Annotated in this window: 57 protein-coding genes, 3 tRNA genes and 1 pseudogene (2 of these 61 running past the window's edge); 14 read left to right on the forward strand and 47 right to left on the reverse strand. The window is 69.0% G+C overall.

What is annotated here, in order from left to right; genetic code table 11:
• The 6 genes in view from tsaD to RAC81_RS04570 are tightly spaced (each overlapping or abutting the next) and all read right to left on the reverse strand, a layout consistent with a single transcriptional unit that may run on beyond the window.
• Positions 1-728, reverse strand: partial view of a tRNA (adenosine(37)-N6)-threonylcarbamoyltransferase complex transferase subunit TsaD gene (tsaD, locus tag RAC81_RS04545; protein ID WP_375081220.1) — the 5' portion only. Its footprint begins 346 nt before the window's first position; the window shows 728 of its 1,074 coding nt (coding positions 1-728); its start codon is at positions 726-728; its stop codon lies beyond the left edge, outside the window.
• Positions 725-1,216, reverse strand: coding sequence for a ribosomal protein S18-alanine N-acetyltransferase (rimI, locus tag RAC81_RS04550; protein ID WP_375081221.1), 492 nt, complete (start codon positions 1,214-1,216; stop codon positions 725-727). The genes tsaD and rimI overlap by 4 nt, the downstream gene beginning before the upstream one ends.
• The gene (tsaB, locus tag RAC81_RS04555) at positions 1,213-1,833 is read right to left on the reverse strand and encodes a tRNA (adenosine(37)-N6)-threonylcarbamoyltransferase complex dimerization subunit type 1 TsaB (RefSeq protein ID WP_375081222.1); all 621 of its coding nucleotides are present in this window, start codon (positions 1,831-1,833) and stop codon (positions 1,213-1,215) included. Before tsaB ends, rimI begins: the two co-directional genes overlap by 4 nt.
• A complete protein-coding gene (tsaE, locus tag RAC81_RS04560) occupies positions 1,830-2,357 on the reverse strand; it encodes a tRNA (adenosine(37)-N6)-threonylcarbamoyltransferase complex ATPase subunit type 1 TsaE (protein WP_375081223.1) in 528 nt (175 codons plus the stop codon). The genes tsaB and tsaE overlap by 4 nt, the downstream gene beginning before the upstream one ends.
• Positions 2,354-3,460, reverse strand: a complete 1,107-nt coding sequence (alr, locus tag RAC81_RS04565; RefSeq protein WP_375081224.1) for an alanine racemase — start codon at positions 3,458-3,460, stop codon at positions 2,354-2,356. The genes tsaE and alr overlap by 4 nt, the downstream gene beginning before the upstream one ends.
• Positions 3,457-3,816 carry a holo-ACP synthase gene (locus RAC81_RS04570; RefSeq protein ID WP_375081225.1) on the reverse strand — a complete coding sequence of 120 codons (360 nt, stop codon included), beginning with the start codon at positions 3,814-3,816 and terminating at the stop codon, positions 3,457-3,459. Before RAC81_RS04570 ends, alr begins: the two co-directional genes overlap by 4 nt.
• A 216-nt stretch (positions 3,817-4,032) precedes the next feature.
• On the opposite strand from RAC81_RS04570, the pseudogene RAC81_RS04575 reads away from it, so the two are divergent.
• Positions 4,033-4,167 (forward strand): annotated as a pseudogene (locus RAC81_RS04575) (type IV toxin-antitoxin system AbiEi family antitoxin domain-containing protein); the annotation flags it as partial.
• A gap of 201 nt (positions 4,168-4,368) precedes the next feature.
• Positions 4,369-4,863, forward strand: coding sequence for an endonuclease domain-containing protein (locus tag RAC81_RS04580; RefSeq protein WP_375081511.1), 495 nt, complete (start codon positions 4,369-4,371; stop codon positions 4,861-4,863).
• Positions 4,864-4,957: 94 nt separating this feature from the next.
• On the opposite strand, the gene glmS is transcribed toward RAC81_RS04580, so the two are convergent.
• Both glmS and coaA read right to left on the reverse strand, forming a co-directional pair.
• Positions 4,958-6,805, reverse strand: a complete 1,848-nt coding sequence (glmS, locus tag RAC81_RS04585; RefSeq protein ID WP_375081226.1) for a glutamine--fructose-6-phosphate transaminase (isomerizing) — start codon at positions 6,803-6,805, stop codon at positions 4,958-4,960.
• Between the two features lie 78 nt (positions 6,806-6,883).
• Positions 6,884-7,828: a type I pantothenate kinase gene (coaA, locus tag RAC81_RS04590; protein WP_375081227.1), complete on the reverse strand. Its 945-nt coding sequence runs from the start codon at positions 7,826-7,828 to the stop codon at positions 6,884-6,886.
• Between the two features lie 36 nt (positions 7,829-7,864).
• Here coaA and RAC81_RS04595 point away from each other — a divergent pair, with 36 nt between their 5' ends.
• The gene (locus tag RAC81_RS04595) at positions 7,865-8,803 is read left to right on the forward strand and encodes a Ppx/GppA phosphatase family protein (protein ID WP_375081228.1); all 939 of its coding nucleotides are present in this window, start codon (positions 7,865-7,867) and stop codon (positions 8,801-8,803) included.
• Positions 8,804-8,824: 21 nt separating this feature from the next.
• On the opposite strand, the gene glmM is transcribed toward RAC81_RS04595, so the two are convergent.
• The 8 genes from glmM to RAC81_RS04635 all read right to left on the reverse strand — a co-directional run bounded on the left by glmM (position 8,825) and on the right by RAC81_RS04635 (position 15,810).
• Positions 8,825-10,183, reverse strand: a complete 1,359-nt coding sequence (gene glmM / locus RAC81_RS04600) for a phosphoglucosamine mutase (RefSeq protein WP_375081229.1) — start codon at positions 10,181-10,183, stop codon at positions 8,825-8,827.
• Positions 10,184-10,197: 14 nt separating this feature from the next.
• Positions 10,198-10,683: a 30S ribosomal protein S9 gene (gene rpsI / locus RAC81_RS04605; RefSeq protein WP_096714316.1), complete on the reverse strand. Its 486-nt coding sequence runs from the start codon at positions 10,681-10,683 to the stop codon at positions 10,198-10,200.
• Between the two features lie 26 nt (positions 10,684-10,709).
• Positions 10,710-11,156, reverse strand: a complete 447-nt coding sequence (rplM, locus tag RAC81_RS04610) for a 50S ribosomal protein L13 (protein ID WP_096714317.1) — start codon at positions 11,154-11,156, stop codon at positions 10,710-10,712.
• A gap of 182 nt (positions 11,157-11,338) precedes the next feature.
• Entirely contained in the window at positions 11,339-12,088 is a 750-nt protein-coding gene (locus RAC81_RS04615; protein ID WP_375081230.1) for an MBL fold metallo-hydrolase, read from the reverse strand.
• Between the two features lie 74 nt (positions 12,089-12,162).
• A complete protein-coding gene (locus tag RAC81_RS04620; RefSeq protein WP_375081231.1) occupies positions 12,163-12,831 on the reverse strand; it encodes an endonuclease/exonuclease/phosphatase family protein in 669 nt (222 codons plus the stop codon).
• A gap of 100 nt (positions 12,832-12,931) precedes the next feature.
• Positions 12,932-13,780 carry a tRNA pseudouridine(38-40) synthase TruA gene (truA, locus tag RAC81_RS04625; protein ID WP_375081232.1) on the reverse strand — a complete coding sequence of 283 codons (849 nt, stop codon included), beginning with the start codon at positions 13,778-13,780 and terminating at the stop codon, positions 12,932-12,934.
• 23 nt (positions 13,781-13,803) lie between these two features.
• Entirely contained in the window at positions 13,804-15,345 is a 1,542-nt protein-coding gene (locus RAC81_RS04630) for an APC family permease (protein ID WP_375081233.1), read from the reverse strand.
• Between the two features lie 99 nt (positions 15,346-15,444).
• Positions 15,445-15,810 (reverse strand): winged helix-turn-helix transcriptional regulator, encoded by a 366-nt coding sequence (locus RAC81_RS04635; protein ID WP_375081234.1) that lies wholly within the window; start codon positions 15,808-15,810, stop codon positions 15,445-15,447.
• A gap of 94 nt (positions 15,811-15,904) precedes the next feature.
• On the opposite strand from RAC81_RS04635, the gene RAC81_RS04640 reads away from it, so the two are divergent.
• A complete protein-coding gene (locus RAC81_RS04640; RefSeq protein ID WP_375081235.1) occupies positions 15,905-16,750 on the forward strand; it encodes an SDR family oxidoreductase in 846 nt (281 codons plus the stop codon).
• A 63-nt stretch (positions 16,751-16,813) separates the two neighbouring features.
• Here the strand turns inward: RAC81_RS04640 and RAC81_RS04645 are convergent, their stop codons facing one another.
• From RAC81_RS04645 to RAC81_RS04655, 3 genes are read right to left on the reverse strand one after another with little or no spacing between them, the layout of a single operon-like run.
• A complete protein-coding gene (locus RAC81_RS04645) occupies positions 16,814-17,161 on the reverse strand; it encodes a hypothetical protein (protein ID WP_375081236.1) in 348 nt (115 codons plus the stop codon).
• Complete coding sequence (locus tag RAC81_RS04650) at positions 17,158-17,781, reverse strand: Asp23/Gls24 family envelope stress response protein (protein WP_375081237.1); 624 nt, start codon at positions 17,779-17,781, stop codon at positions 17,158-17,160. Before RAC81_RS04650 ends, RAC81_RS04645 begins: the two co-directional genes overlap by 4 nt.
• Complete coding sequence (locus RAC81_RS04655) at positions 17,778-18,344, reverse strand: RNA polymerase sigma factor (RefSeq protein WP_375081238.1); 567 nt, start codon at positions 18,342-18,344, stop codon at positions 17,778-17,780. Before RAC81_RS04655 ends, RAC81_RS04650 begins: the two co-directional genes overlap by 4 nt.
• A gap of 280 nt (positions 18,345-18,624) precedes the next feature.
• On the opposite strand from RAC81_RS04655, the gene RAC81_RS04660 reads away from it, so the two are divergent.
• Both RAC81_RS04660 and RAC81_RS04665 read left to right on the forward strand, forming a co-directional pair.
• Entirely contained in the window at positions 18,625-19,230 is a 606-nt protein-coding gene (locus RAC81_RS04660) for a TetR/AcrR family transcriptional regulator (protein WP_375081239.1), read from the forward strand.
• Positions 19,230-20,876, forward strand: a complete 1,647-nt coding sequence (locus RAC81_RS04665; protein ID WP_375081240.1) for an MDR family MFS transporter — start codon at positions 19,230-19,232, stop codon at positions 20,874-20,876. The genes RAC81_RS04660 and RAC81_RS04665 overlap by 1 nt, the downstream gene beginning before the upstream one ends.
• 49 nt (positions 20,877-20,925) lie before the next feature.
• Here RAC81_RS04665 and RAC81_RS04670 read toward each other — a convergent pair whose 3' ends face one another.
• The 4 genes from RAC81_RS04670 to RAC81_RS04685 all read right to left on the reverse strand — a co-directional run bounded on the left by RAC81_RS04670 (position 20,926) and on the right by RAC81_RS04685 (position 23,670).
• Entirely contained in the window at positions 20,926-21,417 is a 492-nt protein-coding gene (locus RAC81_RS04670) for an HIT family protein (RefSeq protein WP_375081241.1), read from the reverse strand.
• Positions 21,418-21,419: 2 nt separating this feature from the next.
• Entirely contained in the window at positions 21,420-22,478 is a 1,059-nt protein-coding gene (locus tag RAC81_RS04675; RefSeq protein WP_375081242.1) for a nucleotidyltransferase domain-containing protein, read from the reverse strand.
• 154 nt (positions 22,479-22,632) lie between these two features.
• Positions 22,633-22,800 (reverse strand): hypothetical protein, encoded by a 168-nt coding sequence (locus RAC81_RS04680; protein WP_251586343.1) that lies wholly within the window; start codon positions 22,798-22,800, stop codon positions 22,633-22,635.
• A 78-nt stretch (positions 22,801-22,878) separates the two neighbouring features.
• Complete coding sequence (locus RAC81_RS04685; RefSeq protein WP_375081243.1) at positions 22,879-23,670, reverse strand: SDR family NAD(P)-dependent oxidoreductase; 792 nt, start codon at positions 23,668-23,670, stop codon at positions 22,879-22,881.
• Between the two features lie 104 nt (positions 23,671-23,774).
• Here RAC81_RS04685 and RAC81_RS04690 point away from each other — a divergent pair, with 104 nt between their 5' ends.
• On the forward strand, positions 23,775-24,266 hold the full coding sequence (locus RAC81_RS04690) for a MarR family winged helix-turn-helix transcriptional regulator (RefSeq protein WP_375081244.1): 492 nt from the start codon (positions 23,775-23,777) through the stop codon (positions 24,264-24,266).
• 25 nt (positions 24,267-24,291) lie between these two features.
• On the opposite strand, the gene dinB is transcribed toward RAC81_RS04690, so the two are convergent.
• The 11 genes from dinB to RAC81_RS04745 all read right to left on the reverse strand — a co-directional run bounded on the left by dinB (position 24,292) and on the right by RAC81_RS04745 (position 34,932).
• Positions 24,292-25,488 carry a DNA polymerase IV gene (gene dinB / locus RAC81_RS04695; protein WP_375081512.1) on the reverse strand — a complete coding sequence of 399 codons (1,197 nt, stop codon included), beginning with the start codon at positions 25,486-25,488 and terminating at the stop codon, positions 24,292-24,294.
• A gap of 124 nt (positions 25,489-25,612) precedes the next feature.
• A complete protein-coding gene (locus tag RAC81_RS04700) occupies positions 25,613-27,724 on the reverse strand; it encodes an endonuclease/exonuclease/phosphatase family protein (RefSeq protein ID WP_375081245.1) in 2,112 nt (703 codons plus the stop codon).
• Between the two features lie 1,018 nt (positions 27,725-28,742).
• A tRNA-Met gene (locus tag RAC81_RS04705) sits at positions 28,743-28,816 on the reverse strand.
• Between the two features lie 34 nt (positions 28,817-28,850).
• Positions 28,851-28,922, reverse strand: a tRNA-Thr gene (locus RAC81_RS04710).
• A gap of 69 nt (positions 28,923-28,991) precedes the next feature.
• Positions 28,992-30,194 (reverse strand): M23 family metallopeptidase, encoded by a 1,203-nt coding sequence (locus RAC81_RS04715; protein WP_375081246.1) that lies wholly within the window; start codon positions 30,192-30,194, stop codon positions 28,992-28,994.
• 192 nt (positions 30,195-30,386) lie between these two features.
• Positions 30,387-31,181: an inositol monophosphatase family protein gene (locus RAC81_RS04720; RefSeq protein ID WP_375081247.1), complete on the reverse strand. Its 795-nt coding sequence runs from the start codon at positions 31,179-31,181 to the stop codon at positions 30,387-30,389.
• Positions 31,178-32,188, reverse strand: coding sequence for a hypothetical protein (locus RAC81_RS04725; RefSeq protein WP_375081248.1), 1,011 nt, complete (start codon positions 32,186-32,188; stop codon positions 31,178-31,180). The genes RAC81_RS04720 and RAC81_RS04725 overlap by 4 nt, the downstream gene beginning before the upstream one ends.
• Positions 32,189-32,304: 116 nt before the next feature.
• Positions 32,305-33,102, reverse strand: coding sequence for an enoyl-CoA hydratase/isomerase family protein (locus tag RAC81_RS04730; RefSeq protein ID WP_375081249.1), 798 nt, complete (start codon positions 33,100-33,102; stop codon positions 32,305-32,307).
• Between the two features lie 46 nt (positions 33,103-33,148).
• On the reverse strand, positions 33,149-33,640 hold the full coding sequence (locus RAC81_RS04735; protein ID WP_375081250.1) for an FBP domain-containing protein: 492 nt from the start codon (positions 33,638-33,640) through the stop codon (positions 33,149-33,151).
• A 9-nt stretch (positions 33,641-33,649) separates the two neighbouring features.
• A complete protein-coding gene (locus tag RAC81_RS04740) occupies positions 33,650-34,117 on the reverse strand; it encodes a hypothetical protein (RefSeq protein ID WP_375081251.1) in 468 nt (155 codons plus the stop codon).
• A 107-nt stretch (positions 34,118-34,224) separates the two neighbouring features.
• Positions 34,225-34,932, reverse strand: a complete 708-nt coding sequence (locus tag RAC81_RS04745; RefSeq protein ID WP_375081252.1) for a FadR/GntR family transcriptional regulator — start codon at positions 34,930-34,932, stop codon at positions 34,225-34,227.
• A gap of 132 nt (positions 34,933-35,064) precedes the next feature.
• On the opposite strand from RAC81_RS04745, the gene RAC81_RS04750 reads away from it, so the two are divergent.
• The gene (locus RAC81_RS04750) at positions 35,065-36,471 is read left to right on the forward strand and encodes a GntP family permease (protein WP_375081253.1); all 1,407 of its coding nucleotides are present in this window, start codon (positions 35,065-35,067) and stop codon (positions 36,469-36,471) included.
• Positions 36,472-36,476: 5 nt separating this feature from the next.
• Positions 36,477-36,992: a gluconokinase gene (locus RAC81_RS04755; RefSeq protein ID WP_375081513.1), complete on the forward strand. Its 516-nt coding sequence runs from the start codon at positions 36,477-36,479 to the stop codon at positions 36,990-36,992.
• A gap of 15 nt (positions 36,993-37,007) precedes the next feature.
• Here RAC81_RS04755 and RAC81_RS04760 read toward each other — a convergent pair whose 3' ends face one another.
• Positions 37,008-38,183 carry an exo-beta-N-acetylmuramidase NamZ domain-containing protein gene (locus RAC81_RS04760; protein WP_375081254.1) on the reverse strand — a complete coding sequence of 392 codons (1,176 nt, stop codon included), beginning with the start codon at positions 38,181-38,183 and terminating at the stop codon, positions 37,008-37,010.
• 2 nt (positions 38,184-38,185) lie between these two features.
• Positions 38,186-39,052: a MurR/RpiR family transcriptional regulator gene (locus tag RAC81_RS04765; RefSeq protein ID WP_375081255.1), complete on the reverse strand. Its 867-nt coding sequence runs from the start codon at positions 39,050-39,052 to the stop codon at positions 38,186-38,188.
• A gap of 232 nt (positions 39,053-39,284) precedes the next feature.
• On the opposite strand from RAC81_RS04765, the gene RAC81_RS04770 reads away from it, so the two are divergent.
• The 4 genes from RAC81_RS04770 (at position 39,285) to RAC81_RS04785 (ending at position 43,497) form a co-directional block, all read left to right on the forward strand.
• Entirely contained in the window at positions 39,285-40,574 is a 1,290-nt protein-coding gene (locus tag RAC81_RS04770; protein WP_375081256.1) for an ABC transporter substrate-binding protein, read from the forward strand.
• A gap of 64 nt (positions 40,575-40,638) precedes the next feature.
• Positions 40,639-41,598: a carbohydrate ABC transporter permease gene (locus RAC81_RS04775; protein WP_375081257.1), complete on the forward strand. Its 960-nt coding sequence runs from the start codon at positions 40,639-40,641 to the stop codon at positions 41,596-41,598.
• Positions 41,598-42,515: a carbohydrate ABC transporter permease gene (locus RAC81_RS04780; protein WP_375081258.1), complete on the forward strand. Its 918-nt coding sequence runs from the start codon at positions 41,598-41,600 to the stop codon at positions 42,513-42,515. Before RAC81_RS04775 ends, RAC81_RS04780 begins: the two co-directional genes overlap by 1 nt.
• 10 nt (positions 42,516-42,525) lie before the next feature.
• The gene (locus RAC81_RS04785) at positions 42,526-43,497 is read left to right on the forward strand and encodes a serine hydrolase domain-containing protein (protein ID WP_375081259.1); all 972 of its coding nucleotides are present in this window, start codon (positions 42,526-42,528) and stop codon (positions 43,495-43,497) included.
• 58 nt (positions 43,498-43,555) lie between these two features.
• On the opposite strand, the gene RAC81_RS04790 is transcribed toward RAC81_RS04785, so the two are convergent.
• The 9 genes from RAC81_RS04790 to RAC81_RS04830 form a co-directional block, all read right to left on the reverse strand.
• The gene (locus RAC81_RS04790; RefSeq protein ID WP_144876933.1) at positions 43,556-43,729 is read right to left on the reverse strand and encodes a CsbD family protein; all 174 of its coding nucleotides are present in this window, start codon (positions 43,727-43,729) and stop codon (positions 43,556-43,558) included.
• Between the two features lie 111 nt (positions 43,730-43,840).
• Positions 43,841-44,455, reverse strand: a complete 615-nt coding sequence (locus RAC81_RS04795; protein WP_375081260.1) for a hypothetical protein — start codon at positions 44,453-44,455, stop codon at positions 43,841-43,843.
• Positions 44,452-45,036 (reverse strand): DUF6286 domain-containing protein, encoded by a 585-nt coding sequence (locus tag RAC81_RS04800; RefSeq protein WP_375081261.1) that lies wholly within the window; start codon positions 45,034-45,036, stop codon positions 44,452-44,454. Before RAC81_RS04800 ends, RAC81_RS04795 begins: the two co-directional genes overlap by 4 nt.
• The gene (locus tag RAC81_RS04805) at positions 45,033-45,428 is read right to left on the reverse strand and encodes a hypothetical protein (protein WP_375081262.1); all 396 of its coding nucleotides are present in this window, start codon (positions 45,426-45,428) and stop codon (positions 45,033-45,035) included. Before RAC81_RS04805 ends, RAC81_RS04800 begins: the two co-directional genes overlap by 4 nt.
• Positions 45,428-45,616 carry a DUF2273 domain-containing protein gene (locus RAC81_RS04810; protein WP_096714348.1) on the reverse strand — a complete coding sequence of 63 codons (189 nt, stop codon included), beginning with the start codon at positions 45,614-45,616 and terminating at the stop codon, positions 45,428-45,430. The genes RAC81_RS04805 and RAC81_RS04810 overlap by 1 nt, the downstream gene beginning before the upstream one ends.
• Positions 45,613-46,131: an Asp23/Gls24 family envelope stress response protein gene (locus RAC81_RS04815; protein ID WP_251586397.1), complete on the reverse strand. Its 519-nt coding sequence runs from the start codon at positions 46,129-46,131 to the stop codon at positions 45,613-45,615. The genes RAC81_RS04810 and RAC81_RS04815 overlap by 4 nt, the downstream gene beginning before the upstream one ends.
• A 182-nt stretch (positions 46,132-46,313) precedes the next feature.
• Positions 46,314-48,422 carry a glycoside hydrolase family 10 protein gene (locus tag RAC81_RS04820; RefSeq protein WP_375081263.1) on the reverse strand — a complete coding sequence of 703 codons (2,109 nt, stop codon included), beginning with the start codon at positions 48,420-48,422 and terminating at the stop codon, positions 46,314-46,316.
• Positions 48,423-48,601: 179 nt separating this feature from the next.
• Positions 48,602-48,683: transfer RNA gene (locus tag RAC81_RS04825), tRNA-Tyr, on the reverse strand.
• Positions 48,684-48,769: 86 nt separating this feature from the next.
• Entirely contained in the window at positions 48,770-49,693 is a 924-nt protein-coding gene (locus RAC81_RS04830; RefSeq protein ID WP_375081264.1) for a carbohydrate kinase family protein, read from the reverse strand.
• A gap of 84 nt (positions 49,694-49,777) precedes the next feature.
• On the opposite strand from RAC81_RS04830, the gene RAC81_RS04835 reads away from it, so the two are divergent.
• Entirely contained in the window at positions 49,778-50,365 is a 588-nt protein-coding gene (locus RAC81_RS04835; RefSeq protein ID WP_375081265.1) for a hypothetical protein, read from the forward strand.
• Between the two features lie 168 nt (positions 50,366-50,533).
• On the opposite strand, the gene rpoC is transcribed toward RAC81_RS04835, so the two are convergent.
• Positions 50,534-54,409 carry a DNA-directed RNA polymerase subunit beta' gene (rpoC, locus tag RAC81_RS04840; protein WP_096714353.1) on the reverse strand — a complete coding sequence of 1,292 codons (3,876 nt, stop codon included), beginning with the start codon at positions 54,407-54,409 and terminating at the stop codon, positions 50,534-50,536.
• Positions 54,410-54,492: 83 nt separating this feature from the next.
• A protein-coding gene (locus RAC81_RS04845; RefSeq protein WP_096714354.1) for a DNA-directed RNA polymerase subunit beta crosses the window boundary here: on the reverse strand, positions 54,493-55,682 show its 3' end. Its footprint extends 2,311 nt past the window's final position; only the last 1,190 of its 3,501 coding nucleotides appear in the window; its start codon lies beyond the right edge, outside the window; the stop codon is at positions 54,493-54,495.

A 55,682-nucleotide genomic window follows, 5' to 3' on the forward strand; every position in this document is an offset into this window, starting at 1 on the left:
GGCACCGGAACGCCCTCGGCCTCGCACCGCTCGACCCATCGCGCGACCGCGGTCTTCAGCCCCGAGAACGAGAAGTCGTAGCGGTGCTTCGCCATATCCGACGCCCGCGACAGACCACGGGGGAAGCGGATGGCGTCCGGGTCGCCGTCCACGGCCGCGCGGTCGATCTCCGGACCACCGGGATACGGGAGCGACAGGAGTCTGGCGACCTTGTCGAACGCCTCCCCTGCGGCGTCGTCCATGGTCTCGCCCAGCATCTCGACGTCGGTCGTCAGGTCGCGCACGTGCAGCAGCGAGGTGTGTCCGCCGGAGACGAGCAGTGCGATGGTCGGGTACTCGAGGGGCTCCGACTCGGGGGTCAGGATGTCGGCAGCGATGTGTCCGACGAGGTGGTTGACCGCGTACAGCGGCTTGTCGAGCGACACCGCCAGCCCCTTCGCCGCGCCGACCCCGACCATGAGCGCACCCGCGAGACCGGGACCGCTCGTGACCGCGACGGCGTCGAGATCGGGCAGCGAGACCCCGGCCTCGGCGAGGGCTGCGTCGATCGACGGCTGCAGCGCCTCGAGGTGCGCCCGCGCGGCTACCTCGGGCACGACGCCGCCGTAGCGGGCGTGCTCGTCCATGCTCGACGCGATCGTGTTCGACAGCAGCGTCCGACCGCGGACGATCCCGATCCCGGTCTCGTCGCAGCTGGTCTCGATGCCCAGCACCAGGGGCTCGGTCATGCGGTGGCCTCCTCTGCGGCATCCGTCGTCGCGCCTCGCGCGTGCTGCAGCACGATACGCATGACGATCGCGTCCACATCATCGGGCTGGTAGTAGCGGGGGCGTCGCCCGATCTCCTCGAACCCCTCCGAACGGTAGAGGCCCTCGGCACCCGGGTTGTCGGCGCGGACCTCGAGGAACACCTCCCGGGCTCCCCGTTCGGCGGCCGTACCGAGCAGCGCCCGCAGCAGCGCACGACCACGGCCGGCGCCCCGGTATTCGGCGTCGAACGCGATGGTCTGGATGTCGGCGTCGGCCGAGCCGCGCAGCGCCCGCACCCCGCCGTAGCCGATCACGGTGCCCTCGTGCTCGTCCACGAGATAGCGCCCGTGCGGGCTAGACAGCTCGAGCGCCATCGCCTCGGAGCTCCACGCGTCCGTGGGGAACGAGCGGTGCTCTATCGCCATGATGGCGTCGAGGTCGTCGGGCGTCGCCGTGCGGAGAGTCACAGGCCGACCTTCTTCGGCGCTCCGGGCATCGTGACATCGGGATGCCGCATGTACAGCGGCTCGTCGCCCGCGATGGTGCGACCGGCGCGCAGAGCCCGCTCCGCGACGACGGCGAGGTCGGCGGCCGACAGCGTCGCGACCTCGATCGCACGCACCCCGTCGAGCGCGGAGTCGAGCTCGACGCGCGGCACCAGAACGGTGTCGGCGACGATGCGGGGGATGCCCTCGGCATCCGTCCCGTCGAAGACCGTCACGGCCACCTCGCGGCGCCGGGCGTCGGTCACGATCGCGAAGGGGCCGGTCGCGGCATCCGTCTCGATCGCGCGCAGAGCGGGGGCGAAGTGACTCGGGACGGGGACCACCGGGATGCCGCGGCCGAGCGCGAACGTGCGTGCGGCGGCGATGCCGATGCGAAGGCCCGTGAAGGGCCCCGGTCCCATGCCGGCGACGACGTGGGTGATCGGAGCCGCGCTCGCGTCGTCGATCACGCGGTGCAGCAGATCGCCGATCACCTCGGCGTGACCGAGCGGGTCGGCCGTCGACGCCTCGGAGCGCACGCCGTCGTCGCCGACGATCGCGACGGCAGTGCCCAGGGAGGTGTCGACGGCGAGGATCACCTCTCCAGGGTAGTCGCCCCTCCGTCGACGGTCCCTGAGCGCGAGGCACGCGTGATCGTCACGTGTCGCGGGGCATCCGCGTCGAGCTCCGACGGGTCGAGGTCGTCTCCGCCGTCGGCCCCGACCGGCCGCTCGAGATCGATGTCCCACCAACTGTCAGCGAGCTCCTCCGCCATGCCCCGACCCCACTCGATCACGACGACCGAGCGGGCGAGGTCCAGGTCGAGGTCCTCCAGCTCCGCGCCCGAGCCCAGCCGGTACGCATCGACGTGCACGAGCGGCGCCCGACCGACGAGGGACGGATGCGTGCGGGCGATGACGAACGTCGGGCTCTGCACCGGTCCGCGCACCCCCAGCCCCTCGGCGAGGCCGCGGGTGAACGTCGTCTTGCCCGCGCCCAGCGGCCCGGTCAGGATCAGCAGGTCGCCCGCCTCGAGCTTCTCGCCGATACGGCGGCCGAGATGCTCCATCGCGTCGGAGGTCTCGATGTCATGGCGCCCGAGGATCGCCGGGTCGACGCTCACGCCGACCTCCTCGGAACACGTGCGCCGATGCGGGTGACGATCTCGTAGTTGATGGTGGATGCCGCGTTCGCCCACTCCGCGGCCGACGGCACCCCCAGAGTCGGGTCTCCGAAGAGCACGACCTCGTCGCCGATCGACACGGGGGCGTCGCCGACGTCGACGACGAACTGGTCCATCGCGATGCGGCCGACGTTCGTGTAGCGGCGTCCGTTGATCGACACCGGCAGGCGCCCCGAAGCGTGCCGCGGGACGCCGTCGGCGTACCCGAGAGGCACGAGCACGAGGGTCGTGTCGTGCGGGGCGCGGTGGTCGTAGCCGTAGGAGACCCCGGCTCCGGCCGGCACGCGGCGCACGGCGGCGACCGCACCGCGCAGGGTCATGGCGGGGCGGAGCCCGAGCTCGGCCGACGACCGATCGTCGAAGGGCGACAGCCCGTAGATGCCGACCCCGATGCGCACGGCGTCGAGTCGCATCTCGGGCAGCTCGATGGCCGCGGCGGTCGCGGCGATGTGACGGATCTCGGGGTGGATGCCGAACGAGGCCGCGAGCGCGACGCCCTCTTCGAAGCGCGCCAGTGCCTCACGGTCGTCCTGCGGAGACGTGTTGGAGAGGTGGCTGAACAGACCGACGATGCGCAGTCGCCCGATGCGCTCGAGCCGCGCAGCCTCCGCGAGAACCCGGCGCCAGTCGGCCGGGGCGATGCCGTTGCGCGACAGCCCGGTCTCGAACTTCAGGTGCACGCCGACGGGACGGTCGACGCTCGCCGCGGATGCCGCGGCCTCGAGCTGGTCGAACGACGAGATGCCGAGCTCGATGTTCTGCTCGGCCGCGTGTTCGAACCGCTCCCCCGGCGCGTGCAGCCACGCCATGATCGGGGCCGTGATGCCCTGGCGCCGCAGTTCCAGCGCCTCGGGGATCTCGGCCACGCCGAGACGAGTCGCCCCTCCGGCGAGGGCGGCGACGGCTGCTGCCGCCGCACCGTGCCCGTAGGCGTTCGCCTTGACGACGGCGATGACCTGCACCCCTGTGAGACGCCGGAAGTGCCGCACGTTGTCGCTGATGGCATCCAGCTCGATCCTGGCCTCGCGGAACGGTGCGCTCACAGCGGGTCTCCCTCCGCGACGACGAACGCCGCGGCGAGGCCCGCGTCGTGGGTGAGGGTCAGGTGCAGACGGCTGATCCCTCGTTCCGCCACGACTTCGGCCGTGGTGCCGGACAGCACGAAATGCGGACGGCCGGACTCCTCCGAGGCGATCTCGATCTCGGTCCAGTGCACGCCGTCCGAGCCGCCCAGCGTCTTGATCAGCGCTTCCTTCGCGGCATAGCGCGCGGCCAGGGACGGCAGGCGCAGCGACCGCTCAGCCGGGGCGAACAGGCGCTCGCGCAACCGCGGGGTGCGCTCGAGTGTGCGCTCGAACCGCGGGATGTCGACGAGGTCGATGCCGGTCCCGATGATCACCAGTTCAGCCTAGTCGCGGCGCACCCTCCCCCTCCGCGTCCCTTCTCACATGGCTGGAGATCCCCCGCCCGGCGGTCTCTCTCCCGCCGGATCATCAGCCGACCGGGGAAGTTCCAGCCAGACGTCCTCTTCTGCACAAGTCGAGAATGGCGCGGGTGTCGGATGAAACCTGTTGGTGAGCCTCCGGGGTGCCATGGCGTCGACGATCATCGGCGAATGGCCGCACCTCTCACACTCGTTCAGCACCATGGCGGCATCGCCCGCGCAGCGCAATTGGCTCCGTTCGGCTGCACGCGGAAGGACCTCTCCGTCGCAGTGCGACGTGGCGAGCTCCTCAGGCTTCGACCCGGCGTCTTCGCCGCACCCCGATGCCCGGATGCCGTGCAGACCGCCGCTCTGCATGGCGGCGCGCTCACCTGCGCGGGGGCTCTGCGCCTGCACGGAGTGTGGGTTCTGCGCGACGATCAGGCGCCGCACGTCTGGCTGGGGCAGGCGGGCCGAACACACGAACACCGCGGATGCCGGTGCAGTGAGCATTACCGAGCCGGCACGATGAAGCTGGGATTGGCGCCGATCGAAGACGCCCTGGTGCACGCTTACGCCTGCCATGGCGACGAGTTCTTCTTCGCCGCTTTCGAATCCGCGTGGTCGATGCGGTTGATCGGAAGCGCGGCCCGGCAGCGGATCAGGAAGTCCTTGCCCGCCGGTGCGCGCTGGCTCGTCGATCTCGCCCGCAGCGATGCCGACAGTGGTCTCGAATCCATCGTCCGCCTTCGCCTGCACATGCTGTGCATCACGGTCGAGACGCAGATGACCATCGCCGGGGTGGGGCGGGTCGACTTCGTGATCGAGAAGCGGCTGATCCTCGAGGTCGACGGTCGAGCGAATCACGCCGGGGCCGAGCGGCGTCACCACGACCTCACGAGGGATGCCGCAGCATCCCGTCTCGGTTTCGAAACCCTCAGGTTCGATTACGCCCTGATCATGTACCAGTGGGATGTCGTGGCCGCCGCCGTGCTATCGGCGCTCCGACGTGCGCAAGCGTGACGCGGATGGCTGGAATCTCCCCGTATGGCTGGCCGAACGGCCGGGTTCGGCCAGCCAAACGGGAAATCGTCAGCCGGTCGGCATGCCAGGCGGGCTATTCGACCGTGACGGACTTCGCGAGGTTGCGGGGCTGATCGACGTCGAGACCCTTCGCGGTGGCGAGCGCCATCGCGAAGACCTGCAGCGGCACGACGGCGAGCAGCGGCTCGAACATCGGACCTGCGAGCGGGATGCGGATGACCTCGTCGGCGAACGGCAGCACGGCCGCGTCGCCCTCTTCGGCCACGACGATCACGCGCGCACCGCGGGCGCGGATCTCCTGGATGTTCGACACGACCTTGGAATGCACGAGCGCGGAGTGCCGCGGCGACGGCACGAGCACGAACACCGGCTGTCCCGGCTCGATAAGCGCGATCGGACCGTGCTTGAGCTCGCCCGCGGCGAAGCCCTCGGCGTGGATGTAGGAGATCTCCTTGAGCTTGAGCGCACCCTCGAGCGCGATCGGATACCCGACGTGGCGACCGAGGAACAGCACAGAGCGGGTGTCGGCCATCCAGCCGGCGAGCTGCGACACGTGGTCGTTCTCGGTCTCGAGCACCTTGGCGATCTTGTCCGGCAGGGCGGCGAGCTCCGCGACGTCGACCGACGCATCGGTCACCGAGCCGCGAACCCGACCCATGTGCAGCCCGAGCAGCAGCAGAGCGGTGATCTGCGCCGAGAACGCCTTGGTCGAAGCGACCGCGACCTCGGGCCCGGCATGGGTGTAGACCACGGCATCCGACTCCCGCGGGATCGTCGCGCCCTGGGTGTTGCAGATGGAGAGCGTGCGGGCGCCGCGCTCGCGGGCGTACTTGACGGCCATGAGTGTGTCCATCGTCTCGCCCGACTGGCTGATCGACACGACGAGCGTGTCGTCGCCGATCACCGGGTCGCGGTACCGGAACTCGTGCGCGAGCTCGACGTCGACGGGCACACGCGCCCACTGCTCGATCGCGTACTTGCCGACGAGCGCCGCATACGAGGCGGTCCCGCAGGCGGTGATGATCACGCGGTTGATGCCGGTGAACAGGTCGTCGAGTCCGTCCAGCTCCGGGATGACCACCTGGTCGCCCTGGATGCGGCCGCGGATGGTGTTCGCGACGGCCTCGGGCTGTTCGGCGACCTCCTTGGCCATGAAGCTCGACCATCCGCCCTTCTCGGCGGCCGCGGCATCCCACGACACGTCGAACGGCTCCGCCTCGACGGGAGTTCCGGCGAAGTCGGTGACGGTGACGGCGTCAGGCGTGATCGACACGATCTGGTCCTGGCCGATCGCGAGCGCCTTGCGCGTGTGCTCGACGAACGCGGCGACGTCGGATCCGAGGAAGTTCTCGCCCTCGCCGAGGCCGATCACGAGCGGCGAGTTGCGTCGGGCACCGACCACGAGCCCGGGGTGGTCCTGGTGCATCGCGAGCAGCGTGAACGCGCCCTCGAGGCGGTTCACGACGTTTCGGAAGGCGAGCTGCAGATCCCCGCCGTTGCTGCGGTACTCGCGACCGAGCAGGGCCGCGGCCACCTCGGTGTCCGTCTCGCTGCGGAACGCCACTCCGTCGGCCGCGAGCTCGTCGCGCAGAGTCGCGAAGTTCTCGATGATCCCGTTGTGGATGAGGGCGAGGCGATCGTCGTCCGCGAGGTGCGGGTGCGCGTTGACGTCGGTCGGGCCGCCGTGGGTCGCCCAGCGGGTATGGCCGATACCGGTGCTTCCGTCGGGCAGAGCGGAGTCGGCGAGCGAGTCGCGCAGCGCCGAGAGCTTGCCGGCCTTCTTGCGCATACCGAGCGAACCGTCCTCATCGATGACGGCGACGCCGGCCGAGTCGTAGCCGCGGTACTCGAGGCGGGCGAGGCCGGCGAGAAGGATGTCCTGGCTGGGGCGCGGGCCCACGTATCCGACGATTCCACACATGAGATACAGAGTAAGCTTCTCGTTTTGAGAGGGTTCCGAACGAACCCTCGGAGCCCCACACCAGGCGGACGCCGATGATCAGAGCTTGCGGAGGAGCACGCTCTCGACGCTGTGGTCTGCGCCCTTGTTCAGCACGAGCCGAGCCCGGTGCCTGGTCGGCATGACGTTCTCGACGAGGTTCGGCATGTTGATCTCGTTCCAGTAGCCGAGGGCCGTCGTGATCGCCTCCTCATCGGTCAGGTGCGCGAACACGTTGAAGTACGACGAAGGGTTCGAGAACGCCCCCTGTCGGAGGGCGAGGAAGCGGTCGACGTACCACTTCTCGATGTGCGACGTGTCGGCGTCCACGAAGATCGAGAAGTCGAACAGGTCGCTCACCGCGACGTCGTTCGGGGCGGGCGGCGGCTGCAGCACGTTGAGCCCCTCGACGATGACCACGTCCGGCCTCCGCACGACGACGTGGGCGTCCGGCACGATGTCGTACCGCATGTGCGAGTAGAACGGAGCGCGTACCTCCGCGGCCCCGCTCTTGACCTCGGTGAGGAACTCGATGAGCGAGCGGCGATCGTAGGACTCCGGGAAGCCCTTGCGCTCCATCAGGCCGCGTCGCTCGAGCTCGGCGTTCGGGTAGAGGAAGCCGTCGGTGGTGACGAGCTCGACCCGAGGTGTTCCCGGCCATCTGCTCATGAGCTCGCGCAGCAGACGTGCGATCGTCGACTTGCCCACCGCGACCGACCCGGCGACGCCGACGACGAACGGCGTGGTCGAGTCGTCCTCCTGCAGGAAGTCGCTCGTCGCCGCCCCCAGCCGCTTGGTGGCCGTGGCGTAGAGGCTGAGCAGGCGGCTCAGCGGCAGGTACACCTCGCTGACCTCGGTGAGGTCCAGCCGATCCCCGATGCCCCGAAGCTCGACGACCTCGGTCTCGGTGAGCGGCTGATCGAGGTCCGCAGCGAGCCGGGCCCACTCCCGGCGTCCGATCTCACGGTACGGAGACAGCGGAAGGGCGGGGTCGACGGTGGTCACCGCATCATCGTAGCGGGGCACCGGTAGTCTCTTGCCGTGCGCCTGGGAGTCCTCGACATCGGATCCAACACCGTCCACATGCTGGCGGCCGACGTGCGTGCGGGAGGACGACCGCTCGCGACGACCAGCGACCGGACCGTGCTCCGCCTCATGCGCTACCTCACCGACGACGGGGCGATCTCCGAAGACGGCGTGCGCGCGCTCGTGGACGCGGTGCGCCGGGCCCGCCGGGTCGCCGAGGAGGAGCGCGTCGACGAGCTGCTCGCCACCGCCACGAGCGCGGTGCGGGATGCGACGAACGGCATCGAGGTCATCGCCCGCATCGAGGACGCCCTGGGCCAGCCGCTGCAGGTCCTCGACGGCGAGACCGAGGCGGAACTCACCTTCCTCGCCGTGCGTCGCTGGTTCGGGTGGTCGGCCGGCCAGATCCTGCTGCTCGACATCGGCGGTGGCTCGCTCGAGATCGCCGCGGGCGGAGAGGAGCTGCCGGATGCCGCGGCATCCGTCCCGCTGGGAGCCGGCCGCATGACCGTGCAGTTCCTGCCCAGCGATCCGCCCGGCGAAGACGATGTCGAGAGACTGCGCACGCATGCGGCAGCGACCCTGGATGCTGTGCTCCCCCGGTTCGCCGCACTACCTCGCCCCGACCACGCGGTCGGGTCTTCGAAGGCGATCCGCTCGCTCGCCAAGCTCGTCGGCTACCCGGTCCCCGGATGGTCGGGGTCGGAACGGATGCTGCTTCCGCGCGCCGCCCTGGGATCGTGGATCCCGCGGCTCGCCCGCCTTCCGGCATCCGCTCGTCAGGAGTTGCCGGGCATCACCGCGGATCGCACATTCCAGATCGTCGCGGCGGCGGTGTCGCTGCACACGGCGATGTCGGCGCTGGACGTGGACGAGCTCGAGGTCTCCCCGTGGGCGCTCCGCGAAGGCGTGCTGCTCAGATACATCGAGCAGCTGGGCCAGGGGCGCCCCTGACCCAGCGCTCGCTGACCGAGGTCAGAGGGCGAGGCGTTCGCGCACCACGTCGGCGAGACGATCGGCGTAGGCCTGCGCCGATTCGACGTCGGCCGCTTCGACCATGACGCGCACGAGGGGCTCGGTGCCCGACTTCCGGAGCAGGACCCGCCCGGTGTCTCCGAGCTCGGCCTCGACGTCGCGGATCGCCGCCTGCACGACGCCGTCGGAGCCGACGGCGTCCTTGACGACGTCGCGCACGTTGATGAGCACCTGTGGGTACACCGTCATGACGCTCGCCAGTTCGGCGATGGACTTGTTCTGGCGGGCCATCTCGGCCACCAGATGCAGGCCGGTGAGCAGGCCGTCGCCCGTCGTCGCGAACTCGCTCATGATGACGTGCCCGGACTGCTCGCCGCCGAGCGCGTAGCCGCCCTCGTTCATGTCCTCGAGCACGTAGCGGTCGCCGACCGCCGTCTGGCGCACGGTGATGCCGTGCTCGCGCATGGCGACGTGCAGGCCGAGGTTGCTCATGACCGTCGCGACGAGAGTGTCGTCGGTCAGGTGACCGCGCTCCTTCATCGAGACGGCGAGGATCGCCATGATCTGGTCACCGTCGATGATGTTGCCCTGCGCGTCGACCGCGAGGCAGCGGTCGGCGTCTCCGTCGTGCGCGATGCCGATGTCGGCACCGAGCCGGACGACGGCTTCGGCGAGGTTCTCGAGATGGGTCGACCCTACGCCGTCGTTGATGTTCCAGCCGTCGGGGTCGGCGCCGATCACGGTGACCTCGGCTCCCGCGTCGCGGAACGTCTCGGGCGAGACGCCGGATGCCGCGCCGTGGGCGCAGTCGAGCACGACCTTGATGCCGTTCAGGCGGTTCGGCAGCGACCCGAGCAGGTGCACGACGTAGCGGTCCTCGGCGTCGGAGAAGCGGATGATCCGGCCGACGCCCGCGCCGGTCGGGCGCAGCATCTCACCGGACATGGCCGCCTCGATGCGCTGTTCGACGACATCGGGCAGCTTGCGTCCACCGCGGGCGAAGATCTTGATGCCGTTGTCGGGGGCGGCGTTGTGCGACGCCGAGATCATGACTCCGAAGTCGGCATCACGGTCTGCGACGAGGAACGCGAGGGCCGGGGTCGGGATGACGCCTGCCTCGAGCACGTCCACGCCCGACGAGGCGAGACCCGCCGACACAGCGGCCTCGAGGAAGTGACCCGAGACCCGGGGGTCGCGGGCTACGACTGCGGTGAGTCGCTTGCCTTCGGCTTTGCGAGCCTCCGCAGTACGGCCCTGGCCCAGGACGACAGCAGTCGCCTGGGCCAGGGTGAGCGCAAGGTCGGCGGTGAGGATGCCGTTGGCAAGCCCTCGCACGCCGTCCGTGCCAAAGATCGGCATCGGAACAGTGGACCTTAACGCTTGGAGTACTGAGGCGCCTTACGGGCCTTCTTGAGTCCGGCCTTCTTGCGCTCCTTGACGCGAGCGTCGCGCGACAGGAAGCCGGCCTTCTTCAGGGTCGGACGGTTGTTCTCGACGTCGATGCCGTTGAGGGCACGGGCGATGCCGAGGCGCAGCGCGCCGGCCTGACCCGAGGGGCCACCACCGGAGATGCGCGCGATGACGTCGTAGCCGCCCGCGAGGTTGAGGACCGTGAACGGGTCGTTGATCAGCTGCTGGTGCAGCTTGTTCGGGAAGTAGTCCTCGAGCGTACGGCCGTTGACCGTGATCGTTCCCGAACCGGGGACGAGGCGCACGCGGGCGATGGCCTGCTTGCGACGGCCGACTGCGGCACCCGGGACGCTGAGCACGGGGCGGGGGGCCGCCTCGACAGCGTCGCTCTCGGGAGTCGAGGTCGAGAAGTTCTGGAGGTTTTCGGTGGAGTCCTGGATGTCAGCCACGAGTATGTCCTTAGTCTGTACGGCGCTTACTGGGCGACCTGGTCGAGGGTGTACGGCTGGGGCTGCTGCGCGGCGTGCGGGTGCTCGCCACCCGTGTACACCTTGAGCTTCGACAGCTGCTGACGGCCGAGGCTGTTCTTGGGGAGCATGCCACGGATGGCCTTCTCCACAGCGCGGACCGGGTTCTTCTCGAGCAGCTCGGCGTAGTTGACGGCCTTGAGACCACCCGGGTAGCCCGAGTGACGGTAGGCGATCTTCTTCTGGAGCTTCTGACCGGTGAGCGCGACCTTGTCGGCGTTCACGATGATGACGAAGTCACCCGAGTCGATGTGGTTGGCGAAGGTCGGCTTGTGCTTGCCGCGCAGGAGCGCTGCGGCGTGCGAGGCCAGGCGGCCGAGAACGACGTCGGTGGCGTCGATGACGACCCAGTCGCGCTGGACTTCGCCAGCCTTGGGAGTGAAAGTGCGCGTCACGATAGTGCTGCTTTCTTGTTCGAACGGAGAGGTTCGTGAATCCCACTCCGGGGTGGTTCCGACCTGTCGCGCGATGCGCAGGAGGGGGAACACGCCAGTGGAGGGCTCACGTTCGCGGCACCCGGCAGTCGAGTACCAAAGAGACAGCTTACGTCATGCGGCGCGATCCCCCAAACCGGGCATCACGCGATGACGGTGCGCTCCCCCGGCACCAGCACGCGCAGACGGTCTTCGCGGCCCGCGTGCGCGAACATCCCGACCAGCCGCTCGGTCGTCTCGGAGAAGTGGAACCACCCCTCGGTGTGGACGGGGACCACGAGTGCATCGCCGAGCACCTCGGACGCCTCGAGCGCAGTCCTGGCGTTGAGGGTGAGGTCGGCGTCGCCGAAGCGGCCGACGTTCGCGGCTCCGGCGAACAGGACGGCCACGTCGATCAGGGGGAAGCGGGACGCGATCTCGCGCACGACGTCGACCGAGGCGTTGTCGCCGGACACGTACACGGTCGGCCAGCCCTCGGACTCGAGGACGAAACCCGTCACGGTGCCCGATTGCGCCTCGGCGCCCTCCGGTCCGTGCAGCGCGGGGACGGCGGTGACGGCGACGGATGCCACCTCGCGGCGCTCCCACGGCGCGAGGCCGGTGACGTGCGGGATGCGGTCCGCGGACTCCGGCGTCCCCAGCACGAGGTCGGCGGTCGGCAGGAGCTCCCGCCCGGCGCCGTCGAGGTTGTCGGGATGCTGGTCGTGTGAGAGCAGGACGACGTCGATCTCGCCGAGCGCGGAGGCGGGGACGGCCGGGCCCGTGAGCTTGTAGAGCGTCGCGCCGCCCGGGTACTCCCCCGGCGCGTCGAACGTGGGGTCAGTGAGGATCGAGAGCCCGGCGTAGGACAAATGCAGGGTGGGGCCGCCCACGAGCAGCGCGGAGATCGTCATCCGACCAGTCTCAGGCATCCACTCTTCGGGGTCCAGGCGCGTGCTCGTCACGACGCCGGCACAGCGGTCGGAGGTCAGTCGAGCCGCGCCGTGACGAGGATCGGACGGTGGTCGCTCGATCCCTGCGGGAGCGTCGTGACGCGCTCGATCTCGAAGCCGGCGGAGGTCGCGAAGTCGTAATGTCCGCGGAAGACGCGGTATCGCGTGTACGTGTGGTCGTCGCTGAGGGTGAGCGCATAGCCGTGCTCGCGCACCGCGTGGCCGAGATTCTCCTTGAACACGGGGTAGTTGTAGTCCCCCACCATGAGTTGCGGGAGCCCCTCGCCGAGGGTAGCGAGTTCGGTGAGGGCTGCACGGATCTGATGCCGGCGCAGGGAGTTCAACGCGGTCAGCGGCGCGGCGTGGAACGACGCGGCGATGAACTCGCGGCCGGCGTCGATGTCTCGCAGGCGGGCGCCGAGCACACGCTCGTGCGCCGGTTTCGCGATGCGGTCGTGCAAGGACTTCTTCAGCCCGATCGTGCGGATCCCCTGCAGATGGAACGCGCTCTCGCGGTAGTACATCGCGAGGCCCAGTCGATTGCCCTGGGTGGCGTCAGCGAGCGCCAGGTCCCCGATCCGCTCGGGCAGATGCGCCACATCGCATTCCTGGAGGCACAAGAGGTCGGGGTCGTGCGCGCTCGCAAGCGCGACCAGCTCACCGGCGGCGCGGTGCTTGCGCAGGTTGTACGAGATGACCTTCATGACTCCGGCAACGTTACCGTCCGTGGCTGTGCTCCGGCTCCGTCCCCGCGAGATGCTCGGTGGATGCCGGGCGGCTGCGCCACGGCATCCGGCTCCCGCGTCAGTCCTCGTGGAACTGGCGTCTCGCCCTGGTCTGCTCCGCCCGGGCCGACAGCAGCTCATCCGAGGGGTATCCGACCTCCGTGAGTGTCAACCCTCGCGCCGCGAGCACCTTGAACTCACTCGTCCGGATGAGGGCGTCGCGGAGCACGACGAGGTCGTCGATCCCGAGCCGCCCCTCGCCGACCGCCGCGCACGCACCCACGAGGGCACGAACCATGCTGTGGCAGAACGCGTCGGCCTTCACCTCCGCTACGAGCACGCCGTCTGCATCCCGCTGCCACCGGTAGTCGAGGAGGGTGCGGATCGTCGTCGCCTCCTCGCGCGGCTTGCAGTAGGCCGCGAAGTCGTGGAGTCCGATGAGGGTGCGCGCCGCGGCATCCATCGCCTCAGCGTCGAGCGTGCCACGATGCGTCGTGGTGTCCAGCCGGCGCAGCGGGTCGTACCCCGACGCCTCGTCCGCGAGCCGGTACCGGTATCGGCGCCACACGGCCGAGAAGCGCGCGTCGAAGCCCTCCGGGGCGAGCGACGAGCGCGTGACCGTCACATCCGGGTAGGCGCCGAGCACCCCCCGCATGCGTCCCGCGATGGAGCCCGCCGGGTCGTTCGCGGCCCGGCCGTGCCGCGACTCGATGCGTGCCCACTGCTCGTCATCGAGGTCGACGTGCGCCACCTGCCCGGAGGCGTGCACCCCGGCATCCGTCCGCCCCGCGACGACGAACTGCACCTCGGAGCCGACGATGCGGGCGAGCGCCGCCTCGAGCGCGCCCTGAACCGTGCGGAGGGAGGGCTGCTTGGCCCACCCGCGGAAGTGAGTGCCGTCGTAGGCGATGTCGAGCCGGATGCGCACCACTCCAGCCTAGGGGCGGAGGCTCAGATGCCTCCGTCGATCGACCGGATCGTCACGTTCGGCTCGTCTGGCACCATCACCTGCGTGTCGCGGTTCAGGCTCTCGCCGCGGAAGAACCGCTTCGATCGCGGGAACAGGTACCAGAGGAACATCAGCACCAGTCCGAACGCCAGCGAGCCGATGCCGATCACGAACGTGCCGCCGATGCCGAAGAGCACCGTGTAGCCGTAGTCGACGTCCCACATGTCGATCGCCGACTGCACGAACGCGTAGGTGAGCATGAGTCCGCCGAGCAGTGGGAAGAGACCCTTGAAGAAGAAGTCGCGCGCGGAGTTCCGCAGATCCTTCCGGAAGTACCAGACGCACGCGAACCCGGTGATCGCGTAGTAGAAGGCGATCGCGAGCCCGAGCGACAGGATGGAGTCCTGGAGGATGTTGTCGCTGATCAGCGTCATGCCGACGTAGTAGACCGAGGCGACCACACCCATGACGATCGTGGAGAACGAGGGCGTCTTGTACGTGGGGTGCACGTCCTTGAACTTCGCGGGCAGGGCGCGGTACACGCCCATCGCGAGGGTGCCTCGGGCCGTCGGCAGAATCGTGGTCTGCGTCGACGAGATCGCGGAGATGATCACCGAGACCACGAGCACCCAGCCGAACGGGCCGAGCAGTCCGTCCTTGATCGCGAGGAAGAAGTCGTCGGCGTTCGCCTCGTTGCCGAGACCCGTGCCGTCCTCCCCCAGACCCGCGTACATCATCGCGGCGATCGTGACCGCGACGTACGTGAACAGCAGGATGATCGTGGTCAGCAGGGCGGCACGGCCGGGCGTGCGCTTCGGGTCCTTCGTCTCCTCGTTGAGCGCGAGGCAGGTGTCCCACCCCCAGTAGATGAAGAGCGCGAGCAGGATCGCCTCGATGAATCCCGAGTAGTCGGTGAAGGCGAAGGGGTTCAGCCAGGCGATGTCGAAGGGCGTCGGGTTCGGAGCAGTGCCGGCGAAGAACTGCCACAGCGCCGCGACGATGAAGATCGCGAGGGCGAGGTACTGGATCCCGAGCAGGATGTTCTGGATGCGCTCACCGATCTCGACGCCGCGCCAGCTCACCCACGTCATCGCCGCGATGAAGAACACGGCGACGAGGATGATCCGCCAGTCGTTGTTCTCGAGATCGAAGCCGATCAGAGACCAGAAGTAGACCGAGGCGATCTGCGCGAGGTTGGCCAGCACGACCATCCCCGCGACGGCGACGCCCCACCCGCCCATCCAGCCCACCCACGGCCCGAACGCCTTCGTCCCCCACGTGAAGGTGGTGCCGCAGTCGGGCACGGCGTTGTTAAGCTCCCGGTACGCGAAGGCGATGAGCAGCATCGGGATGAACGCGATGATGAACGCGATCGGGGCCTGGGCGCCGACCGCGAGCACGACGAACCCGAGCGTCGCGACGAGCGAGTACACGGGCGCGGTCGAGGCCAGACCGATGACGGTCGACCCCCACAGCCCCAGCGAGCCGCTTGCGAGCCCCTTGCCGTCGGGTCGTTCGAGGTGGATGGGCGTCGTTGCTGACATGTTCAGAAGATACGGCTTCAACGCATATCGCGTCAATCGTTTTCTTGCACCGAGGGATTTCGCGGCTCAGTGGGCAGTGAGACGACGAAATCCGTCGGGTCAGTCGCGGTCGAGCATCCCGTCCGCGTGGTCGGCGACCCACGCGACCAGCGGAAGCATGTGCTGCATGAGATCGCGCCCGAGCGGGGTGAGGCTGTACTCGACGTGCGGCGGCACAGTGGGGAACGATTCCCGATGCACGAGCCCGTCGTCGGCGAGAGTGCGCAGGGTCGACGCGAGCATCTTCTCGCTGATGCCGCCGACCTCGCGGCGCAGCTCCCCCCAGCGCCGGGTGCCGTCGGACAGGCTCGACAGCACGAGCACTCCCCACTTGCTCATGACGTGGTCGAGTATGACGCGCGTGCTGCATCCCGGCTCGAAGACCTGCGGGATCGACTCGCGGATCTGCGCATAACTCACCGTCATGTAGGTACCTTACGTCAAAGTGGGTACCCGCGATACGGAATGTTCCATGACGAAGGGGCGGTTGAGCGAGATGTCAGCAACGAAAGGACACCCCATGACCATCCTCGTCACCGGCGCAACCGGCCAGCTCGGCCGCCTCGTCATCCAGAGCCTGCTCGAGCGCGGCGCCGACCCGCGGTCGATCGTCGCGGGCGCCCGCGACACCGCGAAAGCCGCCGACCTGGGCGTTCGCGTCGCGCGCCTCGACTACACGGACCCCTCCTCGATCGCCGCAGCGCTCGACGGCGTGGACACCGTCCTCCTCATCTCGGGCTCCGAGGTCGGTCAGCGCGCGCCGCAGCACCAGGCGGTCATCGACGCGGCCAAGGATGCCGGGGTGACGAAGTTCGTGTACACGAGCGCTCCGAAGGCCACGACCAGCGATCTCGTCCTCGCGCCCGAGCACAAGGCCACGGAGGAGGCGATCACCCGGGCCGGCCTGCCGGCCGTGATCCTCCGCAACAACTGGTACACCGAGAACTACGCCGCCGACCTCGCCCGCGCCGCCGAGACCGGGGTCGTCGCCGCCGGCGCCGGCGACGGACGGGTGGCGTCGGCGAGCCGCAAGGACTTCGCGGATGCCGCGGCGGTCGTGCTCCTCGAAGAGGGCCACCTCGGTCAGGTCTACGAGCTCGGCGGCGACGTCGCGTGGAGCTACGACGATCTCGCCGCGGCGATCGCCGAGATCACGGAGCGCGAGGTCGAGTACCGCCGCCTGACGCCGGACGAGCAGGCCGAGGCGCTGCGTGCGGCGGGTCTCGACGACGGGACCGTCGGCTTCGTCGTCGCTCTGGACGCCGGCATCGCGGGCGGCGCACTCGCCCACACCGACGGCACCCTGGCCCGGCTCATCGGCCGCCCGACGACGCCGCTCGTCGACGGTCTGCGCGCGGTCGCGTGAGAGACGGGAGGGCGTCGGATGCTCCGGCGCCCTCCCCCGAATCCCGTCCCAGACGGCTCCGTCTCAGGCGCGGTTCTCGCGAGAGTGCACGTACGCCACCGTGAGAACGATGGACGAGAGCCGGGCCCCTTCCTCATCCAAAGCCTCGTCGACCGCGGCTCGCACGGCGCGCAGGGTCTCGCCCGCGCCGGGCACGAAGTCGATGCCGAGGGTGGCCTCGACGCGCACACCCGACTCCTCCGACGAGACCACCACGACCGGATCGCCGCCGGCACGCAGCCCGATCGCCGCAGCGCCCGCTCCGACGATGTTCGACACGAGCGACCCCGAGCGATAGACGTCACGCACTCCCGACGTCGCCCGCACCGCTGCCTCCACACGCTCTACCAGCACCGGGGTGATGTCGGTCATGACCGCCCCTCCGTCCAGTTCTCGACCCTCTGGATGTCGCGCACGGTGATGTCGATCGACGTCACCCGCATGTCGGTGTGCCGCCGAACGCGATCGGCGACCTCCGTCCGCAGGTGCGACACCGCCTCGGGGATGGGTTCGCCGTAGAGCATGCTCACCTCGATGTCGATCGTCACGGGGGTGCCTATCGTCGTCACGTCGCCGTCGAGCGCCGTTCGCCCGACGAGGACGCCGGGGACCGCGTTCTCCGCCGAGCGGATCAGCCCGCGCAGGGCGCCCTCGGTGATGCCGAAGTCGACGCCGGGCTCCTGCCCGTCGAGGGGGACGCGGCGGCCGGCCCGAGCATCCAGAGCGATGCCGCTCAGGATGCGGTCGACCCAGCTGTCCTCGACCGGCGGCATCGCCGCAGCATCCGCATCGATGAGCTGCCCACCCAGCCCCTGCAGCCTCGCGAGCGCGTCGAGGGCGAGCTGACAGCCGGGCGATCCCTCGATGGAGGGGTCGCGCGGAGTCCTGTCCGCCTCGAGATAGTCGGCGAGCTCGTCGAGCGTGTGCCCGTCGAGGTCGCCCGGTTCGAGTCCGAGCCGGCGCACCTCGGGCGCTCCCTGATCGTCGCTCATCGCCACTCCTCCATTCGAACGATCATGTACTTCCTCGCGCGCGAGAGCAGGCCGCGCGTCGTCGACACCGGGATGTCGAGCTCCTCGGCGATCTCGTCGTACGAGTAGCCGCCCATCTCGCGGAGCACCCAGCACTCCCGCTGCGCGGCCGGCAGCTCCTGCAGCGCCGCCCCCAGTGCGGCGATGCCGGCCCGGGCCTCGACCACGTGGTCGGGCCCGGCGTGGGACGGCGCCGGCTGCTCGATCTCGTCGACGTCGACCGTCGGACGGAGTGCTCGGATGCGGTCGACCGCCTTCCGGCTCACGATCCGCATCAGCCAGCTCTTGACCTTCCCGGGGTCCTCGAGCTCGGAGAACCGCTGCCACGCCGTGACGAAGGTCTCCTGCACGATGTCGTCGACATCGGCCGAGGCGTTCAGCATCCGCTGCGTATATGCGCGCATCATCGGCGTGTACCGCCGGACGAGTACGGCGAAAGCAGCGACATCCCCGTCGATCGCTCGACCCGCGACGATCCGATCGTCGGCGAGTTCGAGAGCTCCGCGAAAAGGGCCCGTCGCCATGTATCCATCCCCTCTTTCGTTCCCCCAGTGGGGATTCGGAGCAGAACACGCAGCGGATCGATCGTCACCCGATCGCCTGCGCCGCCCATCGTGAATCCCTTCCCGCCTCTCAGCGGAGTCCCTGCCTCAGCACCGCGAACGTGCTGAGGGTCGTCGTCCCCACGACAACCCTCAGCACGGGTCGCAGTGTCGCGACACCTGTAAGACGCACCCCACCCCCGAAACGTCACAAAGTTCTCCAAAGTTGCACTCTCGGGATGATGGTGCATAATTGCACTCTATGGACGAGAGTGCAGAGTCAACCCGCGAGCAGCGCAAGCGCGAGACCGCGCGCGCCCTCACCGACGCCGCACGACGGCTGACGGTCGAGCACGGCTTCGCCGGGTTCACGGTCGAACAGCTCTGCACCGAAGCGGGAGTCTCGCGACGCACGTTCTTCAACTACTTCGAGAGCAAGGAGAACGCGGTGTTCGGCGTCACCGCGGTCGATCTGCGTCAGGAGGCTCTCGAGAGAGCGTTCGTCGGCGCGCACGGCGAGCTGCTCGACGACTTCATCCGTCTCACGGTGGATCGTTTCGGGCTCATGAATCCGCTGGACGACGCGCCCGCCATGTTCGCCGTGATCGAAAAGGAGCCGCGCCTGCTGAGGGCCGCGTTCGAACAGCTCGCCAAGAACGAGCGCCGAGACACGGACCTCATCCTCGAGCGCACCGGCGACTCAGAGGGCGCCGCACTGCAGGCCGAGGTCATGGTCCACACCGTCGGCGCCCTCGTGCGGCTGAGCATGGACCAGCTGCTGCACCACCAGTCCACCGAGCCGTTCGGCGACCTCATCGCCCGCCGTCTCGACGCCGCCCGTACCGTCTTCGCACAGAAAGCCGACTGATGTCCGCCACCGCCACCAAGGACGCGCCGTTCCTGCTCACCAAGCGGCGCATCTGGATCATCTTCAGCGCCCTCATCGCGGGCATGCTGCTCGCCAGCCTCGACCAGACGATCGTCTCTACGGCGATGCCGACGATCGTCGGGCAGCTGGGCGGCGTCGACCACCAGGTCTGGATCACGACCGCGTACCTGCTCGCCACCACGATCGTGATGCCGATCTACGGCAAGTTCGGCGACGTGCTCGGGCGACGCAACCTCTTCCTCGTCGCCATCGCCCTCTTCACCCTCGCGTCGGTGGGCTGCGCGTTCGCCACGGACTTCTGGATGTTCGTCGTGTTCCGCGCGCTCCAGGGACTCGGCGGTGGCGGTCTGATGATCCTCTCCCAGGCGATCATCGCCGACATCGTGCCCGCCAACGAGCGCGGCAAGTACATGGGACCGCTCGGCGCCGTGTTCGGGCTGTCGGCCGTCGCCGGCCCTCTGCTCGGCGGGTTCTTCGTCGACCACCTCACCTGGCAGTGGGCGTTCTACATCAACATCCCGGTGGGCATCGCGGCGTTCATCATCGCCGTCGTCGCGCTGCAGCTCCCGAGCAAGAAGGCGGAGAAGCCGATCGACGTCTTCGGCGTCGTCTTCCTGTCGATCGCCACCACCTGTCTGATCTTCTTCACCGACTTCGGCGGCGACGCCGAGTTCGGCTGGGACTCCGGCGCGACCTGGGCCTGGGGCGCCGGCCTCGTCGTCGCGGCTGCGGCGTTCATCTTCACCGAGTCGCGGGTGCAGGACCCGATCATCCCGCTGAGCCTGTTCCGCAACCCGATCTTCGTGAACGCGACGGCGATCGGCCTCGTGCTCGGCATCGGCATGTTCGCGGCGATCGGCTTCGTGCCGACGTTCCTGCAGATGTCGTCCGGCACGTCTGCCGCGGCATCCGGCCTGCTGATGATCCCGATGATGGTGGGCCTGATGGGTACCTCGATCTTCTCGGGGATCGCGATCTCCAAGACCGGGAAGTACAAGGTCTATCCGATCGTCGGCACGATCATCACGGGCCTCGCGATGGTGGCGTTCACGACGCTCTCGGCGTCGACCCCGATCTGGCTGATCTGCGTGTTCCTGTTCTTCTTCGGCGCAGGACTCGGGCTCATCATGCAGGTCGTGGTCCTCGTGGTGCAGAACGCGGTGCCCGCCGGCGAGATCGGCACTGCGACGAGCACGAACAACTACTTCCGCGAGGTGGGTGCCTCGCTCGGCACCGCCGTGTTCGGCACGCTCTTCACGACGCGACTCACCGAGAACCTGCTGGGTGTCTTCGGCGGCGCCGGTGCCTCGCCCGAGGAGGCCTCGCAGGCCGCGTCGACCATCGACCCCGCGACCCTCAGTGCCCTCCCCGACGAGGTGCGCGACGGCATCGTCACGGCGTATGCGGATGCTCTCGCGCCGGTCTTCTGGTATCTCGTGCCGTTCATCGCGGTGGCGCTCCTGCTCTCGCTCCTCTTGAAGCAGATCCCGCTCTCCGACCAGGCGGGGCTCGTCGCGCGCGGCGAGGCGATCAGCGGCGAGGAGGCGGAGCGCCTCGAAGCCGAGCAGCGCGGGCTCTCCGGGTCATCGGCCCGCACCGACGCCGGGGATACCAGCGGCCGGTGAGGACGCAGAAGGGCCCGGGACTCACGCGGAGTCCCGGGCCCTTTGCCGTTCAGGTCTCGAACATCGGCGTCGGCGTCGCGAAGCGCGTCGTCCTCGTGTCGATGCCCCTCATCGTGGCGAGGATGTCGGCCTTGAGATCGCGGACGCGACCAGCCGGGAGCAGCCCCTTCTCGCGGCGATCGTTCCAGGGCGAGCAGTCGGGGAACTCCTCGCGGTCGGGCCACCTCGGCACAAGATGAGCATGTAGATGCGGATCGCGATTGCCGAGGATGGAGACGTTCACACGGCGAGCTCCGGTCGCCAATCTGATCGCCTTCATGGCGATCTGGATGTCGCGGAGGAATCCCATCATCGAGTCCATCGGCAGCGACTCGAGGGAATCCGCATGCTGCGGGAACGCGAGGATGCACCTGCCGGGAAAGCGATCGTCATTGTAGAGCCCCAGCTTGCCGTGCGTCGAGGTCGCGATCGGCTCCCAGAGCTCGAAGCCGCACGTCATGCAGGGCGTGTCTGTCTCGAGTGCGCTCGTCAGTGAAGACATCTTCAGATCACCATGTACTCGCGGGAGAAGGAGGCGAAGGGTTCTGCGTGGAAGATCCCGCACAGATCCTCGTGGAGTTGTTTGCCCAGTGTACGCATGGACCCGAAGCCCTCGGAGTTCTTCCTGTCGTCCCCTATGAAGTCCGCCTCGATCGTTGCGCGCCATTCGGCACGCCCTGAGCTCTCGATGAACCGACTCGACGCGGTCACGACCCGGCGGCACCGCTCTCGCACCGCCTCGTCGCCGCCCTTCGCCACGTGAGCGAGCAGACCGAGCAGACGCTCGAGCGCCGGCGTCGAGTACTGATCGAGCAGGTACTCGAGCTGGTCCTCGCAGCCTGTGTCACAGCGGTGCAGGAGGTACAGAGGGGCGATCGAGGCGACGTAGCAGAGCTTGCGGGGTATCAGCAGCTTGAGATACCGCAGCGCCTTGGGGTTCTTCTGCGTGGCTTTCGCCTGATAGTCGACCGCGATGGTGCGCCAGTATCGGATGATGTCGTTCAGGAGGTAGCGCGGAATCTGGTCCGACCCGTCCTTGGCCTTCACATATGCGTCGAGGACACTCCTCAGGGCGTTCATGTGGGGCCGCGCCAGGGAGACCGATTCCTCGAGGAACAGGATGCGCCGTGTGGTCGTATGGTTCGTGTCCTCCTGCAGACCGATGTTGGTCACGAGGTCCGCTACGGCGATCGTCTCACCGAAGAGCCTGCCGTCTCCCGGTTCGCTGAGCGTGACTCCGTCGACGAGCTTCGATCTGAGGTTCTCGATGAGCGGCGTCACGTCGAACGAGTTGGGCTCCGACGTCACGACCAGCCAGTCGAGATCGGACTGCGGAGTGAGTTCGAAGCGCGCGAGCGATCCGAAGGCGACGATGTCATGACCGTCGGGCAGTCTTCCGTCGGCATCCAGCGTCCGGCGCGCCTCGACGATCGCTATGCGCGACCGCTGCATGGCCTGCTCGAGCGGCGCTCGGGTGGCGTCATTCACTCGCAGATCGCGGAAGACCTCATCGCGCCACTGCGCACGGTCGGCCTCGTCGAGCTTCAATCCCAACAGCGTCACCCCCAGCGGACTCGATTCAGGGTAGCTCGCGCGCCCGCTGCAGCAGCGGTGCTGTGAGCGGAATACCGGTATCGCACACCCAGCGGCCGGTGAGGACGCAGAAGGGCCCGGGACTCACGCGGAGTCCCGGGCCCTTCTGTCATCCGGTCGCCTGTCAGGGCAGGTCGGCCACGTCGACCTCGTCGTCGTCGCCGGAGGTCTGCCCCTCCCCGGGCGTCGCCTCGTCGGGTTCAGGATCACGGTCGTTCGTCACGAAGTCGGCGTCCACGCCGGTCGCGTCGATCTCGGCCTCGTCACCTGGTGGCATCTGAGGGTCTGACATGATCACTCCGATCTCTGCTGCGGACAGGAACTCCAGTCTCGTCGCGACAGAGGATCCGGGCGACCCCTTGACAGCCGGTCAGAGGATGCCGGTGAGCACGCCGCCGTCCGCTCGGAGCGCTGCACCGTTGGTGGCCGATGCGACGGGGCTCGCGAGATAGGCCACGAGGTTCGCGATCTCGCCGGGATCGATGAAGCGCTCCAGCAGGGTCGTGCGGTTCTGGCCGATGATCGCCTCGCGCATCTCGCTCTCGGACGTGCCGCTGATGCGGGCGATCGCCTCGACCGAGGCGGCGACGCCCTCGGAGTACGTCGGGCCGCCGAGCACCGTGTTGACGGTGACGGCGGTGCCGCGCGTGAGCTTCGCAAGGCCGTTGGCGAGCGCGAGCATCGCCGCCTTCGTCACCCCGTAGTGCACCATGTCGCCCGGGACGTTCACGCCGGACTCGCTGCTGACGAACACGACGCGTCCCCACCCTCGCCGCAGCATCCCGTCCAGCAGCGCGCGCGACAAGCGGACGCCGCTCATCAGGTTCACCTCCAGGTACCGGGACCACTCCTCGTCGTCGATGGCTGCGAACTCGGCGAGACCGAACAGTCCGACGTTGTTGACGAGGATGTCGACATCTCCGAGATCGTCGATCAGACGCGCGACCGCATCCGCATCGGCGAAGTCCGCCGCGAGCCCCGACACCGCCGCACCGGGGCACTCGGCTCGGAGACGCTGCACGGCCCCGTCGAGTCGTCCTGCGTCGCGCCCGTTGAGCACCACCTCCGCTCCCTCCGCCGCGAGGGCTGTCGCGACGGCGAAGCCGATCCCCTGGCTCGATCCGCTGATGAACGCCCTCTTGCCCTGCAGTCGCAGATCCATCCCATTCCCTTCCGGACGCGTTCGCGCCGTGATGACTTGCTTGAGCAAGTGATGCTACGCGTCGTTACTTGCTCAAGCAAGTCATCAACGCCTACGCTGTCACCATGACCGACCCGCACAGATCCGCGCTGACTCCCGACGAACTCGCGATCTGGGCGTCACTGGCATCGATGCTGGAGCGTCTGCCGGCCGCGCTCGACGCGCAGCTGCAGCGCGACAGCGGGCTGACGCACTTCGAGCAGGGCATCCTGCAGGCGCTCGACCTGGCGCCCGAGCGCACTCTGCGCCTGAGCACGATCGCCGCCTATGCGAGCTGCACCCTGTCGCGGCTGTCCCGCGCCGTCTCCCGCCTCGAGAAGAAGGGGTGGGTGCAGCGCCGGGTCGATCCGACCGACGGACGCTTCACGCTCGGAGTGCTCACGGATGCGGGTCATCGCGCGGTCGTCGACTCCACGCCCGGCCATCAGGCGCTCGTGCGCGAGCTCGTCTTCGATGCGCTGACGGCCGCGCAGACGCGTCAGCTCGGCGAGATCAGCCGCCGCATCGCGATCGCCGTCGGCCCCGGCGAGCCGTGGAGCCCACCGCCTCCCGCCTGACGTCCGCGGCCTGGTCTCCGAGCGCTCACTCGTGCTCGGGCAGCACCGGCGTCGACCATCCGGGATCCCGTCCGACCTGGGTCGCCCGCGAGAGCGACGCCGACCCGAAGCGCTCGCGCACCGCGTCGAGGACCGAGTCCAGCTGCTGGCCTCCCTCGTCGTCGAACGGCAGCTCGGCGGGCGCGCGGTCGGCGCCGGCGAGCTGCGAGAGCGAGATGCCGATGAGCGTGATCCCTCGCTGCGAGATCTCCGGACCGGCGGCGACGAGGAGTCCGCGGGCCAGCGCGAGCAGCACCGAGGTACGGCCCGTCGGCGTGCGCAGGGTCTTCGACCGCGTCGCTTTGGCGAAATCGCCGTATCGCAGCCGGAGCACCACCGTGCGGCAGACGCGATCCCGCTCGCGCAGCCGCCTCGCAAGACCGTCGACGATCTGCGTGAGGATGACGTCGAGCTCCGCCTCCGAACGGGGCCGGGACCCGAGCGCGCGCTGCGATCCGATGGAGGCCCGCCGCCGCGCGGTGTCGACGGGCCGAGGATCGCGCAGCCGGGCCAGCGCATGCAGGTGCGCGCCGCTCGCCTTCCCGAGCAGCCTCTCCGCCGTCGCCTCCTCGAGCTCTGCGAGCTCGCCCACGGTATGGATGCCGAGGCCATGGAGCTTCTCGGCGGTCGCCGCCCCGACGCCCCACAGGCGTTCGACGGGAAGCGGGAGGAGGAACGCGTGCTCCCATTCCGGTTCCACGATCAACAGGCCGTCCGGCTTGCTCACGGCACTCGCGACCTTGGCGAGGAACTTCGTGCGAGCGACCCCGACGGAGATCGCCAGACCCACCTCGGTGCGCACTCGCTCGCGCAGACGCACCGCGACCTGCTCCGGGCTGCCGGCGAGGCGGCGGAGACCACCGACCTCGAGGAACGCCTCGTCGATCGAGATGCCCTCGACGAGCGGGGTGGTGTCGCGGAAGATCGCGAAGACGTCGCGGCTCGCCTGGGAATAGACATCCATCCGCGGGGGCACGACGACGGCCTCCGGGCACAGCTCGCGCGCTTGCCGCCCGCCCATCGCCGTCCGGACTCCGCGGGCCTTGGCCTCGTAGCTCGCCGCCAGCACGACCCCTCCGCCGACGATCACCGGTCGCCCGCGGAGCGCGGGGGCGTCTCGCTGCTCGACCGAGGCGTAGAACGCGTCGAGGTCGGCGTGCAGCACGGTCGCCTCCTCGCGCATCACGCCTCCCTTCGGCATCCGATCGGGAGAATCGTCGCACCGACCCCCGACATCCGCGGGCCGAGGGCATGCAGACGTGGCCGCCCCGATCGAGATCGGGACGGCCACGCGAAGGACCCGAGTGCTACCGCTGACGCAGACGGCGGCGCATGAACAGCGCCGTGCCGAGGCCGAGGGCCGCGAGCGCGATCCACACCGCGGCGAACGGGAGCTCGCCGCCGGTCTGCGCGAGGCCGTCGGCCGCCGCTCCCTGCGCGGCGGTCACCGTGACGGCGGCCCGCACCTGCGAGCCGTCGGGGAGGATCACGACGAGCGTGTGCGCGCCGTCCGAGACGGATGCCGGGATCTGCACGGTGGTCGCGAACTCCCCCGCGATCGTCGCGGTGACCGTGCCCAGGCTCACGGGCGTCGAGTGGAGCTCGAGCCGCAGCTGAGCATCCGCGGCGAAGCCGGTGCCCGAGACACGGAGCGACCCGCCTGCCGCGACCGTCTGCGAGCCGAGCACGACGGTCGGGTTCTCCGTCTCCGGCTCGCTTTCGGCGATCGTCACCGCGGCGCTCGTCGCCTGCGCCGGCAGGTAACCGTCGAGCGAGCCGCTGACTCGGACGGAGAGCGCGCGCCCGGCCAGCGCGGCCGGGACCGTGAACGCCGCCGAGGTGGCGCCGTCGACAGCCTCGCCGTCGACCAGCCACTGGTAGGTGAACGCGGTGCCCGTCGTCCATTCCCCCGGCTGCGCGGTGACCGTCTCGCCGACCTTCGCGGTGCCGGTGATCGACGGCGTGCCGACGACGAGATCACCCGGCTCGGCGGCGGCCAGGCAGGCTTCGCCGCAGACCACGAACTCGGCCTGCAGCCCCTTGTGATCGCTGGTCCACAGCGTCTGGGGGGTGAAGATCTCCTCGTCCGAGACCGGCAGCGCACGCGCGCCGCGCACGATGTCGCCCTTCGGTCCGACGATCCGGGTGCTCTCCAGGATCAAACGCTCGTCCGGCGCGAAGAAGATGTAGTCGATCCGGTCGCGCTCGTCGGCCTCCGGAGCCCACGCGAGCTGCGAGACGCTGACGTTGGGGGTGTCGGCGGGCCATGTGAAACCGGGGTGGGTCACGGGGTCGGGGTAGGTCGCGCGGTACGCGTCGACGAGGCCGCCATCGCGCAGGATGCTGGTGGTCTGCCACGGTGCGACGACGCCGTTGTGGTCGTAGAGGTTCGCGGTCGCCTCGGTCCAGTCCAGCGTCGACGGCTCGTTCATGTCGGCGCCCATCATCGTGAGGCGTCCGGCTGCACGCTCGGTCGCCATGTCGGCGGTCAGCGCAGTCGCGGCGGCAGGGCGGCCCGAGGCCTCGTTGGCGGCGAGGATCTGCGGAACATCCGTCACCGGGGCGCTGAGCTTGTTCCAGCCGCGCCATTCGGCCGGGAAGCCGGCGCCAAGTACGTCACCGGCGTAGCCGCGGGGCAGGTACGTCGCGTAGTAGCGGTACTCGAGGTGGCCGCCGTAGGCCGCGATCTGCGTGTCGCCCACCTGGACGATCGCCTTCATCCACCCGCCCTGGGTACCAGGGACGCTCACAACGCCCGCGTCGACGATCGGGTAGCGCGAGATGACCCCTGCGCTGCCGCCCGTCGAGTGGTAGTCGAATCCGAGGTCACGCGCGATGGCCGCCGCGCCGCTCTGCGCCTCCTCCACGAAGATGAGGTCGGCGCCGATCTCGGCGAGCATCGTCGCGTCGGTGGTCTTGCCCCACAGGTTGAGCTGCACGACCGACAGCGCGATCGGCTTCGTCGGATCGACCGCGGGACCCTCGTAGGGCGCCTCCGCGACCGTGAATGCGACGGGCTCGCTCACCCGCGTGTAGCCGTCGTCGTAGAGGTACTCCACGCGGTAGTCGCCGGCCGGGAGCGGGTTGCCGGATCGGTCCTTCGCGGGTAACTGCACCGAGCCGGAGGCTCCGGGCGCATACGCCCACGCCATGCCGCAGGCGTCGCAGGGCTCGGGCTTCGATGCGGGGTAGATCGCGACCCAGTTCTTCGCGCTCGGGCGGTCGGTGGCGAAGTCGATGGCGAGGTTCGCGCCCGGCGCGACCTCGGTGGTCGATAGGGTGATCTCGGATGCCGCGGCAGCCGCGGCCGGAGCCGCACCCATCAGTGGCGATACGACGAGCACGCCTGCGGCGAGAAGTGCCGCGAGCAGTGGGACGCGCCGGCGTCGGCGCGATCCGGGGGCGGGAGACGAGGACATGTCTACGATGTTCCTTCCAGAGACGCGATCGGCACCCGTCGGGAGCCGGCGGAAGGCTCGGATGACCTCCCTCGACGCGAGAGAACCGCCGGGAGGTGACAGGCCGGTGAACGCGAAGGGACCGGACGAGGACACGCGAGCCGGCGGAGCCGAAGTCGAGCGCCCACGATGCGCACCTGTTCAGGACCGGGAGGGGTGACGCCGCCGGCACCGTGTTCGCGTACTCGGCCTGCGTCCGAGGCCGCACGTGCGTTGGAGCAGTGACCTTCCGCCCCGCTGACCGCGTCTAGGTCGATGAGTCGAAGGCTCGCGGGTACTACGTCGTCGCGACTGCCACGGCCACCGGCGACGTCCACGCCTCCGAACGGATGCTCCGGGAGCTTCTCAAGCCAGGTCAAAGCCGGATCCACTTCAAGAGCGAGAGCGACAGCAGACGCCGTCAGATCCTTTCGCGCATGTGCGCACTCGAGGTGCGGGTGTCGGTATGGGTAGTCAAGCGCCGACCCGACAGGGAGGCGCGGCCACTATCGCCGGCCGCACTCACTGAGGACGCCGTTCGCGCGGGTGTGGCACAGCTGATCCTCGAACGCGACGAGTCCCTCGAACGCGCCGACCGGCGACTGATCGCCGACGTAATCCGCCGTGCTGGATCGCCGGAGATGCAGTAGCGGCATGTCGCGCCGCACGAGCATCCGCTGCTCTGGGTGAGCGACGCCGTCGCCTGGTGTTACTCAAACGGCGGTGACTGGATCCGTCGCACCGATGCGATCGTCGGGTCCCGAATCACTCGGCTTTAGAAATACGTGAGCCTGGCTCGTCATACCGTCCGGAAGACTGCCAGGCTCCGAGGGCTACTGCCCGCCGTGCCATCAGTCTACGTCGGTGAGCCCGTGATCGAACCAGAACCATGTGCCCTCGACGCCGGAAACCGGCCATCACACCCGCGAACCGCCGGCACTGAGCGCAGAACCTGCCCGGATACGCCAAAAGCCCCGGATCATCCGGGGCTTTCGTTCTGTAGCAGGAGCGGGGCTTGAACCCGCGACCTCACGATTATGAGTCGTGCGCTCTCACCAACTGAGCTACCCTGCCGCACGGCATCCGCACTGCAGATGCGAATACTGCGAGCCCCGAGTCAGGATTGAACTGACGACCCCTTCCTTACCATGGAAGTGCTCTGCCACTGAGCTATCGGGGCGTGCTGCCCCTCGCGGGGCAACCACACGAGAATACCATCACAGTGGCGTCCTCATGAAATCGAGGCGGGTCAGTACGAGTACCGACCCGCGTTCTCACGGAGCCACGGCAGCGGATCGATCTTCGCGCCGTTGACGATGATCTCGAAGTGCAGGTGCGCGCCGTAGGAGCGGCCCGTGTTGCCGGTGTGACCGACGACGTCGCCGACCTTCACGGTCTGCCCCGCCTTGACCTGCAGCGAGCCGTACTGCATGTGCGAGTAGTGGCTGGTGACGACCTCTCCGTCGATGACGTGGTCGATGTAGACCGTGACGCCGTAGGCGCCGCCCTGCTCGGTCGCGATGCGCACCACGCCGTCGGCGACGGCCTGGATCGGGGCGCCCTCGCCGGGCACGAAGTCGATGCCCTCGTGCAGACGGCCCCAGCGCATGCCGAAGCCGGAGCTCATGCCCACGCCGACCTTGAACGGCCACTGGATGGCGGCCTCGGGGTCGTTGGTGAAGACCTCGTTGGAGTAGTTGATGCCCTCTTCCGATGCGACCTCGACGAGCGACATCGTGGAGAAGCTGTCGGAGCGGGCCAGCGACTCGTTCTGCACGTCGGACGACGTGACGAACGCCTGGATCTCATCGCTCTTGCCACCGGTCTCGCCCGCGCCGGAGGCGGCGACCAGCGACGTGGCCGACAGCGGCTGACCGCCCTGCACGGCGGCGACGGCCTCCGCGGGAAGCGTCATCCCCACCGCGAGCAGACCGGCGAGGCTCATGACGCCGACGGTCGCACCGACGGCCAGGAACTTCCGCGCGGGCGGACGGCGGCGAGCCACGTGCGCGGCGGCCGGCGCCTCATCGGCCGGAGCCGTCGCGGGCTCGGCGACCGGCTCCTCGGCCGACGCTGTGGGAGTCGGGCCGGTGGCGACCGCGCGGAAGACGCGGGATGCGGTCGTGAACGGATCGGCGTCGAAGTCGGCCGCGTCGGGGATCGACGCCTCGGCGGCGACCCGCTCGGCGGCGGCCGGCTCTGCGGCGACCTGCTCTGCGGCGGCCGACGCTTCTGCGCTCTCGACGGCCTCGACCGGAGCGGCCGCGTCGGAGTCGGCGGGCTCGAGGTCGGTGGACTCGGATGCTGCGGTCGCGGCGGCCACGGCTGTGGCGGCGACGAACACCTCTGCGGTGGTCAGTCGTTCACGGGCGGCGCGGCGAGACAGCGGTGCGGCGGAGACGGGGGAAGCGTCTTCGGAGTCGGCTGCCTTTACCTCTGCCGCGGTGGCCACGATGGGCTCGGTGCGGAGTCGGCTGGACCGGCGCGTGGGCGCAGAGGCAGCCTGGGGGTTCTCGAAGGGCAAAACGAATTCTCTCGGGTCAGACGTCACGCTGGGGGGCGTTCGGGCTCTCATCGTTCGGGGCGATGAAAGTAACGATCGGATAAACCCTAGCCCGAGGAGGCTGGGAATGCCATGAATCGCTCACGTTTCCTTTCCGATGATGTCACAGATCCGGTCATGAACCGCAGTTCCACCGGAGATGAGCATGGGTCTCGGCGTGGCGACGTCGATGCGCGACACTCGACCCCCGGCCTCGGCGACGAGCAGCGCGCCCGCCGCGAAGTCCCAGGGCTTGAGACCGCGCTCGAAGTACCCGTCGAGGCGTCCGGCCGCGACGTACGAGAGGTCGAGCGCCGCCGAGCCCGACCGGCGCAGGTCGCGCGCCATCGTCATCACGCTGCGGGTCGTCGCGAGGTCGCCGTCGTGCGTGGCCTGGTCGTAACCGAATCCGGTGCCGAGCAGCGCTCCCGCGGGAGTCGACTCGTTGACCGAGAGTCGCTGGTCGCCGAGCCGGGCGCCGTGACCGCGCGCGGCGGTGAAGAGCTCGCCCGCGGCTGGCGAGTAGACCGCGCCGGCGAGCGCCTCCCACGAGTCCGGGTCGGCGCTTCCCTGCACGGCGGCGATGCTCACCGCGTACATCGGGCTGCCGTAGGCGTAGTTCACGGTGCCGTCGATGGGGTCGACCACCCAGGTGATCCCCGTCTCCCCCGACGTGGGGTCCGACTCTTCCCCGAGAAAGCCGTCGCCGGGCCGTGCCTCGCGGAGTCGATCACGGATGAGGGCTTCGACCTCGCGGTCGGCCTCGGTGACGATGTCGGCGATCGACGACTTGGTCGCGGCGAGATGGACACCCTCCGCTCGGCGTCGCCGTGCCAGCTCGCCGGCCTCTTTCGCGATCTCCGATGCGAGGTCGCGCAGTTCGGTCTCGGTGCTCACTGCGGCGGCATCGGCGGAGCGGGCGGGTATGCACCGGGCGCGTCGGGAGCCGGGGGCGCCGGCGGCACGCCAGGAGCCTGACCGGCCGGTGCGGGCGGAGCAGGAGCAGGCGGCGGAGGCGTAGGCGAGTGCGTCGGCGCGCCGGCCTCGGGAGCGGGCGGGAAGCTCGCGACCGGGAAGGGCTGCGGAGCCGCGACCGCGAGCGGAGCCTGCTGCGGCATCTGCGCCTGCGGCATCACCGACGGGTGACCCGTGTAGTAGGCGTTCCAGTCCGGCGAGCCGTCGGGCAGTACAGGCAGCGGCGTCGAACCGTCGGCGTACGTGGGCCACGCCGGAGCGGACGTGAGCGGCTGCGGCGAGCGCGCCTTCTTCGGCGCGAACAGCGCATTGAGCAGCGGGATCAGCGTGGTGCCGACCGCCGCGAGGATCGTCAGCGCGACCACGATGCGCCAGTACAGCTCGCCGTAGTCGAACGTGTGCGGGAAGGTGAGGAAGAACACCAGCATCCCGACGAGTCCGGCGAGGAACACCAGCGTCACGATGTAGATGATGCGCGTGAAGGTCGTGCGGTGGCGCTGGGCCGCCGGAGTGAAGAGTCGCACGTGCAGCAGGGCCAACTGGAGGATGCCGACCACGAGCAGCAGCTGGAAGAACCGCTCAGCGCCGGTGAAGTACGCGTCGTCCTCGGGGAGCCAGATCTTGACCGCCCCGACGAGCAGCGCGATGATCCACGTCACCATGCTCGCCAACGCCAGCCAGTCCGGTCGGTTCGGGGCGAGGCTCGCCTCGAGGATCGCGATGCCCGCGAACCCGGCGAGCAGGAGGATCGTGAGGAACGCGCGACCGATGAGTCCGTCCTGGTCTCCGATCAGCACCCAGATGACGCACACGAGCGCTGCGGCGATCAGAGCGCCGATCGCGATCCAGATCGCTCCCCGGATGAGGAGGGACAGGTTCTTCTTGTCGGCCAGCGGCTGCGGCGGCTGGGCGATCTCCGGCTGGGACATCGCGTTCCTCTCGTTGTGCGGCGTTGCGATCATCCTTGCACGTGCCCCGTCCGATTCGCGGCGTCGGGGCAGGGTCCCGACGGAATCGCTCGGAATGCCGATCGGTGCAGAAGAGGTCAGCGTGCGGAGCGCGACGATGCGGCGGCAAAGGCGGCGATGCGCGCCTGCGCATCGGGCGTGGCCATCGCCGCACCGATCGAGCGGGCTTCCTCGCTGAGTTGCTCGGCGAAGGTGCGCTCCGGCTGCGACCGGACGAGACGCTTCGCCTGCCCGTACGCCTCCGCCGCCCCGGCGAGCCAGAAGCGCGCGATCTCCTCGGCGCGGGAGCGGACCAGCTCAGCCTCGCCCGCCGCATCCTCTCCCCGCACCTCTTCGGCGGCGAGCCCCCAGTCGACGGCTTCTTCAGCCGTGAGAAGCCGATCCTGCAGCACGAGCTGCAGGGCTCGGCGCTGACCGACGGCCCGCGCGAGCTGCGCCGACACGGACAGGTCGGGGGTCAGCCCGATGTTCGCGTACAGGCTGCCGAGGCGAGACCGCGATCCGACCACGGCGTAATCGCTGCTGAGCAGGATGCCGAGGCCGCCCCCCGCCGTCGTGCCGTGCGCCGCGACCACCACGGGCACCGCGGATTCGGTGAGCGAGCGGATGCCGCTGTTGATGACCTCGGCGAGCGCCGTGATGTCGGTGCCGGCGCCCGTGGTGGTCGCCATCTCGATGACGTCGCCGCCCGCGCAGAACGACGGCCCTGCCGCGTCGATGAGGATCGCCCTGACGTCGTCGCGTGCGACGGCATCTGCCGTGGCGTCGCGCCAGGCGTGCGCCAGCTCGGCGTTGAAGGCGTTCAGCCGCTCCGGGCGGTTCAGAGTGAGCCGGGCGAGCCCCTCGTCGACGGTGGACAGGATGACATCGCTCATGGCTTCTCCTTCGAGCACAGGACGTATGCCCCCAGGCTAACCGCGATCAGGAATCGGCCCATACGCGGGACGTGAACGCCTCCATGCGGCGACGCGTGCCGTCGAGGCGGAAGTCCACCTGACCGGCGGCGCGGATCTCGTTCGGCGCGAGCGGGTGCGCGAGTCGCACGTTGTCGTGGCACGAGAGGTCGGCGCAGATGTACGTGCCGACGGAGTCGCCTCGAGCGCCGGCTTCACCCGTGCGCCGTGCGGAGAACAGGGCGACCTGGTTGCCCGGCTGCATCGTGTGGCAGATGTTGCACATGCCGGAGCGTGCGCGGCCTGGCTCGGAGACGCGCAGCACGATGCCGGAGACGGCGCCGTCGTGCTGCACGAGCACGTATCCGCGGCGCCCCGCGCCAGGATCCCGCCACGCGAAGAAGTCGAGGTAATCCCAGTCGATCAGCAGGAAATCGTGCGGCATCTCCATGACGCGCAGTTCATCGGGATCGGCGTTGACGAAGGACGCACGGACGTCTGCCTCGGTGAGCGCTCGCATCCGCCCAGTCTAGGCAGACCACCGGGTGGCGGCTCCGCGCACGCGATCGAGCTCCGCCTGGCGGAGAAGGCGCAGCAGCGCCCTGGGCGGGTGCGGCCGCACGAGGAGAGACGGGCGCTCGATCGCCGCGACTCCCGCGACCGTCGCCCGCACGGACCGCCCCTCACGACGCGCGAGATTCATCGTGCACAGCGCCTCCACGTCAGCGCGCAGGCGAGCCGTGCCGAACGGCCGCCGCGCCCTCCTCGTCTCGAGCAGCGCCCGCTCCCTCAGCGGCTCTGCGGCTTCGAGTTCGGCCTCCACGATCAGCGCGAGCAGCAGCCGCAGGCGCGGGGCGAGGTCGGCGCCGCGGCGGTCGCCGCGGACGAGCTCCTCGTCGATGCTGAGGTCGAGCAGGGCGCGCCGCTGCAGGCGCGTCTCGCCCGAGGGCCAGTCGGCCGGACGTTCGTCGAGCTGCGGATGCATGATCGCGGTCATACCTATGAGACGCCGTTCACGGTGATTCATTACGCCGGTGCGCGGAGAAGACGCGGGGAAGCGAGCAGAGGATGCCGCGGCATCCGCCCGATCAGTGCGCCGCGCGATCAGCGCGCCGCGCGCTGCATCGCCTGATCCGCCTCCGACACGATGTCGCGCATGGCGGCGGCCGCTGCCTCCGCATCGCCGCTCGCGACCGCGAAGGCGACGTCGCGGTGCCACTGCACGGCGTTCTGATCGGCGACGTGCGGCATGAGGTCATGCTCGGTGCGGCCTCGGAGCACCGCCTCGACCGTGCCGCCGAGCGCTGCGAGCATCGCATTGCCCGACGCCTCGAGCAGCAGGCGATGGAATCGGACGTCCGCCGCGAGGTAGCGCTCGCGATCGGCCTCGTGATCCTCCTGCGCCATCTCCACGACCAGCGAGACGAGGTCGACCTTCTGCGCCGCGGTCGCCCCGCCTGCGGCGAGCCGCGCGGCCAGGGGCTCGATAGCGGAGCGGAGCTGGCTGAGCTCGCGCAGCTGTTCATCGCGGCCCGGTCCGTCGAGTCGCCAGGCGATGACCTCGGGAGCGTAGACGTTCCAGTCCGCGCGCGGCCGCACCTCGACCCCTGACTTGCGGCGCACCCAGACCAGCCCGAACGACTCGAGCACGCGCACCGCCTCGCGCGCGGCCGACCGCGACACCCCGCGCCGCTCGGCGATCTCGACGGTCAGCATCCGCGAACCGGGGGCGTGAACGCCGTCGACGATGGCTCGACCGAGCTCATCGACGAGGGAATCGTGCAGCGGGCTGCCGTTGCGCGGAGCAGTCATGGATCGAGTATGCCCCGACGGACCGCGTCACACAGCACATCAGAACCTCAAGAGGCAAATCATGACCACAATGATCGTCAATCGTGCTTATTATGTACGACGTAAAGCCGTTCGCCCGGATCAAGGAAGCTCATGGCACCCACCCCGTACCTCAGCACGCTCGCGGCCGCCGTCTCCGACGCCGCTCCGACCGACCGCCCGGCAGGTCAGCTCATCGCCGCCGCCGTCCTCGGGATCGCGGTCATCGTGATCCTCATCACGTGGGTGAAGCTGCACCCGTTCCTCTCCCTCACCATCGGCGCCCTCGCCACCGGTGCGATCGCCGGCATGGGCATCGGCGCCTCGGTGACGAGCTTCTCCGCCGGCTTCGGCTCGACCATGGGCGGCGTCGGCATCCTCATCGCCCTCGGCGCGATCTACGGCAAGCTGCTCGCCGACTCCGGCGGGGCCGACCGCATCGTCGACACTCTGGTGTCCCGCGCGAGCGCCCGATCGCTCCCCTGGGTCATGGGCCTGATCGGCGCCGTGATCGGTCTGCCCATGTTCTTCGAGGTCGGGCTGGTGCTGCTGGTGCCCGTCATCATCCTCGTCGCCCGCCGCTCGGGCCAGTCACTCATGCGCATCGCGATCCCGACCCTCGCCGGCCTCTCCGCCATGCACGGTCTGGTGCCGCCGCACCCCGGCCCCCTCGCCGCCATCGACGCTCTCGGCGCGAACCTCGGCCTGACCCTCGCCTTCGGCGTGATCGTCGCGATCCCCGCCGTGATCATCTCCGGTCCGCTGTTCGCGCGCTTCGCCGCCCGCTGGGTCGACGTGCCCGTCCCCGAGCTGTTCGTCTCGGCGGAGGACTCCGGTGACGAGCCGAAGCGCCGCCCGTCGTTCGGCGCCACGCTCATCAGCATCCTGCTGCCGGTGTTCCTCATGCTCGCCAAGGCGATCGCTGACATCACCGCCGCCGGGTCCGACGCGCCCTGGAAGGTCGCCCTCGACTTCCTCGGCACCCCCGTCATCGCGCTGCTGATCGCGGTGATCGCCGGCTTCTTCATCCTCGGCCGCGGCGCGGGGTTCACCCGCGACAGGGTCAACGACATCGTCGGCTCGTCGCTCGGGCCGATCGCCGGCATCCTGCTCATCGTGGGCGCCGGCGGTGGGTTCAAGCAGGTGCTGGTCGACACCGGCATCGGCGAGGTCATCGCCCAGTTCGTCTCCGGCTCCTCGGTGTCGGTGCTGGTGCTCGCGTGGCTCGTCGCCGTCGTGATCCGCATCGCGACCGGTTCGGCCACGGTCGCGACGATCACCGCGGCCGGCATCCTGCAACCGCTCACCGAGACGCTCGACTCGCCCATGGTGGCGCTGCTCGTGCTCGCGATCGGGTCGGGCTCCGTGTTCCTCTCGCACGTGAACGACGCCGGGTTCTGGCTCATCAAGGAGTACTTCGGCCTCAGCATCCCGCAGACCCTGAAGTCGTGGACCGTACTCGAATGCCTCATCTCGGTGACCGGACTCGCGGGCACCCTGCTGCTGAGCATGGTGGTCTGACCATGATGGCTGCACAGGCTCCCGTTCTCGTGCTCATGGGCGTCGCCGGCACCGGCAAGTCCACGGTCGCCGCGATGCTCGCCGGACGGCTCGGCTGGACGTTCGAAGAGGGCGACGACCTGCATCCCGAGGCGAACGTGAAGAAGATGGCCTCGGGCGATCCGCTCACCGACGACGACCGCTGGCCGTGGCTCGACCGCATCGCGGAGTGGATCGACGACCGCATCGCCGCCGGGGAGCCGGGCATCATCACGTGCTCGGCGCTCAAGCGGAGCTATCGCGACGTGCTCCGTCGCGACGCCGTGACCTTCGTGCACTTCGTCGGCGACCGGGAGCTGATCCTGGAGCGGATGCTGCGCCGCCAAGGCCACTTCATGCCGACGACGCTGCTCGACTCGCAGTTCGCGACGCTCGAACCGCTGGACGCCGACGAGAAGGCCATCGAGGTCGCTATCGATCAGACCCCGCAGCAGCAGACCGCCGAGATCGCGACCCGACTGCGGTTGCTCGCGGACTACTGACCGAGCGGGACTCGCTCAGCGATAGAGCAGGTCGGATGCCACGGCATCCGACCACTCGGGCACGGCGAGCGCGTCCGGCGCGTCCCACTCCCCCGCGACGATCTGCGCGAACGCGTTCTTGAGACCGAACAGCTTCTCGAGCGGCGACCAGTCGGACTCCCCCGGCATCGGCACGAGCGAGCGCTCTTCCAGGGCACCCGGATGGAGTTCGGCGAGCAGCGACAGCAGTCGCACGCCGGTGCGCACCGGGCGCAGCGCATCGGGGTCGGTCACGTGCAGGATGACGCCCTCGCACGCCTCACCGGCGTGATCTCGCACGAGCGGCGTAAAGCCGTACGGCACCGCCGCGAGGCCGGGCAGATCAGCCGCTGTGATCGCCTTCGCGTACGCCTCGCCGTCGATGAACGGCGCCGCGATCACGCGGAACGGGACGGCGGTGCTGCGCCCCTCCGAGACGTTGACCCCCTCGGCGAGGCAGGTCCCCGGGTAGAGAAGAGCGGTCGCCGCCGAAGGCAGGTTCGGCGACGGGGGCATCCAGGTGAGCTCCTGCCGACCGAGCGCCGAGCGCGCGCGGTTCCATCCTGCGGCCTCGACGACGTGCAGCTCGACGTCGATCCCCCGCGTGCGCACCCAGTGCCGGGCGAGCTCGCCGATCGTCAGCCCGTGGCGGATCGGCATCGCCCATCGGCCGACGAGCGATCGGGCATTCTCGTCGAGCATGGGCCCTTCGGCCTGATCCAGTCGGCCCCCGATCGGGTTGGGCCGGTCTAGCACGACGACGGCGACCCCTGCGTCGGCGCACGCCTCGAGCACGTGGCTGAGCGTCCAGATGTACGTGTAGAACCGCGCACCGACATCGGGGAGATCCACGAGCAGCACGTCGATGCGCCCGAGATCATCGGCCGACGGACGCACCTGGTCACCGTAGAGGCTGCGCACCGGCACGCCGGTGACGGGGTCGATGTCGTCGCCGACCAGCTCCCCCTCCCTCGCCCGACCGCTGAGGCCGTGCTCGGGGCCGAAGAGCAGATCGAGCGTCCACCCGGCCTCGGCCAGGGACTCGCGCCCCCGCCGGAGGTCGCTCGTCAGCGCGAGGTCGTTCGTCAGCATCCCGAGCCGCTGTCCGGTCAGGCGGGTGGTGAGTTCTGCGGGGAGGTCGCGGGCGATGATGCGGTCGATGCCGAGGAGCATGATCAGTCGATTCTGTGGTCGGTGACGGCGTGGAACGTGCGCTGCAGATTGTCGGAGATCGTGTCGTACTCGGCCTGCGCGATGCGCGTGAAGAGGAAGTCGAGCACCGCGAGCTGCGCGATGCGGCTCGCCATCGCCCCGGAGCGGAAGGTCGACTCCGACACGGCCGTGATCAGCACGAGGTCGCATACCTGCGCGAGCGGCGAGCGCGGGTTGTTCGTGATCGCGATGGTGGCGGCACCTGCTTTCGCGGCGGTCTGCGCGGACTGCACGATCTCGAGCGTTCGGCCGGAGTGCGAGATCGCGATCGCGACATCGCGGCCGTCGAGGAGGGCCGCGCCGGTCAGGGCGAGGTGCAGATCGGTGCGGGCCTGGGCCCAGAACCCGGCCCGGTGCAGCTTCTGCTCGAGGTCGAGGGCGGCCAGGCCGCTGGATGCCGTGCCGTAGATGTCGATGCGGCGCGCACCGCGGAGTGCGGCGACACAGCGTTCGAGTTCGTCGATGTCGAGCTGGCGGGCGGTGCGCTCGATGGCGGCCGCCTCGGAGAAGGCGATCTTCCGCACCGTGGTGATGGCGTCGTCGTCACGGTCGACGTCTCCGCCGGAGACCTGGAATCGCTCGCGCTCGGAGTCGCTGCGGCTGAGTTCCGCGGCGAGCGCCATGCGCATCTCCGGGTAGCCGGCGAACCCGATGCTGTTCGTGAAGCGCGCGACGCTCGCGACCGACGCCTTGCAGGAGCCGGCCAGCTGCGTGATCGACGCGTCGACGACGACCTGCGGTTGGGCGAGCACATACTCGGCGACTCGACGCTCGGTGGGTGTGAGCGTCGACAGACGCTGGTGGATCGCGGTCACGACGCTGTTGGACACGTGAACATGATGACAGAGGGCCGGCGATTTTTGGTAAAGATTTTCAGGAATCTCTTGCATTTCTGAAAGTAATTCCCCAGAGTGTCTAGTGCGCGCCACACTCCCCCGAGGCCGCAGCACGACAGAGCAGTCGCACGGCCCCCGCACCAGCACCTCGGCGCGGAGACAGTCGCCTCTCCGTCGCACAGCAGAGCAAGCCGCCCCATCGGCTCTCACCACCGAGAGGAATCCCATGCGACACCCATCGACACGTATCGCGCTCACCGCCGGCATCCTCGTCACCGGCCTCGCCGTGGCCGGCTGTGCTCCCGCGGCCTCCAGCGGCGAAGGCGAAGGCGGTGAGAACGTCACCCTCAAGGTCTGGTCGTGGCAGGCGTCGTCCTCCCCCAAGTGGGAGGCGGTCTTCGACAAGTACGAGGAGTCGCACCCCGGTGTGACCGTCGAGTTCGAAGGCTTCCAGCCGACGGAGTACAACCAGATCCTCGCCACCGGACTCGAGGGCAGCGACGGACCCGACATCGCCATGCTCCGCGCCTACGGCGGCATTCAGTCGGCGATCCAGTCCGAGCAGCTGGTGCCGATCGACGACATCGTCGACGGGCTGGACCAGTTCGACCCCACCGTGCTCCGCGCGGCGCAGGGCAAGGACGACGGTGCGACCTACGGCGTCCCGTTCGCGTATCAGACCATGCAGATGTTCTACAACAAGACCATGTTCGACGAGATGGGTCTCGAGCAGCCGAAGGACTGGGACGAGTTCATCGAGCTGCAGGAGACCCTGCTCGAGGAGGGCGTGACGCCCATGGCCCTCGGCGCCCGCGAGGACTGGGTGCTGCCGATGTTCCATGACATCGTCGGATCGGCCCAGTACGGCGGTTCCGACTTCGAGGAGAAGGTGCTCGCCGGCGACGTCGACTTCACCGACCCCGCCTACGTCGCGTCGCTGCAGACCGTCAAGGACATGCAGAAGTATCTCGACAAGAACGTCAACGCCATCGCGGTGGCGGATGCCGTGCTGCAGTTCACGTCCGGACAGGCGGCCCAGTGGCCGGGCGGCTCGTTCGACCTGCCGACCTTCCAGAGCTCCGCCCCCGACACCGAGTGGGGCGTGTACGAGGTGCCGCCGGCACCCGGCAGCGCGCTCGACCACGCGGTCACGCCCGGCTACGCCGACGGCAGCTTCGGCATCAACGCCGCCAGCGAGAAGCAGGATGCCGCGGCCGAACTGCTCAACTGGATGACCACGAAGGAGTTCGGCCAGCTCGTCGCCGACGAGGTCGACCAGTTCTCGGCGCTTCCGGGCGTCGAGTACTCCGACCCGCTCATGCAGGAGATGAACGAGCAGTACACCGAGAACCCCGCTCCGTACCTGCTGCTCGTCGACTTCCGCTACGGCGACCCCACGGGCACCGCGGTGCTCGGCCCGGACATCCAGGCGATGTTCCTCGGCGACAAGACGCCCGAGCAGCTCGGCACCGACCTGCAGTCCGGCGTCTCCACCTGGTTCACCCCCGGTTCCTGATCCGCACCATCCGCACCGAGGGGGCGTCGTCCGCGGCGCCCCCTCTCGGAGCGAAAGACTCGACATGGCCCTGACCATCCCCCTCCGGCGCACGACGCCGACCCGCCGCAGCCGCACCGGCATCGCGCTCACCACCCCCACCGCGCTGCTCTTCGTGCTGCCCGCGGCTGCGCTGTTCGCGGTGCTGATCCTGTATCCGATGCTCGCCGCGCTCAGCTACTCCCTGTTCGACTGGCAGGGCACCAGGCAGGGTGGCTTCGCCGGCTTCGGTAACTACATCACCCTGCTCACGACCGAGCCGTACGCGTCCGAGCTGTGGAACGCGTTCGGCCACAACCTGCTGCTGTTCGTCGGAGCCCTGGTCTTCCAGAACTCCCTCGGGCTCGGCATCGCCACCCTGCTGCACCGCCGCAAGCGCACGAAGCGCTTCTTCCAGACCATCTTCGCGCTGCCGTACCTCGTCAGCCCGATGGTGATCGGGTACCTGTGGTCGCTCATGCTGTCGCCGCTGTTCGGTCCGGTGAACGCGATCCTCCGCGGCGTCGGTCTCGAGAGCCTCGCCCTTCCCTGGCTCGGCGACCCGCAGCTGGCGATCTGGGTCATCGTGCTCGTCAGCGCATGGCAGTGGATCGGCTTCCCGATCCTCCTCTACGGGGCCGCGCTCGGCGGCATCCCGGAGGAGATCGAAGAGGCGGCCGCGCTCGACGGCGCGACCGCCGGCAAGCGCTTCCGCTACATCACCCTGCCGATGCTGACCCCGACCATCGGCATCATCACCGTGCTGACGTTCATCGGCAGCATGGAGGCGATGGCGATCCCGTTCGCTCTCGCCGGCTCCAACGGCGCCCCCGCCGGTTCGACCGACGTGATGATGCTGCTCTTCTACCGCACCGCGTTCGAATCCGGGAACCCGAACTCGATCGGCGTCTCCTCCGCTCTCGCGACCGTGCTCTTCCTCTTCATCATGGTGATCTCCGTCGTCATCACCTCGACCATGCGTCGAGCCGAACGAAAGCTGTTCTGATGAGCCTCCTCACCGATCCGCGCACCGAGCCGAGCACCGAGGCCATCGTCTCCCGGCGCCCGGACGCCCGTCGTCGGCGCAGCAGCCGCACCTCCGACACCCCGCTGCTCGGACGCATCTTCGCGAACGTGTTCCTCTGGGGCTACGCGCTCGTCGCGATCGGGCCGCTGCTGCTCATGGTCAACAACTCGCTGCGCACCCAGCAGCAGATCGCGACCGAGCCGCTGGGCCTCCCCCTGCAGCCGACCTTCACGAGCTTCCAGAACGCGTGGATCACGGCATCCTTCGACACGTACTTCATCAACTCGATCACCGTGACGGTCGGATCGGTGATCGTCACGACGGTGGTGTCGGTGCTCGCCGCGTACGCGTTCGCCCGCGCTCGCGCGAAGTTCTTCCGCGGCATCGAGGCGGTGTTCCTGTCGGGACTCATGCTGCCGGTGCACCTCGCGATCCTGCCGCTGTTCTACCTGCTCGACTCGCTGCGCATGACGAGCAACGTGTTCAGCCTGATCCTCGTGTACGGCGCCCTCGGCATCCCGTTCACGACGTTCGTGCTGACGGTGTTCTTCCGTGCGCTGCCGATCGAGCTCGAGGAGGCCGCGCGCATCGACGGCGCCGGTCCCTTCCGCACGTTCCTGCAGATCCTCCTGCCGCTCGTGCGTCCGGCGCTCGCCACGGTGATCGTGTTCCGGTTCGTGCCGGTGTGGAACGACTTCTTCTACCCGCTGATCCTGCTGCGTGATCGCGGGTCGTACACGCTGCCGGTGGGTCTCACCCGCTTCTTCGGCGAGTACTCGACCGACTGGCCGCAGCTCTTCGCGGGCCTGACGATCGCGACGATCCCGCTCGTGGTGTTGTTCCTGCTGGCGACGAAGCAGATCATCAACGGCCTGACTTCCGGCATGAGCAAGTGACGCAGCGGTGGTGAACGCAGCGCCCGGATCGGCGTGGGCCTCGCTCACCTCGGCCGGCGGCATCGAGGAGGTCGTGGTCGCCGGGACCCCCGCGCACGACGACCCCACTCGTCTGACCGACGAGCACCTGTTCGACCTCGCCTCGGTGACGAAGATCTTCACGACCGTCACGGCCCTGCGACTGGTCGACGACGGATCGCTCGATCTCGACGCGCCGGTCGCGGCCGTGCTGCCGGTGAGTTCGGGGCGTGACGCCGAGACGATCACGCTGCGCCACCTGCTCACGCACACCTCGGGGCTCCCCGCCGAGGGGCGGCTCTGGCGCACCGGCCTGCGCGGCGAGCAGCTGCGCGAGGCGGTGCTCGGTTCGGCACTGCTGACCCGCCCCGGCGAGACCCACCGGTACTCGGACGTCGGGTTCATCGCGATCGGCGAGCTGCTGGAACGAGTCTCCGGCCGCCGGCTCGACGAGCTCGTCGGCAAGACAGCCGCGCTGATCGGCGCGGAATCGCTGACCTGGAACCCTGACGCCGATCGTGCGGTGGCGACCGAGGTGCAACCCCACCGGGGCCTCGTGCGCGGAGAGGTGCACGACGAGCTCGCGGCCGCGCTCGAACGTCCCGCCGGCCACGCCGGACTCTTCGGAACAGTGCACGACGTGGCAGCGCTGGCCCGCGTCGTGCGCGACGAGGGACTCGGCGCGGGGGGACGCGTCCTGTCCCCCGAATCCGCACGGCTGTTGAGAGAACCCGTCGTGCAGGCGGAGGGATTCGAGCAGGCGGTCGGCCTGCGGGTCCGCGATGCACTGTGGATGGGGGCGGCGGATGCCGTCGGCCACACCGGCTTCACCGGCACCGCCTTCGCGATCTCCCCTCGCACGGGCGACTACGGAGTCCTCCTGCTCAACCGCGTGCACCCCACGCGGGAGGATGCCGACGCGAGCGCCGCGCGTCGTTCGTTCTTCGCGTTCCTGGCGGGTTGACGAACGAGAAGGGCGGGAACCGTCATCCGGTCCCCGCCCTTCGCCGTTCGCGGAGCGCTCAGTTCTTGAAGGCGTCCTTGACGTTCTCGCCGGCCTTCTTGGCGTCGGCCTTGACCTGGTCGGCCTTGCCCTCGGCCTCGAGCTTGTCGTTGTCGGTCAGCTTGCCGACGGTCTCCTTCGCCTTGCCGGCGATGTCCTGAGCGGCGTTCTTGATCTTGTCGTCGAGTCCCATGATGCTTCCCTTCGTGGTGGTGGATCCTGACGGCGAGATGGTCTCTCGCCGTCTTATCGTCGGCCTGTGAGCATCCGACGATAAGTCTGTGAATGCGTGTCGCCGCTTGGGTCAGGACAGGCGGCGCTGATCGTGGGCGAGCCTCGCGCGGAGTCCGGTGTGGATCGACACGTAGGTGGCCGTCTCGCGCCCGGTGAGGGTGGCGAGGTTGGTCAGCAGCCGGTCGAGGTGGTCGACGAGGTCGCGGGGGTCGGTGTTCTGCCGCGGCGTGACCGCGACGTGCAGCACCGGCTCGTGATGGATGTCGTTCGCCGTGACGCTCGTCGACAGGATCTCGTCGCGGTTCGCGAGGGAGTTCTTGACGGCATCCGACACGAACGACTCTGTGACGGTCACGCGTCCCAGCGGGTTCTGCGACCCCGAGGAGCGCAGAGCCGTCTTCGAGCGGTGACCGGCCACGCTGGTGAGCGCCAGGATCAGCAGCACGATGACGACGACGATGGCGGCGACGGCGCCGATCGCGACCCAGGAGACGCTACCCCCGGCGATGGTCGTCGCGGCGATCGCCTGATCCAGCCAAGACTCGGAGCTCTTGCCGGCCTCGCTCCAGATCTCGCTCGCGGTGGGCCAGCTCATGATCGTGATGCCCACGGCGCCGAGCGCCAGGAACAGGAGACCGATGATGAACAGCAGGGTGCGGTTCAGGGCGCGATTCGTGTTGTTCACAGCTCGTCATCCTCCTGGGTCGGGCGTTCGATGCGCACGCGGGTGCGGACGCTGCGGGTGAGACGGTAGGTCTCGATCTCCGCCTCGGCGGCCGACTGCACGGCGGCCTTGTCGACGGGGATGCCGACGCCTGGCCGCAGGGTGACGTCGACGCTGCGGTGTCCGACGCCGACGGTGACGTCACCGCGGGCGAGCCCGGTCTCCTCGGCGAGGTGCTGGGCGAGAGCGCTCGCGATCACGCCGTTGTCGACGACCACGGCGCGGTCGCCCGCGTCGATGGTGTGGCGGGACAGCCTGCCCGGCGTCACGGCCAGCCAGATGAAGATGAGCCCGATGATCGCGAGCACGACGCTGCCGGCGATGACGATGCCCGCGGGCTGGGCCGTCGGAAGTCCGACGAGCCACCCCGCCGCCGCGGCCGGGCCGAGCAGGAGCGCGGGCTGGGCCAGGAGGCTCAGCACGATCTCGAGACCGATGTAGGCCAGGGCGAGGATGAGGAGGATGACCGCGACGAACATCGCGACGGTGCGCGGTGAGTGGGTCTCGCGTCGTACGACGCGACGCAGTGCCGGGCTGGTCATCGCACTCGTCTCCTTTCGGGGATGGTCGCTCCGGTGATGGTCAGCGCGATCCGGCTGACCTCGCGCCCGAGGATGCCCGTGAGGCGGTGCTGCAGCTGCTCCTGCAGCTCTCTGGCGCGGTCGAGGACGGGGCTGGTCCGGGAGATCGCGACGGTGTCGTCGAGATCGGGGACGGGAAGCGGGCTGGAGATGCGGAGGGCGATCCCCGTGCCTCGCTCGATGACGTCGGCCTTCACGTCACTGCGGGAGACGCCGATCAGCGACGCGGAGGCCTGCTCCACGACGGTGCGATAGACGCGTTCCCGCACGTTGACGCGGCCGGGAAGGGCCTCCCCGCCGGTGGCGGGCCCCGAAGGGTCGCCACCGGCGATGACGTTCTGGTCGACGCGCATCAGGAGGTTCGCCGCCCCGTGAAGACGTCGGCGAGGCTGCGGACGTCGAGTTTGCCGGACACGATGCGCCCCACGAGCGCTCCGATCCCGGCGAGCACGGCCACGAGGAGGAATCCCCAGAAGCCGAACGCCAGAGCGGCGAGCGCGAGGAGGGCACCGATCAAGGCGCCGGTGGACGTGGGGCTCATGAGACGCGCGACTCCTCGTTCTCGGTGCTGTCGTCGCCGGGCACGTGCACGTCATTGACCTCGACGTTGACCTCGACGACCTCGAGACCGACGAGGCGCGTGATCGCACCCGCGACGGCGGCGCGGACGTTGTTCGCGACCTCCTGGATGGGGGCGGGGTACTCGACCACGATGGTGATGTCGGCGGCCGCCTGGGTCTCCCCGACCTCGACCTTCACACCCTGCGCGAGGTCGGTCGCGTTGATGACGTCGCGGATGGCGCCGAACGCGCGGGCTCCGCCGCCACCGAGCGCGTACACGCCGGGGATCTCGCGCGCCGCGATACCGGCGACCTTCGCGACGACGCCGTCGGCGATCGTCGTGCTGCCTGCGGCGTTCACGTCGGCGGGGACTCGCGACGTCGAGAACGACGACGAGCGGTCGACGCGCGGCGCGGGCGTGGCCGCGGCGGTGGTGTCAGCCAGCTCCTTCTCGGCGGGGCTGGTGGAGGTGTTCTTCTGGTCCTGCGTTGCCATGACGAGTCCTATCTGTATCGACGGCCGGCCGATCCCTGAGGGGTGTCGCCGGGAGCGTGTGTGTCGCTCATAGATAGGACGCACGAGGTGCGCGATTCGTCACAAAGAAGTTCGCGAAAGGGCGGAGAAGTTCGGAGAGGAGTTGACGGGGTGCGGGGATCGCCGCGCACCCCGTCAGGACATCACTCTCGGGATGCCGCGGCGCTTCGCGGGCGGGACCTCGTCATGAGCACGGTGCCGCCCGCCACGAGGAGGGCCAGCGCCGTGAGGATCATCGCGACGGGAAACTCGGTGCCGGTGGAGGCGAGGGAACCCGTCTGTGCGGAACCGGCGGCTCCGGGCGCTGCGGCGCCGCGGCTGCCGGTACCGCCGGGAGGCGTGCCGGGATCGGACGGGTCGACCGGGTCGACAGGATCGACAGGATCGACCGGATCGACAGGCTCCGCGGCGACCGCGGCGGGCGCGCTCTCCACCGCTGCGGCGTCGAGCGCGGTGACGACCCAGGTCTCTCCGGCCGCACGAGCCGTGGAGTCGAGTGCCGCGGGTTCGGAGGAAGGAACCGTGTACCCCGCTTCGGCCGCGCCCCCTGCCCAGATCGTGTCGACGAGTGTGCCGCTTCCGGCGACGATCTCCTCGGGCGAGCCCGTGCCGCGGTAGATCGCATACTGGCGCGCTTCTGCAGCATCGCCGGCGCGCCACGTCAACCGGGCGCCGTCGAGGGCCAGGTCGGTCGGGGCAGCGACCGAGCCATCCGACAGCCACGGCTTGGCGGGAACCAGCGTGGGGTGCGCGAACGCCTCGCTGCGGAGCAGGTCGATCGCGGTGTTCTTCGCCTGGTGCTTGGGCTGCTGGTCGGCGGGCAGCGCCGCGATGTCGCTCGGCTTCATGTCGTTGTAGCTGAAGAGCACGCTGCCGTCGATCCCGTCGAGCTTCTGATCGAAGCGGATCTGGTTGGGCACCTCTTCGGGATTCATCCACGCGGCCTCCCACCCGCCGTTGTTCACGTGCTTATAGAGGGCGTGACCGACGTAGATCTGCGTGCGGCTGCCCTCTGCGACGTCGCTCCACCATCGAGCGAGCTCGCCGTACGGGGCGGCGGCCTGGTCGAAGCTCCAGTAGATCTGGGGCGTGAGGTAGTCGACCAGTTCGTCCTGCACCCACGCCCGGGTGTCGGCGAACACCGCGTTGCTGTAGGTCTGCGATGATCCGGTCGGCGTGTTCGAGCCGTCGGGGTTCAGCGCCCTGTGCTCCCAGATGCCGAACGGGCTGATCCCGAGCTGCACGGCCGTGCCGGCATCCGCGTTGTGCGCGTCGATGACGTCGCCGACCTGGGTGATGAGACCGGTGATGTTGTCGCGACGCCACGCCTCGATGCCCTCCGGGCTGTCGGCGTAACCCGCCGTCAGCCCGAACTCCTCGAACGTCGGCCGGTCCTCGCCGGCCGAACCGAAGAACACGTTCACGCCGTCGACCGTGATGCGGTACGGGTAGAAGTAGTCGTCGAAGTGGATCGCGTCGACGTCGTAGTTCTCGACGATCTCGGCGACCGAGTCGGCGACGAACGCGGGCACCTCGGGCTGGCCGGGGTCGAGGAACAGCTTCTCTTCGAACGACAGCACCCAGTCGGGATGCTGAACGGCGAAGTTGTCGTCGGCGAGGATGCCGGCCTCGTTGAGCGCGGCGATGTACTCGGGGACGGTGAGAGCCTTGACCTCGTCGGCGGTGAGGCCGAGCGCGGAGAGGATGGCGGGCGCGGTCATCTTCGTGTTCGTCACCCGGTACGGGTTGAGCCAGGCGTGGAACTCCATGCCGCGCGCGTGGGTCGCGTCGACCATGCGCTGCAGCGGGTCGTAGCCCGGGTCGGCACCCTGGGTGCCGGTGAGGAACTCCGACCACGGGTTGAGGGTCGACGGGTAGTACGCGTCGAGCAGCGGCCTGACCTGGAAGATCACGGCGTTCATGTTCCACGCGGTGAAGTCGTCGAGCACCGCCGCGTACTTCGCGTCGAAGTCGGCGGCGTCGGTCGGCTTGCCGAAGTTGAGGTTTCCGATCGTGCCGACCCACGCGCTCGAGAAACGGCGGTTCTCGGGCTCGAGGCTCGTCGGGATCGTGACCTGCTCCCCTGAACCGGGGTACGTCTCCACGGGCGTCGCGCTGTACCCGTACGTGCCGTCGGCGTTCTTGACGTACGCGGTCAGCGCCTCCTCGTCGACGGCCGCTCCCGCGGCGGCGGCGGGCGCGGTCAGCGCGAGCATTGCCGCTGCAGCGATCGCGATGGGTCTTCTCTTCATCGAGTCCTCCTCGGTCGTCCTGGAAATCATTTTCGTAGGCAAAACAGATCGTGAAAGTTACTATCACTCTGACACATGCCGGTCCGGATGACCAGGGACAGATGGAGTAGCGCGCTGGAGAAGCAGAAGACCCCGACCGGATGTCTCCGGTCGGGGTCTTCGCGCAGTACGTGTTTCGGTGGCGAGTGAGGGATTCGAACCCCCGAATGCAGTGCAGTCTGATTTACAGTCAGATCCCTTTGGCCGCTTGGGTAACTCGCCGTTGCGCGCCCGTCCGACTTCGACAGCCAACCGGGGGCACGAGTCATAATCATACCCGGATGCGGCGGGCCGGAGAAATCGAGCGGTCAGCTGCCGTGCACGCCCTTCTCCCCCTCGCGCAGCGACTCCGGCGTACGCAGCAGACCGCCCTCGGCACGAACGGTCGCCGCGGCGACATCCATCGCCCGCTCGAGCAGCGTGAGCCACCCCGCCCGGTCGGTCGGGGTGCCGTCGACCAGGCTCGCCGACACAGCGGCGAGCGTCGCGTCGCCGGCGCCGACGGTGTCGACGACCCGCCCCGGGAGCGACGAGATCGGGGCGTGCACGGCCCCGGCATCCGATTCCAGCGTCGCGCCGTCGGCACCGGCCGTGGCGAGGACCGCACTGACGCCGAACCCCCGCAGGCGTTCACGCAGAGCGTCGAGGTCGCCGTCGTAGAGCAGAGCCGCGTCATCGGCCCCGACCTTCACGATCTCGGCATCCGCGGCCAGCCGCTCGAAGCCGCGGACGAACTCGGCGCGGTCGCTGAGCATGCCCGACCGCGGGTTCGGATCGATCGCGAGGCGCGCGCCGGCCACGGCGTCCGCCAGCGCGTCCACCTCGGCGGGCACGTCGAAGGGGAAGCAGCTCACCGCGACGAGCGCGGCATCGGCGATCGCGCTGCGCGCCTCGTCGGAATATCGGATGCTGCGCCGCTGCGCCGCCTCATTGAACAGGTACACGGGCTCGCCGTTGGCGGCCCGCTGCACGATCGCCCGCGACGAACCGAGGGGCGCCTCGCTCTCGATCAATCGCACGTCGTGATCGCCCAGGTACTCGCGGATGTGCGCACCCGCTTCGTCGTCGCCCACCATCGCGATGAGCGTCGTCGGCACGCCGAGACGCCGCAGACCGACGGCCACGTTCAGGGCGGCGCCGCCCACCAGTTCGCGGACGCCACCGGCATCCCGGATCTCGTCGATGAGGGCGTCGCCGATCACGACGACGGACGCGGGGGAATCAGTGCTCATTCCGCCGACACTACCGGTCGCCACACGCCTTGTGCGGCGGCATGTCCGCCCGACTCGCAAGACCCGGGGCGGTACGGTGAGCGCATGAACCGACGACTCGCCGCCAGTGCGGCTGCCCTGGTGCTCCTCGTCGCGCTCACCGGCTGCGGGGCGGACACGTCCGGCGGATCCGACGCGAAACCCTCGCCATCCGCATCCAGCGCGTCGCCCGACGAGACCGCCTCCCCCACACCCACGCCGACACCCACGGCCGACGCCGTCGAGCTGCCGACCGACTGCCGGGCCATCCTCTCCGAGGACGTGCTGTCGCAGCTCGGCGAGACGCCGTTGAACGACGCCGCGTTCGGCCCGTCCGGCGTCGGCGAAGACGGCACACTGACATGCATCTGGCGCGACCCGCGTGCCGACACCAGCGGTCTCGTCACCACCATCTCGCGCATGAACCGTGGCCCGGCCCTAGACATGCTCAACGCACTCGTCGCGAACGAGGGCTTCTCGTGCTTCACCCCCGACGGCGGCACGCGCTGCGAGAAGACCTGGCAGAACGAGCAGTACCCCGTGACCGACGGTCGGACGCTGTTCTGGCGCGACGACATCCTCATCGACACCCGGTACTCGAACCTCGCGCCGACCGGCTACACCTCGAGCATCATCGCCCACGTCTTCGACTGACGCCCACTCGGGCACAGCTTCGGATGCCGCGCGCGACACGCCGCCCCCGGCATCCGTTCGTCCGGCGCGTCGTCGCCAGCCTCCGAATCCGTGCCTGCCGGGCACGGTCCCGCACACACGAAGAAGGCCCCGGACGGATGCCCGGGGCCTTCTCAGTCACTCAGTACCTCAGTTGTAGGTACCGGGGGTGATGTCGTCCGTCGAGAACGCGTCGAAGTCGACGTAGCCGAAGTCGCCGTCGGCGTACGCACCGTCGGATGCGAAGATCCGGTTCGGGTAGCGCTCGCTCTTGGCCTCCTCGGTGGCCTCGACCGTGACGTCGCGGTACTTCGAGAGACCGGTTCCGGCGGGGATGAGCTTACCGATGATGACGTTCTCCTTGAGACCGACCAGCGGGTCGCGCTTGCCCTCCATGGCGGCCTGCGTGAGAACGCGGGTCGTCTCCTGGAAGGACGCGGCCGACAGCCACGACTCGGTCGCGAGCGACGCCTTCGTGATACCCATCAGCTCCGGACGACCCGACGCGGGGCGCTTGCCCTCTGCCACGGCCTCGCGGTTGATCGACTGGTAGCGCTTGAGGTCGACCATCTCACCCGGCAGCAGGGTCGTGTCGGCGTGATCGACGACGGTGACCTTGCGGAGCATCTGGCGGACGATGACCTCGATGTGCTTGTCGTGGATCGGCACACCCTGCGAGCGGTAGACGCCCTGGACGCCGCCGACGAGGTAACGCTGCACCTCGCGAGCACCCATGACGCGCATGACCTCCTTGGGGTCGAGCGTGCCGACCTGCAGGGGCTGACCGACCGTGACGTGCTGCCCGTCCTCGACGAGGAGGGTCGCACGCTTCAGCACCGGGTAGACGACGGGCTCGTCGCCGTTGTCGGGCGTCAGGATGACCTTCTTGGCCTTGTCGGTCTCGTCGATCGTGATGCGGCCGTCGGCCTCCGCGATCGGCGACGCACCCTTGGGGGTACGGGCCTCGAAGAGCTCCTGCACACGCGGCAGACCCTGGGTGATGTCATCCGCCGATGCCGAACCACCGGTGTGGAACGTACGCATCGTCAGCTGGGTACCGGGCTCACCGATCGACTGGGCCGCGATGATGCCGACGGCCTCGCCGATGTCGACGGTCTTGCCCGTCGCCAGCGAACGGCCGTAGCACTGCGCGCAGACACCCACGGCGGAGTCGCAGGTCAGGACCGAGCGGACCTTGATGGTCTCGACACCGGCGGCGACCAGCTTGTCGATGAGCACGTCACCCACGTCGTCACCGGCAGCGGCGAGGACCTCGCCCTTGCTGTCGACGACGTCGGACGCCAGGGTACGGGCGAACACCGAGTTCTCGACGTTCGCGTCGCGCACCAGCTCGCCCGCGGCGTTCGGAGCGGCGATCGGGAGCTCGAGGCCCTTCGACGTGCCGCAGTCCTCCTCGCGGATGATGACGTCCTGCGAGACGTCCACCAGACGACGGGTCAGGTAACCCGAGTCGGCGGTACGCAGAGCGGTGTCGGCGAGACCCTTACGGGTACCGTGCGTCGCGATGAAGTACTCCGCCACCGACAGACCCTCGCGGTACGAGGAGATGATCGGACGGGGGATGATCTCACCCTTGGGGTTGTTCACGAGACCCCGCATACCGGCGATGTTCCGGATCTGCAGCCAGTTACCACGAGCACCCGACGACACCATGCGGTTGATGGTGTTGTCCTGCGGGAAGTGCGCCTTCATCGCAGCCTGCACCTCGTCGGTCGCCTCGGTCCAGATCTTGATGAGCTCCTGACGACGCTCGGCGTCGGTCGTGAGGCCCTTCTCGTACTGCGACTGGACCTTCGCGGCCTGCTTCTCGTAGCCGGCGACGATCTCCGCCTTGTTCGGCGGGGTGAGGATGTCGCTGAGCGCGACGGTCACACCCGAGCGCGTGGCCCAGTAGAAACCGGCGTCCTTGATGCGGTCCAGCGTCGCCGCCGTCTCGACCTTGGGGTACTCCTCGGCCAGCTTGTTGACGATCTGCGACAGCTTGCCCTTGTCGGCCTGCTCGCGGACGAAGGGGTAGCCCTTCGGCAGCGCGTCGTTGAAGATCGCCTGACCGAGCGACGCGTCGACCAGACCGTGCTTCTCGTAGCCCTCGGGGGCCTCGCCCTCGAGGAAGGCCAGACCCGGGATGCGGATGCGGACCTTCGCCTGCAGGTCGAGCGTGCCCTCGTCGTACGCCAGCTGCGCCTCGCCCACGGAGCCGAACGCGCGACCCTCACCGGCTGCGCCCTCCTTGACCGTGGTCAGGTGGTGCAGACCGATGATCATGTCCTGCGAAGGCAGGGTGACCGGGCGGCCGTCGGACGGCTTCAGGATGTTGTTCGACGCGAGCATCAGCACGCGGGCCTCGGCCTGAGCCTCGACCGACAGCGGCAGGTGCACGGCCATCTGGTCACCGTCGAAGTCGGCGTTGAACGCCGCGCAGACGAGCGGGTGCAGCTGGATGGCCTTGCCCTCGACGAGCTGCGGCTCGAACGCCTGGATGCCGAGACGGTGCAGCGTGGGCGCACGGTTCAGCAGCACGGGACGCTCGCGGATGATCTCCTCGAGCACGTCCCAGACCTCGGGACGGGTGCGCTCGACGGCGCGCTTCGCAGCCTTGATGTTCTGCGAGTGACCGAGGTCGATCAGACGCTTGATGACGAACGGCTTGAAGAGCTCGAGCGCCATCTGCTTGGGCAGACCGCACTGGTGCAGCTTCAGCTGCGGGCCGACCACGATGACCGAACGGCCCGAGTAGTCGACGCGCTTGCCGAGCAGGTTCTGACGGAAGCGACCCTGCTTGCCCTTCAGCATGTCGCTGAGGGACTTCAGGGCGCGGTTGCCGGTACCGGTGACGGGACGACCGCGGCGGCCGTTGTCGAACAGCGCGTCGACGGCCTCCTGCAGCATCCGCTTCTCGTTGTTGACGATGATCTCGGGGGCGCCGAGGTCGATCAGACGACGAAGACGGTTGTTGCGGTTGATCACACGACGGTAGAGGTCGTTCAGGTCGGAGGTCGCGAAGCGGCCACCGTCGAGCTGCACCATCGGGCGCAGCTCCGGCGGGATCACCGGCACGACGTCGAGGACCATGGCGGCCGGGCTCATGCCGGTCTCCAGGAACGAGTTGACGACCTTGAGGCGCTTGATCGCACGGATCTTGCGCTGGCCCTTGCCCTCGGAGATCTGCAGGTGCAGGCTCTCCGCCTCGGCGGCCAGGTCGAACGACTGCAGACGGCGCTGGATCGACTCCGCGCCCATGTACGCCTCGAAGTACTGACCGAAGCGGTCCTGCAGCTCGTGGAAGACGTCGTCCTCGGGGCGGAGTGCGCCGACCTCGAGCGTGCGGAAGTCCTCCCACACGCGCTCGAGCTTGGCGATCGCCTCGTCGGCACCCTTGCGGATGAGCGACATCTCCTTCTCGGCGGCGTCCTTGACCTTCTTCTTCTGGTCGGCCTTGGCACCCTCCGCCTCGAGAGCGGCGAGTTCCTCCTCCAGCTTGGCCAGGCGCTCCGCGATCTTCGAGTCGCGGCGGTCGCCGAGCGTCTTCAGCTCGAGACGGATGTTGTTCTCCTGCGTGCCCAGGTCGCGGTGACGAGCTTCCTCGTCGACCGAGATGACCATGTAGGCGGCGAAGTAGATGACCTTCTCGAGGTCCTTCGGCGCCATGTCGAGCAGGTAGCCGAGGCGCGAGGGCACGCCCTTGAAGTACCAGATGTGGGTGACGGGTGCGGCGAGCTCGATGTGGCCCATGCGCTCACGACGGACGGAGGACTTGGTGACCTCCACGCCGCAGCGCTCGCAGACGATGCCCTTGAAGCGGACGCGCTTGTACTTTCCACAGGCGCACTCCCAGTCGCGGGAGGGGCCGAAGATCTGCTCCCCGAAGAGGCCGTCCTTCTCCGGCTTCAGGGTGCGGTAGTTGATGGTCTCAGGCTTCTTGACCTCGCCGTACGACCACGCGCGGATGTGGTCAGCGGTGGCCAGGCCGATGCGAAGCTCATCGAAGGTTGTTGCGTCGAGCACTAGTTCTCCTGTGTCGGAATTCTTTTGAGAAATCGGGCTTCGGCGGGCTCAGCGGCGATGCGGCGCTGAGCCCGTCGAGGCGTTTAGATCTCGTCGATCGAGGCGGCCTCGAAGCGGCTGGAGATGTTGATTCCGAGCTCCTCCGCTGCGCGGAAGGCCTCGTCGTCGGTGTCGCGGAGGTTGACAGCCGTGCCGTCGGCCGAGAGGACCTCGACGTTCAGGCAGAGGGACTGCATCTCCTTCATGAGCACCTTGAAGGACTCGGGGATGCCGGGCTCCTGGATGTTCTCGCCCTTGACGATCGCCTCGTACACCTTGACGCGGCCGAGGATGTCGTCGGACTTGATCGTGAGGAGCTCCTGGAGCGCGTACGCGGCGCCGTAGGCCTCGAGGGCCCACACCTCCATCTCACCGAAGCGCTGGCCACCGAACTGCGCCTTACCACCGAGCGGCTGCTGGGTGATCATCGAGTACGGGCCGGTCGAACGGGCGTGGATCTTGTCGTCGACCAGGTGGTGCAGCTTCAGGATGTACATGTAGCCCACCGAGATCGGCGCGGGGAACGGCTCGCCGGAGCGACCGTCGAACAGCTGCGTCTTTCCGCTCGAGTCGATCAGGCGCACTCCGTCGCGCGTCGGGAGCGTCGAGTCGAGGAGACCGGAGATCTCCTCCTCGCTCGCGCCGTCGAACACCGGGGTCGCGACCTTCGTGCCGGGTGCGGCCTCGAAGGCCTGCTCGGGCAGCTTGACGGCCCACTCGGGGGTGCCCTCGACCTTCCAGCCCTGCTTCGCGATCCACCCGAGGTGGGTCTCGAGGACTTGGCCGAAGTTCATTCGACCGGGGATGCCGAGCGGGTTGAGGACGATGTCGACCGGGGTTCCGTCGGCGAGGAACGGCATGTCCTCGATCGGCAGGATCTTCGCGATGACACCCTTGTTGCCGTGACGGCCGGCGAGCTTGTCACCCTCGGTGATCTTGCGCTTCTGGGCGATGTAGACCACGACGCGGCGGTTCACGCCGGAGCCGAGCTCGTCGTCGCCGTCCTCGGCGTTGAACTCCTTGACGGCGATGATCGTGCCCTGCTCACCGTGGGGCACCTTCAGGGAGGTGTCACGGACCTCGCGGCTCTTCTCGTTGAAGATCGCGCGGAGCAGGCGCTCCTCCGCCGACAGCTCGGTCTCGCCCTTCGGCGTGACCTTGCCGACGAGGATGTCGCCGGGGCGGACCTCGGCGCCGATGCGGATGATGCCGCGCTCGTCGAGGTCCTTCAGGA

This window comes from Microbacterium sp. CR_7, assembly GCF_041954755.1.
GTDB lineage: Bacteria > Actinomycetota > Actinomycetes > Actinomycetales > Microbacteriaceae > Microbacterium.

Coding starts and splice junctions, on each gene's coding strand:
- RAC81_RS04580 (WP_375081511.1), top strand. CDS start 4,369: ATGAAGCTGGGATTGGCGCCGATCGAAGACGCCCTGGTGCACGCTTAC.
- glmS (WP_375081226.1), bottom strand. CDS start 6,805: ATGTGTGGAATCGTCGGATACGTGGGCCCGCGCCCCAGCCAGGACATC.
- glmM (WP_375081229.1), bottom strand. CDS start 10,183: ATGCCGATCTTTGGCACGGACGGCGTGCGAGGGCTTGCCAACGGCATC.
- RAC81_RS04615 (WP_375081230.1), bottom strand. CDS start 12,088: ATGACGATCTCCGCGCTGCTCGTGGGCGGCCCCACCCTGCATTTGTCC.
- RAC81_RS04620 (WP_375081231.1), bottom strand. CDS start 12,831: ATGAAGGTCATCTCGTACAACCTGCGCAAGCACCGCGCCGCCGGTGAG.
- RAC81_RS04630 (WP_375081233.1), bottom strand. CDS start 15,345: ATGTCAGCAACGACGCCCATCCACCTCGAACGACCCGACGGCAAGGGG.
- RAC81_RS04635 (WP_375081234.1), bottom strand. CDS start 15,810: ATGACGGTGAGTTATGCGCAGATCCGCGAGTCGATCCCGCAGGTCTTC.
- RAC81_RS04640 (WP_375081235.1), top strand. CDS start 15,905: ATGACCATCCTCGTCACCGGCGCAACCGGCCAGCTCGGCCGCCTCGTC.
- RAC81_RS04645 (WP_375081236.1), bottom strand. CDS start 17,161: ATGACCGACATCACCCCGGTGCTGGTAGAGCGTGTGGAGGCAGCGGTG.
- RAC81_RS04650 (WP_375081237.1), bottom strand. CDS start 17,781: ATGAGCGACGATCAGGGAGCGCCCGAGGTGCGCCGGCTCGGACTCGAA.
- RAC81_RS04655 (WP_375081238.1), bottom strand. CDS start 18,344: ATGGCGACGGGCCCTTTTCGCGGAGCTCTCGAACTCGCCGACGATCGG.
- RAC81_RS04660 (WP_375081239.1), top strand. CDS start 18,625: ATGGACGAGAGTGCAGAGTCAACCCGCGAGCAGCGCAAGCGCGAGACC.
- RAC81_RS04665 (WP_375081240.1), top strand. CDS start 19,230: ATGTCCGCCACCGCCACCAAGGACGCGCCGTTCCTGCTCACCAAGCGG.
- RAC81_RS04670 (WP_375081241.1), bottom strand. CDS start 21,417: ATGTCTTCACTGACGAGCGCACTCGAGACAGACACGCCCTGCATGACG.
- RAC81_RS04680 (WP_251586343.1), bottom strand. CDS start 22,800: ATGTCAGACCCTCAGATGCCACCAGGTGACGAGGCCGAGATCGACGCG.
- RAC81_RS04685 (WP_375081243.1), bottom strand. CDS start 23,670: ATGGATCTGCGACTGCAGGGCAAGAGGGCGTTCATCAGCGGATCGAGC.
- RAC81_RS04690 (WP_375081244.1), top strand. CDS start 23,775: ATGACCGACCCGCACAGATCCGCGCTGACTCCCGACGAACTCGCGATC.
- dinB (WP_375081512.1), bottom strand. CDS start 25,488: ATGCGCGAGGAGGCGACCGTGCTGCACGCCGACCTCGACGCGTTCTAC.
- RAC81_RS04700 (WP_375081245.1), bottom strand. CDS start 27,724: ATGTCCTCGTCTCCCGCCCCCGGATCGCGCCGACGCCGGCGCGTCCCA.
- RAC81_RS04725 (WP_375081248.1), bottom strand. CDS start 32,188: ATGTCCCAGCCGGAGATCGCCCAGCCGCCGCAGCCGCTGGCCGACAAG.
- RAC81_RS04730 (WP_375081249.1), bottom strand. CDS start 33,102: ATGAGCGATGTCATCCTGTCCACCGTCGACGAGGGGCTCGCCCGGCTC.
- RAC81_RS04735 (WP_375081250.1), bottom strand. CDS start 33,640: ATGCGAGCGCTCACCGAGGCAGACGTCCGTGCGTCCTTCGTCAACGCC.
- RAC81_RS04740 (WP_375081251.1), bottom strand. CDS start 34,117: ATGACCGCGATCATGCATCCGCAGCTCGACGAACGTCCGGCCGACTGG.
- RAC81_RS04745 (WP_375081252.1), bottom strand. CDS start 34,932: ATGACTGCTCCGCGCAACGGCAGCCCGCTGCACGATTCCCTCGTCGAT.
- RAC81_RS04750 (WP_375081253.1), top strand. CDS start 35,065: ATGGCACCCACCCCGTACCTCAGCACGCTCGCGGCCGCCGTCTCCGAC.
- RAC81_RS04755 (WP_375081513.1), top strand. CDS start 36,477: ATGGCTGCACAGGCTCCCGTTCTCGTGCTCATGGGCGTCGCCGGCACC.
- RAC81_RS04760 (WP_375081254.1), bottom strand. CDS start 38,183: ATGCTCCTCGGCATCGACCGCATCATCGCCCGCGACCTCCCCGCAGAA.
- RAC81_RS04770 (WP_375081256.1), top strand. CDS start 39,285: ATGCGACACCCATCGACACGTATCGCGCTCACCGCCGGCATCCTCGTC.
- RAC81_RS04775 (WP_375081257.1), top strand. CDS start 40,639: ATGGCCCTGACCATCCCCCTCCGGCGCACGACGCCGACCCGCCGCAGC.
- RAC81_RS04780 (WP_375081258.1), top strand. CDS start 41,598: ATGAGCCTCCTCACCGATCCGCGCACCGAGCCGAGCACCGAGGCCATC.
- RAC81_RS04790 (WP_144876933.1), bottom strand. CDS start 43,729: ATGGGACTCGACGACAAGATCAAGAACGCCGCTCAGGACATCGCCGGC.
- RAC81_RS04800 (WP_375081261.1), bottom strand. CDS start 45,036: ATGACCAGCCCGGCACTGCGTCGCGTCGTACGACGCGAGACCCACTCA.
- RAC81_RS04805 (WP_375081262.1), bottom strand. CDS start 45,428: ATGCGCGTCGACCAGAACGTCATCGCCGGTGGCGACCCTTCGGGGCCC.
- RAC81_RS04810 (WP_096714348.1), bottom strand. CDS start 45,616: ATGAGCCCCACGTCCACCGGCGCCTTGATCGGTGCCCTCCTCGCGCTC.
- RAC81_RS04815 (WP_251586397.1), bottom strand. CDS start 46,131: ATGGCAACGCAGGACCAGAAGAACACCTCCACCAGCCCCGCCGAGAAG.
- RAC81_RS04820 (WP_375081263.1), bottom strand. CDS start 48,422: ATGAAGAGAAGACCCATCGCGATCGCTGCAGCGGCAATGCTCGCGCTG.
- RAC81_RS04830 (WP_375081264.1), bottom strand. CDS start 49,693: ATGAGCACTGATTCCCCCGCGTCCGTCGTCGTGATCGGCGACGCCCTC.
- RAC81_RS04835 (WP_375081265.1), top strand. CDS start 49,778: ATGAACCGACGACTCGCCGCCAGTGCGGCTGCCCTGGTGCTCCTCGTC.